Source organism: Sphingomonas sp. CV7422 (assembly GCF_027945725.1).
GTDB lineage: Bacteria > Pseudomonadota > Alphaproteobacteria > Sphingomonadales > Sphingomonadaceae > Sphingomonas > Sphingomonas kyungheensis.
The window spans coordinates 3,530,424-3,585,961 of sequence record NZ_CP115900.1; the positions used below are offsets into that span (position 1 = coordinate 3,530,424).

Here is a 55,538-nt window from a genome sequence, read left to right on the forward strand (position 1 = left end):
GTCGCGTGGCGCGACAAGTTCAAATACGGCTGCGCCTTCGCCAAGCCGCTCCATCCCGCCGTCTTCGACCATATCGTCGCGCTGTCGCAGCGGTAAGGCACGCCGTCCGGCTCAGTCGGCGCGGTCGGGATCGTCCGCCTCGGCAACCGGATCGGCCGGTTCCGCGTCGCCCAGCAATGCGCGGCGGATCTCTTCCAGAATCGCCGCCGTCTCCTGCTCATCGGGGATCCCGTCGGGATCGTCGATCGCACGCATGTCCATGGCTCAACCTCAATCGAACAAAGATGACACGCTGGTTTCGTCGGCGATCCGCTTGATCGCCTCGCCGAGCAGCGGCGCGATCGGCAGATGGCGAATCCGGTCGGCCTTGCCGATCGATTCGTGATTGCCGATCGAGTCGGTGATCACCAGCTCGCGCAACGCCGATCCCTCGACCCGTGCGACCGCGCCGCCCGACAGCACGCCGTGCGTGACATAGGCGACGACATCCTCCGCCCCCGCCTCGCGCAGCGCCGCCGCGGCGTTGCACAGCGTCCCCGCCGAATCGACGATGTCGTCGATCAGGATGCAGAAGCGGCCCTCGACATCGCCGATGATGTTCATCACCTCCGATTCGCCGGCGCGCTCGCGACGCTTGTCGACGATCGCCAGCGGCGCATTGTCGAGTCGCTTGGCGAGTTGCCGGGCGCGCACCACGCCGCCGACGTCGGGCGAGACGACCATCAGATTCTTGCCCTTGAAGCGCGCGTTGATATCGGCGCTCATCACCGGCGCGGCATAGAGATTGTCGGTCGGGATATCGAAAAAGCCCTGGATCTGACCGGCATGCAGGTCGACCGAGAGCACGCGGTCGGCGCCGGCGACGGTGATCAGATTGGCGACCAGCTTGGCCGAGATCGGCGTGCGCGGACCCGGTTTCCGGTCCTGCCGCGCATAGCCCATATAGGGGATGACCGCGGTGATCCGCCGCGCCGACGCGCGCTTGAGCGCGTCGATCATGATGAGCAATTCCATCAGGTTGTCGTTGGCCGGAAAGCCGGTCGACTGGAGCACGAAGACGTCCTCGCCGCGCACGTTCTCCTGGATCTCGACGAAGATCTCCTCGTCGGCGAAGCGGCGGACCAGCGCATCGGTCAACGGGATCTCGAGATAGGCCGCGACCGCGCGGGCAAGCGGCAGGTTCGAATTGCCGGTCATCAATTTCATTGCTCTGCTCCCGCGGCCGTTGCGTGACGCGCCTTAGAGCCGCCGTCACAAAACCGAAAGCCGGGAAGACGCACGGCGGGGGACGCTTGTCGCACCGCGGGCGACTGACTAGGCCTGCCGCGATGACCGTCACCACCCGTTTCGCCCCCTCGCCCACCGGCCTGCTGCACGTCGGCAACATCCGGGCGGCGCTGCACAATTGGCTGTTCGCGCGGCAGCAGTCGGGGCGGTTCGTGCTGCGCATCGACGATACCGACGCGGAGCGTTCGGAGGAACGGTACGTCGCGGCGATACGCGCCGATCTCGCCTGGCTCGGGCTGACGCCCGATGCCGAGGTGCGTCAGTCCGAGCGATTCGCGCTCTACCAGCAACGGTTCGACGCGCTCGTCGCCGCGGGGCGGATCTACCCCGCCTATGAGACGGCGCAGGAGCTCGACCTCAAGCGCAAGATCCTGCTCGGCCGCGGCCTGCCGCCGGTCTACGACCGCGCCGCGCTGACGATGGGCGACGCCGCGCGCGCCGCGCTGGAGGCGGAGGGTGTGCGGCCGCACTGGCGCTTCAAGCTCGATCATGACGCGCCGATCGCCTGGGACGATCTGATCCGCGGGCCGCAGAGCTTCGATCCGCGCACGATGAGCGATCCCGTCGTCCGCCGCGCCGACGGCTCGTGGCTCTATATGCTGCCCTCGGCGATCGACGATGCCGACCTCGGCATCAGCCATGTCGTCCGCGGCGAGGATCACGTCTCCAACACCGCGCTGCAATTGCAGATGTTCGCGGCGATGGACGCGGCGCCGCCGCGCTTCGCGCATGCCGCGCTGCTCACCGGCGCGGAAGGCAAATTGTCGAAACGCCTCGGCTCGCTCGGCGTCGATCATTTCCGCGCCGAGGGGATCGAGCCGGAGGCGGTGGTCGCCCTGCTCGCGCGGATCGGCACCAGCGATCCGGTCGAGCCCGTCGCCGACCCGGCGCCGCTGATCGCCGCCTTCGACTTCGCCCGCTTCGGCCGCGCGCCGGCGCGATTCGACGAGGGCGAGCTGGCGCAGCTCAACGCGCGGATCGTCCATCACCTGCCCTATGCGGCGGTCGCCGATCGATTGCCGACGGGCATGGGCGAGGCGGAATGGCAGGCGGTGCGGCCCAATCTGACCCGCGTCGCCGAAGCCGCGGACTGGTGGCAGGTGATCGAGGGGCCGATCGACGCGCCCGCGCAGGACGAGGCGACGCAAGCCTATCTCGCCGAGGCGGCCGCGGTCGCCGCGACGATCGACTGGTCGGGCGACGCCTGGCACGCGCTCACCAACGCGCTGAAGACGAGCAGCGGGCGCAAGGGCAAGGCCTTGTTCCTGCCGCTGCGCCAGGCGCTGACCGGGCGCGATCATGGCCCCGACATGGCGGCGCTGCTGCCGCTGATCGGCCGCGAGGCGGCGCTGGCGCGGCTGACCGCCGGACGCTGATCCCGTCGATGATCGAGCGTCCCGGCGATTCCGTCCCAGCCGCTTGACGTAGTGACGATACAACGTACCATCATCATACCTGCAGGAGAATGTTCGAGTCGCACCAGAGGAGACGGACCATGTACGCTGATCGCTACGCCCGCCCGACCCGCTTCAATCCCGGCGGCCTTACCGCCGCCGTCGCGATCAACGTGGCGCTCGTCGCCGCGCTGATGTTCGCCGGACCCAAGATCCTGCCCAATGGGCCTGAACATGTCCTGATCACCGACAATATCCCGATCGATCCGCCGCCGCCCGAACCACCGCTGCCACAGCCGCCCGCGCCGGCCGCCCGGGCGCCGGTGGAACGGATCGTTGCGCCGATCCCGCCGATCACCGTGCCGACCGAAGCCACCTTCACCACCAGCACCACCGAATCGCCGCCGGTCGCCAGCCCGCTCATCGGCACCGACCCCGGCCCCGCCACACCCGCCGCCGATCCCGCGCCGCCGCTGCCGCCGCTGGTCGGTCCGCAGATCGATCCGCGCTATGCCGCGCAGTTCCAGCCGGTCTATCCCGCCGCCGAACGCCGCGCCAATCACGACGGCCGGGTGACGGTACGCGTGCTGGTCGGCACCGACGGCCGGGTCAAGCAGATCGAGCGGGTCAACGCGACCAGCGACGCCTTCTGGCAGGCGACGATGGAGCGGGCGACGCGGGCGTGGCGCTTCACCCCGGCGACGCGCGGCGGTGTGCCGGTCGAGGTGTGGCGATCGCTGACGCTGACCTTCCGCATGGAGGATGCCGACTGAGGCACGACGGCGGGAAGGGCTGGCTTCGCGGCGACGCGTTTCCTATCTTCCCGCCATGCAGTTCTTTCGCCGCTTCTCGCCGCTCCACGCCTTTCGCGACCTGCGCTTCTTCCTGTCGCAGCGCGAACCGCGCGACCTGGGGTTCCTGGTGGCGGCGATGGCGATCACCGGCTTCTTCGTCTACGCCTTCATGCGCAACGATATCCCGCCCGAGCCCTATCAGCCCAACATCATCTACTTCAAGAATTACGCCGCCAACCGCACCGACGCGCAGATCAAGGCGCAGCAGGCGCTCGACAAGGTCGATCAGGACAAGAGAATCGCCGCGCAAAAGGCGCGCGAGGAAAAATTGCGCAGCCAGTTCAAGTCGGTCGACGACGCGATGACCAAGTGGGGGCTGTAACCGCCACATCGGACGACCGGCGCTGGATGGCGGCGGCGCTCGCGCTGGCCGAGCGGACGCGCGGGCGCACCGCGCCCAACCCCAATGTCGGCTGCGTCCTCGTCGCGGCCGGGCGCGTCGTCGGGCGCGGCTGGACGCAGCCCGGCGGCCGACCGCATGCCGAGGCGATGGCGCTCGCCGCGGCGGGGCCGGCGGCGCGCGGCGGTTGCGCCTATGTCACGCTCGAACCCTGCGCGCATGTCTCGCCGCGCGGTCCCGCCTGTGCCGACCTGCTGATCGCCGCCGGGGTGGCGCGCGTCGTGATTGCCCTGCGCGACCCCGATCCGCGGACCGACGGCAGCGGCATCGCCCGGCTGCGCGCCGCCGGCATCACCGTCGTCACCGATGTCGCCGGCGACGCGGCACGGCGGAGCATGGCCGGCTTTCTCACCCGCCGCGAACGGTCGCGCCCGTCGGTGACGCTCAAGCTCGCCACCTCCCTCGACGGACAAATCGCCCTGCCCGACGGCAGCAGCCGCTGGATCACCGGCGCGGCGGCGCGCGCGCACGTCCACCTCGAACGCAGCCGCCACGATGCGATCCTCGTCGGCCGCGGAACGTGGGAGGCGGACGCGCCGCGCCTCGACGTGCGGCTGCCGGGGCTGTCCGATCGCAGCCCGATGCGGGTGGTCCTGTCGACCCGCCCTCCCCCTTCCGCGTCTGCGGCGCTCCCTTCCTCTCTCATTGGGAGAGGGAATGACCCACAGGGGGCGCGCGACCCGCTGTGGATCGACTCGCCCGCGGGTATCGCCACCCTCCCCGCCGACCATGTCTTCGTCGAGGGCGGTGCGGCGACCGCCGCCGCCTTCCTGCGCGCCGACCTCGTCGACCGGCTGCTGCTCTATCGCGCGCCGATCCTGATCGGCGCCGGCAAGGCGGCGATCGGCGACTTCGGCCTCGGGGATCTCGCCGCGGCGCACGGGCGCTGGCGGCTGCTCGATGCGCGCGACCTTGGCACCGACCGTCTCGAGGTCTACGAGCGCACCCCATGTTCACCGGCATAGTCTCCGACATCGGCACCATCGAAGCGGTCGAGGCGCGCGGCGATACGCGCATCCGCATCGCCACCGCCTATGACACCGCCGGGATAGATCTCGGCGCGTCGATCGCCTGTTCAGGCGTGTGCCTGACCGTGATCGACACAGGCCCCGGCTGGTTCGCGGTCCAGGTGTCGGGCGAGACGATCGCCCGCACCGCCCGCGACCAGTGGACGCAGGGCCGCCGCCTCAACCTCGAACGCGCGATGAAGCTCGGCGACGAACTCGGCGGGCATATCGTCACCGGCCATGTCGACGGCATCGCCGATACGATCGCGATCACGCCCGAGGGCGATTCGCACCGCGTCGTCTTCGCTCTGCCCGCGGCGCTCGCCCCCTTCGTCGCCACCAAGGGTTCGATCACGATCGACGGCGTCTCGCTCACCGTCAACGGCGTCGAGGATGACGGCGCGACGACGCGCTTCTGGGTCAATATCATTCCGCATACGCAGGCGGTCACCACGCTCGGCGGCCTTGCCGAGGGGCAGGCGGTCAATATCGAGATCGACGTGCTCGCCCGCTATCTGCAACGCATGGAGCATTATCGTGGCCGCTAAAGCCGAACTCGGACGCCTTCGCCACGCGTTCCTGTCGTCGCCCGAGGAGATCATCGACGAGGCGCGCAACGGCCGCATGTTCATCCTCGTCGACGACGAGGATCGCGAGAACGAGGGCGACCTCGTCGTGCCGGCACAGATGGCGACGCCCGAGAAGATCAACTTCATGGCCAAGCACGGCCGCGGCCTGATCTGCCTCGCGCTGACCAAGCAGCGCGTCGACGAACTCGGCCTGACGCTGATGAGCCGCAATAACGGCACGCGCTACGAGACCGCCTTCACCACCTCGATCGAGGCGCGCGACGGCGTGACGACCGGCATCTCCGCCGCCGACCGCGCCCGCACCATCGCCGTGGCGATCGATTCGTCGAAGAGCCGCGACGAGATCGTCACCCCCGGCCACGTCTTCCCACTGGTCGCGCGCGACGGCGGCGTGCTGGTGCGCACCGGCCATACCGAGGCGGCGGTCGACGTGTCGCGGCTCGCCGGCCTCAACCCCTCGGGCGTGATCTGCGAGATCATGAACGAGGACGGGACGATGGCGCGGTTGGACGACCTCGTCACCTTCGCGCAATTCCACAACCTCAAGATCGGCACGATCCGCGACCTTATCGCCTATCGCCGCCGCTACGACCATCTCGTCGAGAAGCGTGCCGAGGCGCGGTTCACCAGCGAATGGGGCGGCGAATGGACCGCGCTCACCTTTTGGAACAAGGCGACGGGCACCGAACAGATCGCGCTGGTCAAGGGCAGGGTCGATCCCGCCAAGCCGACCCTCGTACGGATGCATGCGCTCTCGCCCTTTGCCGACATCTTCGGCGAGGGCGGCGGCCGCGCCGGGCTGCTGCGCCGGTCGATGGAGATCATTGCGGAGGAAGGCGCCGGCGTGATCGTCGTCATCAACCGCCCGCGCGCCGACCAGTTCACCGTCGCGCTCCAGGCGCGCGCCGGCACGCTGCCGGCTGCGGACATGGAGGAATTGCGCGACTATGGCGTCGGCGCGATGATCCTGACCGAGCTCGGCGTCGAAGAGATGGTGCTGCTCACCAACACCCACCACACGCTCATCGGGCTCGACGGCTACGGCCTGTCGATCGTCGGCGAACGTGCCATCGAATCGGACGACTGACATGGCGCATATCCTCATCGTCGAAGCGCGCTTCTACGATCATCTCAACGACATGCTGCTCGCCGGCGCGCGTGCGGCGATCGAGGCGGCAGGGCATAGTCACGAGACGGTGACGGTCCCCGGCGCGCTCGAAGTGCCGGGCGCGATCGCGCTCGCCTCCGACACCGACCGGTTCGACGCCTTCGTCGCGCTCGGCGTCGTGATCCGCGGCGAGACCTATCATTTCGAGATCGTCTCCAACGAAAGCGCGCGCGGCATCATGGCGCTGACGCTCGACGGACTGGCGATCGGCAACGGCATCCTCACCACCGAGAGCGAGGCGCAGGCGATCGTCCGCGCCGACCCCGCCCAGCTCGACAAGGGCGCAGGCGCGGCGCAGGCGGCGCTGACGATGCTGGCGCTGCGCGACCGGCTGGGGTGATCGCTTAGGGTCGGGCAAAGGCGCGGGGGGGTGCGCCTGCCGTGCGGGTTTCTTTCGCTGGCGGGCGAGATGCGGATGCCCGCCCTTCGACAAGCTCAGGGCTAACGGAAGGGAGAGCGGGAGGCGAACCCCTTCTGCTTGCAGCTCACTGGCGAGCGATCTCCCCCGCCCCATCCGTTCTCGCTGAGCCTGTCGAAGCACATCTCGCCCCACGTCGCCGGCCGGCTCAAGCCTTGCCATAGCCCGAACCCCTCCGCGTCCTCCGCGCCTCCGCGCGAGCGCCACAAAAAAGACCCGGTACGTCGCCGCACCGGGTCAGGGTCGTCCGCAGGAGGAACGTCGTGGGGAGCGGAGGTCTGCGGCCCCCGCTTCCGATAGGATCAATTATAGGCGCGTTCGCCATGCTCGCCGAGGTCGAGGCCTTCCTGCTCGACTTCGGGAGCGACGCGCAGCCCGGTCACCGCCTTGGCGATCAGGATCGCGATCACCGTGCCGATCGACGCCCAGATCACGGTGGTCACCACCGCCTCGATCTGGACGAGCAGCTTGGCGCCCATCGCATAATCCGCCGCGCCGGGTCCGCCGAGCGACGGCGCATAGACGATGCCGGTGCCGATCGCGCCGATCATGCCGCCGACGCCATGGACGCCGAAGGCATCGAGCGCATCGTCATAGCCGAGCCGCGGCTTGAGCACCGACACCGCGAAGAAGCAGACCACCGAGGCGACCGCGCCGAGCACGATCGCGCCGAACGGCCCCGAATTGCCCGCCGCCGGCGTCACCGCGACGAGGCCGGCGATGATGCCCGAGCAGAAGCCCAGCGCCGAACCCTTGTGGCCACGGGCGCGCTCGACCAGCATCCAGAACAGGCCGCCCGATGCGGTGGCGACGAAGGTGTTGAGCATCGCCAGCGCCGCCGAGCCATTGGCTTCCAGCGCCGAGCCGGCGTTGAAGCCGAACCAGCCGACCCACAGCAGGCCGGTGCCGACGCCGGTCAGGGTCAGCGAATGCGGCGGCATCGGCGTGGTCGGATAGCCCATCCGCTTGCCGAGCATGATCGACGCGACCAGCGCCGAGACGCCGGCGTTGATGTGCACCACCGTTCCGCCGGCGAAATCGAGCGCGCCCAGCTTGAAGAACACGCCCGACGACGCCCAGACCATGTGTGCGATCGGAAAATAGACGATCGTCAGCCACACCGCGCCGAACACCATCACCGCGGAAAACTTCATCCGCTCGACCACCGATCCCAGCACCAGCGCGACGGTGATCGCGGCGAAGGTCATCTGGAAGCAGATGAAGACATATTCGGGGATCTCGACCCCGGCGGTGAACGTCGCCGCCTGCGACGCCGAGGTGACGCCGCTCAGGAACGCCTTGTCGAAGCTGCCGATGAAGTTGGTGAGAAAGCCGCCGCCCGCCAGATCCGGACCGAAGGCGAGGGTGTAGCCGTACATCACCCACAACAGCATCGCGAGGCAGGCGACCGCGCCGATCTGCGTCATCGTCGACAGCATGTTCTTGGCGCGGGTGAGGCCGCCGTAGAACAGCGCGAGGCCGGGCAGGATCATCATCATGACGAGGACCGTCGAGGTCATCATCCAGGCGGTATCGCCCTTGTTGACGGTCGCCGCGGTCTTGGCGGCGGCGGGGGCCTGCAGCGCGGCATCCTGCGCCCAGGCGGGCAGTGCGGCGAACGCAAGGGCGGTCAGCCCCGCGGCGCCGGCGATCTTCACAGCGTGTTTCATCTCCATCCCCCTCACAGCGCCGAATCGTCGGTTTCGCCGGTGCGGATGCGCACCGCCTGACCGACGTCGAGCACGAAGATCTTGCCGTCGCCGATCGCGCCGGTGTTCGCCGAAGCCTGCACCGCCTCGACCACCCGGTCGGCGAGGTCGGCCGCGCAGACCACCTCGATCTTGATCTTGGGCACCATGTTGGTGCTGTATTCGGCACCGCGGTAGATTTCGGTCTGGCCCTTCTGCCGGCCGAACCCCTTGACCTCGGTCACCGTCATCCCCGCGACCCCCAACGAGGTGAGCGCTTCCCTCACCTCGTCGAGCTTGAACGGTTTGATGATCGCAATGATCAGCTTCATCCCTGCCCCCTCGATTGTCCGAAGCAGGCATCGCAACGATCATGCCATTTCCATGATCGTTGCTTTCCAAACGATTTATGTTTGCCGGAGCAGCCTATCGCGACAGATTATTGTGCAGCTGCGAACATCTGCCTCAAATTTGGGCAGCATCGACGATCGTCTGCGCGGCCGCCAGATCGTCCCCATCCACCATCACCCGCACGGGAATGAGGAGATAGCTGCCATCGGCGATGCTCGCCCCGCCGTCAAAGGCGATCGCGTCGATCCCTTCGGCATCGAGTCGCCCGACGATGATGTTGGCAAGGTTACGATCGTAACGACCCAGTTCGACGAGGCTCATCGACTTCTCCTTCTCGTTGACGGACTTGGCAGTGGCGTGTTGACCCGGGGGCGGGGGCGACCTTATCGTTCCATTATGGCCCAGACGCTCGAATTGCCTGCGAAGAGCACGCGCGACATGAGCGCCAGAGAAATCCGCGCAGAGGCTGCGCGCTTCGGTATTTCGCCGAATGACGATATCGAGGTCTTGCGTGCGGCCTTGAAGACTGAGCTCAAACGACGGTGGCAAGAGGGAAATCGGGATACAATCGCAGCCTGGACCCGGTGGATTGAAATAAACGGCCTACCGCTTGAAAAATATCGCTGCTGGTAAGGGATGCAATACGACGTCTACACCCCCCTGACGGGCGACGGTCGTCAGCCTGCAATCCGATTTACTGTTCGGTTATCCGATAACGTTAGTCGCCCCCACTCCTTCGGGAAGATCGAATGCCAGTCGACCGCTCACGGATGCACCCGGCATTTCAATTTCGCAATGAAGTGCTCATGCTTGCGCCACAGTTGACGACCGCGGTGCCGTCCCGTTTGCTGCAGAAGGCCATAACATCGCTCAGCAACCGTGATATCGAGATCAAAGACGCGAGCGACATGGTCATCAGCGGCGTCTAGGTCGCCGTCCCGCCCACCGTCAGCCCGTCGATCAGCAGCGTCGGCTGCCCGACTCCCGCCGGCACGCTCTGCCCGCCCTTGCCGCAGACGCCGATGCCTTCGTCGAGCGCGAAGTCGTTGCCGATGCCGGCGACCTTGGTCAGCACGGTCGGGCCGTCGCCGATCAGCGTCGCGCCCTTGATCGGCGCGCCGATCCGGCCGTTCTCGATTCGATAGGCCTCGGTGCACGAGAAGACGAACTTGCCCGAGACGATGTCGACCTGCCCGCCTCCGAAGCTCTTGGCAAAGATGCCGCTCTTCACCCGCGACAGCAATTCGGCGGGATCGTCGGTGCCGCCCTTCATGAAGGTGTTGGTCATCCGCGGCATCGGCGCGTGCGCGAAGCTTTCGCGGCGGCCGTTGCCGGTCGGCGCGACGCCCATCAGCCGCGCGTTGAGCCGGTCCTGCATATAGCCTTTGAGGATGCCGTCCTCGATCAGCACGGTCTCCGACGTCGGCGTGCCCTCGTCGTCAATCGACAGCGACCCGCGCCGGTCGGCGATCGAGCCGTCGTCGACCACCGTCACGCCGGGGGCGGCGACGCGCTCGCCGATCCGGCCGGAGAAGGCACTCGTACCCTTGCGGTTGAAGTCGCCCTCCAGACCGTGGCCGATCGCCTCGTGCAGCACGATGCCCGGCCAGCCCGGCCCGAGCAGCACGGTCATCTCGCCCGCCGGCGCCGCGACCGAATCGAGGTTGACGAGGGCGTGCGCCAGCGCCTCGTCGATGCCGCGGTTCCACACCGCCGGGTCGAACAGCCGATCGTAGAGGTAGCGGCCGCCGGTGCCATAGGTGCCCGTCTCGCGACGCCCGTTCTGCTCGACGACGATCTGGATGTTGAGCCGCACCAGCGGCCGCACGTCGGTGGCGACGAAGCCGTCGGGGCGGACGATCTCGACCACGCTCCACGTCCCCGACAGGCCGACCGAGACCTGCGCGACCCGCGGATCGCGCGCGCGCGCGGCGGCGTCGATCGTCTGGCACAGGTTCACCTTGTCGGCGAAGGGCACCAGGTCGAGCGGGTCGGCATCGGTGTAGAGATGACGGTTGTTGCCCTGCGGCGGCGGCGCCTTGGCGCTGGTCGTCGGGTCGATCAGCGCCATCGTCTCGCCGGCGCGGCGGATCGCCGCCTCGGACAGCTCGTTGGCATGGGCGAAGGCGGTCATCTCACCCGACACCGCGCGCAGGCCGAAGCCGGCGTTGGTGTCGTAGCTCGCCGTCTTCAGCCGGCCGTCGTCGAAGCCGAACGCCTCGGCCTTGCGATATTGCAGGAACAGCTCGCCGTCATCGGCGCGACCGAGCGCGTCCGCGGTGAGGCGAAGCGCGGCGTCGGGCGAGAGCTGGTCGCGATAGAGGAACGAGCGGGGATCGGCGGCTACTGTCATGCCCCCGATATAGGGCGCCTAAACGCTGGCGCCATCCGGATGATCGGGCAATTTCGACTGGTCGGCGCCATCCGCCGGGCCGCCGATCAGCACGAAGCGCCGGTCGCAATAGCCGCAGTCGACATAGCCTTCCTCGTCGATCTGCAGGAAGACGCGCGGATGCCCCAGCGCGGCACCGCCGGGAATGTCGGTAGCGCCGTCGCAGGCGACACGGCGTTGCGAGACGCGGATGGTTTCGGGCGGCGGGATCATGGTCGCGCCGGATAGCAAGACGGAGGGCGCCCTTCAATCCTTCCCGCGCGCGTAGGATTGTGTTGCGTGTTTCTGCGGGCGGCCTATGCCCCTCGCGCATGACCGAGGCCGCGATCCGCATCCAGAACCTCTGCAAGACCTATCAGGGCGGCAAGCGCGCGCTCGACGGGGTCAGCTTCGACGTCCCGCGGGGCACGATCTTCGGCCTGCTCGGGCCCAATGGCGCGGGCAAGTCGACGCTGATCAACATCCTCGCCGGCCTCGTCAACAAGACGGACGGCAGCGCCGAGATCTGGGGATTCGACATCGACGCGCATCCGCGCAACGCCAAGGCGTCGATCGGCATCGTCAATCAGGAGATCCTGTTCGACCCCTTCTTCACGCCGATCGAGACGCTGGAGATCCAGGCCGGGCTGTACGGCGTTCCCAAGGCGGCGCGGCGCAGCCTCGACCTGTTGCGCGCGGTGCATCTGGAAGACAAGGCCAATGCCTATGCGCGCACGCTGTCGGGCGGCATGAAGCGGCGGCTGATGGTCGCCAAGGCGATGGTCCATTCGCCGCCGGTGCTGGTGCTCGATGAGCCGACCGCGGGCGTCGACATCGAATTGCGCCAGCAGCTCTGGGCCTATGTCCGCCAGCTCAACGACGCCGGCGTGACGGTGGTGCTGACGACGCATTATCTCGAAGAGGCCGAGGAATTGTGCGACCGGATCGCGATCATCAACCACGGCCGGCTGATCGCCAACGAACCGACGCGCGAGCTGGTCGGCAAGGCACAGGAAAAGGTGGTGGCGGTGACGGTCGACCGCGATGTCGCGGCGCTCCCCGACAACGGCTGCTTCGGCAAGATCGTCCTCAAGGGCACGCGCACGCTCGAGATCACCTATGCCAAGGACCGGGTCAACGCCGGCGAGGTGCTCGCCGCGGTACAGCGCGACGGCTATGGCATCGTCGACGTCTCGACCAAGGAGCCCGATCTCGAGGACGTGTTCCTCAGCCTGACCCGCGCGACCAACGCGTGAGCGACGCCGCGCGACAGTCCGACGTCCTCATCGTCGGTTCGGGCGCGGCGGGGCTGACCGCGGCGCTCAATCTCGCCGAGCGGTTCCGCGTCACCGTCCTCGCCAAGGGCGCGCTCAACGAGGGGTCGACCGCCTGGGCGCAGGGCGGGATCGCCGCGGTGCTCGAACCCGGCGACACGTTCGAGCATCATGTCGAGGATACGATGGTCGCCGGCGCCGGCCTCAACGACCGCGACATCGTCGAATGCGTCGTTGAGGGCGCGCCCGCCGCGATCGAGCGGCTGACCCGGCTCGGCGTGCCGTTCGCGACCGAAGGGAATGCGCTCCACCTCACCCGCGAGGGCGGGCACAGCCATCGCCGCATCGTTCATGTCGCCGACGCAACCGGCTGGGCGGTGCAGGAGGCGTTGCAGCGCGCCGCCGAGGCGCATCCCAACATCACGCTCGTCCCCGATCAGGTCGCGATCGACCTCGCCACCAGCCGGCACGAGCAGCGCTATTCGGGCGCGGGCAACGTCTGGGGCGTCTATGCGGTCGATCGCGGCACCGGCCGGGTCAACCTCTACACCGCGAGGGCGACGATCCTCGCCACCGGCGGCGCGGGGCGCACCTATCTCTTCTCGACCGCGCCGCGCGGCGCGACCGGCGACGGCATCGCGATGGCGTGGCGGGCGGGCGCGCGCGTCTCCAACATGGAGATGATGCAGTTCCACCCGACCTGCCTCTACCACCTCGAGGTCAAGAACTTCCTGATCACCGAGGCGGTGCGCGGCGAGGGCGGGCGGCTGATCAACCCGACCACCGGCAAGCGCTTCATGTCCTATTACGATGCCGAGCGGATGGAGCTGGCGCCGCGCGACGTCGTGGCGCGGGCGATCGACGCCGAGATCAAGCGCTACGGCCTCGACTATGTCCACCTCGACATCAGCCATCAGCCCGCAGACTTCATCCGCGGCCATTTTCCCAACATCTACGACAAGCTGCTCGGCCTCGGCATCGACATGACGACGCAGCCGATCCCGGTGGTGCCGGCGCAGCATTATACCTGCGGCGGCATCATCATCGACCGTGACGGGCGCACCGACCTGCCGGGGCTCTATGCGGCGGGCGAGTGCACCGAGAGCGGGCTGCACGGCGCCAACCGCCTCGCCTCGAACAGCCTGCTCGAATGTTTCGTCTTCGGCGAGGCCTGCGCCGACCATATCGCCTCCCATTGGGACGCGCTGCCACCGGTGCCGGTGATCCGGCCGTGGGACGAGAGCCGCGTCACCGACTCCGACGAGGAGGTGGTGATCAAGCAGAACTGGACCGAGATCCGCCGCTTCATGTGGAATTACGTCGGCATCGTCCGCACCACCAAGCGGCTCGAGCGCGCGCAGCACCGTATCCAGATGCTGACCGAGGAAGTGGCCGATTATTACGGCCATTTCCGCGTCACCCCCGACCTGATCGAGTTGCGCAATTTGTTGCAGACCGCCGAGCTGATCGTCCGTTCGGCGCTGCACCGGCACGAGAGCCGCGGGCTGCATTATACGCTGGATTATCCCGAGACGCTGGCCGAGGCGGTGGATACGGTGCTGGTGCCGTGAAAACGGTTTGGCCGCCGCGTTGATCTCTGATGTCATCCCGCGCAGGCGGGGACCCATCTACGCTGACGCTTCGACTCTTGCCTGAACCTGCGCGTTTGGATCCCCGCCTGCGCGGGGATCACAGTAGGTGGCGAGGATGACGAATGATTGCGGGATGCCGAGCGCTATGGCGAGCCTCCCCTACCCCGTCACCTCCTTGAACAACTGCCGCGCGGTTTCGGCGATCACCCGGCCCGCGCCGCGGTCGCCCTTCGCCATCGCGCCCATGAACGCCTTGGCCTCGGCAAGCGTCAGATGCGGCGGCAGCGGCGCGACTTCGGGATCGGTCTTCACCTCGAGGACCACCGGCCGGTCGGAAGCGAGCGCCGCCGCCCAGGCGGGCGCGAGATCCTCCGGCCGGTCGACGTAAATGCCTTTCAGCCCGATCAGCTCGGCGAACCGCGCATAGGGCACGTCGGGCAGGTCCTGCGTCGTCGGGAAGCGCGGATTGCCCTCCATCACGCGCTGCTCCCACGTCACCTCGTTGAGATCCTGGTTGTTGAACACGCAGACGACGAAGCGCGGATCGGCCCAGCGCTGCCAGTATTTCTGCACGGTGATCATCTCGGCGAGATTGTTCATCTGCATCGCGCCGTCGCCGACCAGCGCCACCACCGGCCGCTCCGGATGCGCGAACTTCGCCGCGATCGCATAGGGCACCGCCGCCCCCATCGAGGCGAGCCCGCCGGACAGCGACGCGCGCTGCCCCTGTTTGAGCTTGAAGTCGCGCGCATACCAGTTGCAGCACGATCCACTGTCCGAGGTGACGATCGCGTCGGCGGGAAGCTGCGGCGACATTTCCCAGACGACACGCTGCGGGTTGACCGGTTTGGCCTCGGCCATCGCGCGCGCCTCCAGCGTCTGCCACCAGTCGGCGACGCCGGCCTCGATCTGCTCGCGCCAGCCGCGGTCCGCCTTGCGCTGGAGCAGCGGGATCAGCGCCTCCAGCGTCTCGCGCGCGCCGCCGTGCAGATTGACCTCGGTCGGGTAGCGCAGCCCGAGCATGCCGGCGTCGATGTCGATCTGCACCGCGCGCACCTTGCCGTCGGGCGGCAGGAACTCGGCCCAGGGGAAGCCGGTGCCGATCATCAGCAGCGTATCGGCGCCCTGCATCATGTCCCATGACGGCTTGGTGCCGAGCAGCCCGATCGCGCCGGTGACGAAGGGCAGTTCGTCGGACAGCACGTCCTTGCCGAGCAGCGCCTTGGCGACGCCCGCCCCGAGCAGATCGGCGACGCGCACCACCGCCTCGGCGCCGTCGCGCGCGCCCGCGCCGATCAGGATCGCGACCTTCTCGCCCGCGTTGAGCAGCTCGGCGGCACGGGCGAGATCGCGCGGCTGCGGCACGACCAGCGGCCGGCTGTAGCCGACGCCCGAGCGGGTGAAGCCGTGCGCGACCTTGGGCGCCTGATAGGGCTCGTCCTGCACGTCCTTGGGCAGCACGATCACGCCGACGCCGTTGTTCGCCACCGCGATGCGGATCGACCGGTCGGTGACGTGGCGCACCTGCGCCGGCGCGGTCGCCTCCTGAACGTAATCGGCGACGTCGGCGAAGATGCGGTCGAGGTTGAGCTCCTGCTGATAGCTGCCGCCGCGCACCGTCGTCTCCGCCTGGCCGGCGATCGCCAGCACCGGCGCATGGTCGAGCTTGGCGTCGTAGAGACCGGTGAGCAGATGCGTCGCGCCCGGCCCGCCGGTCGCCAGGCAGACGCCGAGCTCGCCGGTGAACTTGGCATGCGCGCTCGCCATGAATGCCGCCATCTCCTCATGGCGGACCTGGATGAACTCGATGCCTTCCCCGGCCTGATCCGCCCGCTGCAGCGCGCCGAGCACGCCGTTGATGCCGTCGCCCGAATAGCCGTAGATGCGCGTCACCCCCCACGCCTTCAGCCTTTCCACGAAAAAGTCGCTGGTCATCGTCGCCATGAACATCGTCCTGTTGGGGGTGTCGTCGGCGTCAACGGGTGGACGGGCGCAATGGTGCCTCGCATTTCGCCGTACCGGTGCCGCGGTTCGTCGCAGCCGGCATCGATCGTTGTTTCGTCGCTCCGGTGCTGGGATAAGGATAGCGATCCAGCCAGTTGAGGCCCAAATCTCCAGTATGACAGCGTATGGCCGTCCGGCCCGATCGATCCTGATGATCGCCAGTTGCGCGGCGCTCGCCGGCTGCGGCTCGACCTCGCGCCCGATCGGCAGCGGCCCCGCGCCGAGCGAGACGCCGGCGCTCGCGGTGTCGATCCCGATCCCCTCCGCCGCGCCCGCGCCGCGCCGCGTCGCCCCTGCGCAGCTGACCAGCGCGATCGACGCGCTTGCGCGCGATTTCGACGGCAAGTTCGGCATCGCGATCCGCGCGGTCGACGGCGGCTGGACGGTGACCTCGCCGGGCGCGCGCACCCGCCTGCCGCAGCAGTCGGTGAGCAAATTGTGGGTCGCGATGACGCTGATGGACCTGCGCGACCAGGGCAAGGCGCGGCTCGACGATCCCGTCGTCGTCCGGCCCGAGGATCTGACGCTGTTCCACCAGCCGATCGCGATGCTGGTCAAGGGCGACGGCTATCACACCACGGTCGGCGAGCTGCTCACCCGCGCGCTGACGCATAGCGACAACACCGCCAACGACCGGCTGCTCACCTATGTCGGCGGCCCCGCTGCGGTGCGCGCGATGATCGAGCGCAAGCGGCTCGGCGACATCCGCTTCGGTCCCGGCGAGCGGCTGCTCCAGTCGCGGACCGCGGGCCTGACCTGGAACCAGGCGATGGCGGTCGGCGGCGGCTTTGAGGCGGCGCGCTCGCGCCTGTCACCCGAGGCGCGCGCCGCCGCGCTCGACGCCTATGTCAACGATCCGCCCGACGGCGCCGCACCGCTCGCCATCGCCGACGCGCTGTCGCGGCTCGCGCGCGGCGAGCTGTTCAGCGAGACCTCGACGCGCATCCTGCTCGATACGATGGCGGCCTCGGTCACCGGCCGTGCCCGGCTGCGCGCGGCGCTGCCCGCCGGCTGGCAGATCGCGCACAAGACCGGCACCGGGCAGGATCTCGGCGGCCGCAACGCCGGCTTCAACGACGTCGGCCTGCTCACCGCGCCCGACGGCCGTCGCTATGCGATCGCGGTGATGATCGGCGATTCCCGCCGCCCGATCCAGGAACGCCAGCGGCTGATCCAGTCGGTCGCCGCGGCGGTGGCGATGTATGGGGGTGGCCCGACGGGGTGAAGCGGGCATAGGGCACGGCGTCCCGCCCGACCCTCCTTCTCGTCACGCTTCCGTCGGTCGCCACCTCCGCCACCGCCACCCTCGCCCCCGCCACCTCGTCATCCCGGCCTGCGCAAGGATGACGAATGGGAGGGGAGCGTCCCGCTCCCCGACTGTCTCGTATCGAGCGCCGTCATCCACAGGTATTCTGTGAGGCGACGGCCGCGGTTCGCCAAACCGCCGCTCGCCATAGTCACCTGAAAGCCACACTCCGCCAAAGCCTGCCGCCGCCCCACGCAGAGGTTGGTGCCGCCCGGCCGATCGGCTAAGTGCTGCAAGGATGCCCCATCTCTATCTCGTCGACGGCTCGGGCTATATCTTCCGCGCCTATCATCGCCTGCCGCCGCTCACCAACAAGCATGGCGAACCGGTCGGCGCCGTCTATGGCTATACCGCGATGCTGTGGAAGCTCGCCGACGAGCTGCATGCGGCGGAAGGGCCGACGCATATGGCGGTGATCCTCGACAAATCGTCGAAGACCTTCCGCAACGACCTGTACGATCAGTACAAGGCGCACCGGCCGCCGCCGCCCGAAGATCTCGTGCCGCAATTCCCGATGATCCGCGACGCGACCCGCGCCTTCTCGCTGCCGTGCATCGAGACCGAGGGTCTGGAGGCGGACGACATCATCGCCTGCTATGCCAAGGCGGCGCTGGCGCAGGGCTGGTCGGTGACCATCGTCAGTTCCGACAAGGACCTGATGCAGCTGATCGAGCCGGGGCTCGACCTGTACGACACGATGAACAACCGGCGGCTGGGCGCGGAGCATGTCGCCGAGAAGTTCTTCGGCATCGCGCCGACGCAATTGGGCGACGTGCTCGCGCTGATGGGCGACAGCGTCGACAACGTCCCCGGCGTGCCCGGCGTCGGCCCGAAGACCGCAGCCAAGCTGATCCTCGAACATGGCGATCTCGAATCCGTCCTCGCCGCCGCGGAGGGGATGAAGAAGGGCAAGCTGCGCGACAATCTGATCGAACATGCCGGCATGGCGCGGCTCAGCCGCGAACTCGTGTCGCTGCGCTGCGACGTCGCCCTGCCCGAACCGCTCGAGGATCTCGAGCTCAAGGGCATCCCTGACGCGCCGCTGCGCGCCTTCCTGGAACATCACGGCTTCCGCACCTTGCTCGCCAAACTGGGCCAGGTCGCCGACGCACCCGTCGCCGCGCCCGTCGCGGTCCCCTATGAGGCCGACCCGCCGTGCGAACACGACGCCTATGAGACGGTGGTCGACGTCGAGACGCTCGACCGCTGGATCGCCGAGGCGCAGCATCAGGGCTGGGTGGCGATCGACACCGAGACGACCGGCACCGATGCGACCCGCGTCGATCTGGTCGGCGTCAGCCTCGCGCTCGGCGCCAACAAGGCCTGCTACATCCCGCTCGGCCATGGCGGCAGCGACCTGTTCGGCGAGACGCCGCCGCAGATCGATCAGGGCGAGGCGCTCGCCCGGCTCAAGATCCTCTGCGAGGACGCCTCGGTGCTCAAGATCGGGCACAATCTCAAGTTCGACATGATCGTGCTCGGCCTGCACGGCATCGCCGTCGCGCCGCATGACGATACGATCGTGATGAGCTTCGACCTCGACGCCGGGCTGCACGGCCACGGCATGGACGAACTCGCCGCGACTCATCTGTCGCACAGCTGCATCGCCTTCAAGGACGTGGTCGGCACCGGCAAGACGCAGCGCGGCTTCCACGAGGTCGATCTCAAGGCCGCCACCCGCTACGCCGCCGAGGATGCCGACGTCACCTATCGGCTGTGGAAGCGCTTCAAGGCGCGGCTGCCCGCCGAAGAGGCGACGCGCGTCTATGAGATGGTCGACCGGCCGCTGGTGCCGGTGGTGGCGCGGATGGAAATGCGCGGGATCAAGGTCGATCGCGAGCGCCTGTCCGCCCTGTCCGCCGGGTTCAGCGAGCAGATCGCCGGGCTCGAAACGGTGATCCACGGCCTCGCCGGCGCGCCGTTCACGATCGGCAGCCCCAAGCAATTGGGCGACGTCCTGTTCGAGAAGATGGGCATCAAGGGCGGCCGCAAGGGCAAGTCCGGCGTCTATTCGACCGACGTCACCGAACTCGAACGGATCGCCGCCGACAAGGATTCGCCCGGTGCCGAGATCGCCGCGCGGGTGCTCGACTGGCGACAGCTCACCAAGCTCAAGAACACCTATACCGATGCGTTGCAGGCGCAGATCAATCCGCGCACCGGCCGCGTCCACACCAGTTACTCGCTGACCGGCGCGCAGACCGGCCGCCTGTCGTCGACCGAGCCCAACCTGCAGAACATCCCGATCCGCACCGAGGTCGGGCGGCAGATCCGCGACGCCTTCGTCGCCGAGTCGGGCAACGTCATCCTCGCCGCCGACTATTCGCAGATCGAGCTCCGGCTGGCGGCGCATATGGCCGACGTGCCGGCGCTGCGCGACGCCTTCGCCAACGGCGACGACATCCACAGCCTGACCGCGATGGAGCTGTTCGGCGAGGTCAACCGCGATACACGCGGGCGGGCCAAGACGATCAACTTCGCGATCCTCTACGGCATCAGCCGCTGGGGCCTCGCCGGGCGGCTCGACGTCTCCGCCGAAGAGGCGCAGGCGATGATCGACCGCTATTTCGAGCGCTTCCCGGGCATCAACACCTATATCGCCGAGACGACGCAGAGCGTGCGCGAGCGCGGCTTCACCACCACCTTGTTCGGTCGCAAGACGCATTTCCCGCGCATCCGCAGCAAGGTGCAGCACGAACGCCAGGGCGCCGAGCGCGCGGCGATCAACGCGCCGATCCAGGGGACCAGCGCCGACATCATCAAGCGCGCGATGGTCCGCATGGAACCCGCGCTGCTCGCCGCGGGGCTGCCCGACGTGCAGATGCTGTTGCAGGTGCACGACGAACTCGTCTTCGAACTGCCCGAGGGCGACGTCGCGGCGGCGAAGCCGGTGATCGAACGGGTGATGGCGGAAGCCGCCGCACCGGCGGTGACGCTGTCGGTGCCGCTCGGGATCGAGATCGGCACGGGTGCGAGCTGGGGGGCGGCGCATTGATCGCCGGCGTTTCCCTCCTGCCCTCCCCCTTCCGGCGCTGTGCGCCTCCGTCCCTGTCCCGATGCGAGCGGGAGACGACACCGCAGGCGGCGCAGGGTGAGGGTGGATGCGGCGCGCCCGTGATCGCCCGCCCGTGACGCAATCCAAGGACATCGACGCCCTCGCCAAGGGGGGGCGCACCAATATCGCCGGCTTCGTGCTGCGGCTGGCCGCGCGCATCCCGTTCCTGTTCATCGCCGGGCGACTGTACGGGCCGGACCTCGTCGGCCGCTTCGCGCTCGCCGTGGTGGTGGTCGAGCTCGCCGCGCTGGTTGCGACGCTCGGGCTCAAGCGCGGGCTGGCGCAGGCGCTGTCCTCTTCGGATCAGCCGCACGTCTGCGTCGTCTGGGATGCGCTGGCGCTCGCCTTCATCCTGTCGATCGCGGCGAGCGCGGTGCTGATCGCCTTTCCGGAGGTGATGTACGCCAATACGCAGGTGACCGGGCTCGACCGGTTCCTGCCGTGCATCATCGTCGCGGTGGCCTGGTCCGACGTCAGTTTGTCGGCGCTCGCCTATCGCCATGACGTCAAGGCGGCGGTGACCGCGCGCGCGGTGGTCGAGCCGTGGACGATCTCGATCGCCGCCTGGGTCTTCTCCTTCTTCACGATCAAGGACGGGCTGGTGCTCTCCTATGTCGCGTCGATGACCGCGGCGCTGATCGCCAGCTTCGTGCCCTTCCTGCGCAGCTACGGCCTGCCGCGCGGCTGGTCGCCGCATCCGGGGCAATTGTTCGCGCTCGCCCGCGCCAATGCGCCGCTCGCCGGCGCCGATGCGCTCGAATGGGGCAGCCGCAACGTCGATCGCTTCATCCTCGGCGTGATGTTCGAACCGAAGATCGTCGGCATCTATTACATGGCGCAGCAGGTCGCGAGCCTGCCGCAGAAGCTCAAGACCAGCTTCGACCCGATCCTCGGCCCGGTCATCACGCGCAGCCTCGCGATCGACGACCGCGCCGCAATCGCGCAGCAGGTGCGGCAGGTGGCGTTCTGGATCATGGCGGCGCAGGCGGGCCTCGCGCTGATGGGTTCGATCCCGGCGGGCGCGGTGATGGGCGTGGTCGGGCCGCAGTTCGTCGCGGGCAGTGCGGCGCTCGGCTTCCTGCTCGCCGCCGAGGTGCTCGCCTCGACCGGGGCGGTGTGCGAATCGGCGCTGGTCTACACGGCGCGGCACCGCAACCTGATGATCTCGATCGTCATGCTCGCGGTGCAGATCACGCTCAGCTTCGCGCTGATCGTCGGCATGCGGCGGCTCGGCTGGCCGACGATGTGGCAGGCGGCGGGGCCGGCGGTGGCGCTGATGATCAGCGTCGCGCTGACCTCGGTGGTCAAGGCGGGGCTGCTCGGACGGATCCTCGCCGCACCGGTCTCGCCGTGGCGCTGGCCGCTGCTCGCCGCGATCCTCGCCGCCGCGGCGGTCGGCGGCCTGTTCACCGCGCTGCCGCCGCGCTTCGAATGGCTCGAGCTGATCGGCGGCGAGCCGGCGATCGCGGCGACCTATCTGTTCGTGCTGTGGCGCTGGGCGTTCGGCCCCGCCGACCGCGCGCTGTTCGGCAAGATGCCGAAAGCGGAGGAGGCCACGCTGCCCAATGTCGGATCGCCGGTCCGCTGAGCGGCTGCCGGGCGTTTCCCGCGAAGCGGCGAAGCCGCAAAGCCGCGAAGAGGGCGTGGATGCGGGGCCCTGCTCTCTCTAAATTTGAGGGTAGAGACGGCATCCCCCGAACACCTTCTCCGCGCCTCCGCGCCTCCGCGTGAACTCTGGTCTTTGCGCCTTCGCGTCTTCGCGTGACCCTTCGTCCTTCTGCGAATGAAGCCGACGACGTTGGTTCACGCGGAGGCGCTGAGGCGCGGAGAGTTGCTTGCGGAAGCGGCGTGGCTCATGCGGGCGCACGGCCAAGACCAGTCCTCGGCCGGTAAGATGTCTGCAGAGCCATATTCGTGCTCCCGCACAGGCGGGAACCCAGTGTTCTTCGTGCCGCAGACCGTCGCTCTGCTTGGCCACTGGATCCCCGCCTGCGCGGGGATATGGCTTTGGCTTGGACTATCGCGCCACCGCCGGCGGCGCGCCCGCGATCAGTGGCGGAAGTGGCGCATGCCGGTGAAGACCATCGCCAGCCCCGCGGCGTCGGCGGCGGCGATCACCTCCTCGTCGCGGATCGAGCCGCCCGGCTGGATCACCGCCGTCGCCCCCGCCTCGACCGCGGCGAGCAGTCCGTCGGCGAAGGGGAAGAAGGCATCCGACGCCACCGCCGAACCGATCGTGCGCGGGCTCGCCCAGCCGGCCTTGTCGGCGGCGTCCTTCGCCTTCCACGCGGCGATGCGCGCCGATTCGAGCCGGTTCATCTGGCCCGCGCCGACGCCGGCGGTCGCGCCATCCTTCGCATAGACGATCGCGTTCGACTTGACGTGCTTGGCCACCGTCCAGGCGAAGCGGCAGTCGGCGAGCTCCTGCGCGCTCGGCTGGCGCTTGGTCACGACCTGGAGATCGCCCGGCACGCCCGCGTCGCGATCCTGCACCAGCCAGCCGCCGGCGATCGCCTTGGCGAACAGGCCGGCGCGGTGGGGATCGGGCAGCTCGCCGGTGAGCAGCAGGCGCAAGTTCTTCTTGGCGGCGAAGGCGGCGAGCGCCTCCTCGTCGGCATCGGGCGCGACCACCACTTCGGTGAAGATGCCGGCGATCGCCCGCGCGATCGCGCCGTCGAGCGGGCGGTTGACCGCGATGATGCCGCCGAATGCCGACACCGTGTCGCAGGCGAAGGCCTCGGCATAGGCCTGTTCGAGGCTGCCGGCGGTGGCGACGCCGCAGGGATTGGCGTGCTTGACGATGACGCAGGTCGGCGCGGCGTCGCGGAATTCGGCGACCAGCTCGAGCGCGGCGTCGGCGTCGTTGAGATTGTTGTAGCTCAGCTCCTTGCCCTGCACCTGCCGCGCCTGGCCGATGCCGCGCACGCCGTCACTGGCGGTATAGAAGGCGGCCGACTGATGCGGGTTCTCGCCGTAGCGCAACGAGGCGGCGCGCTTCAGCGTCAGCGGCAAGAGCGGCGGGAAGGTCTCGCCCTGATCGACCGTGCCGAACCAGCGCGCGATCGCGCCGTCATAGGCGGCGGTGGCGGCGAACGCCTTGGCGGCGAAGCCACGACGCTGGTCGAGCGTCGTCTCGCCGCTGGCGAGGCTCGCATAATCGGCGGGATCGGTGACGATCGCGACATAAGCGTGGTTCTTGGCGGCGGAGCGGACCATCGACGGGCCGCCGATGTCGATATTCTCGATCACCGTGTCGCGATCGGCACCGCGCGCGACGGTCGCCTCGAACGGGTAGAGATTGACGACGACGAGGTCGATCGCGCCGATGCCGTGTTCCTGCATCGCCTTGGCATGGTCGGCATCGTCGCGCACCGCGAGCAGCCCGCCGTGCACCATCGGGTGGAGCGTCTTGACGCGACCGTCCATCATCTCGGGGAAGCCGGTGAGGTCCGACACGTCGCGCACCGTCAGTCCTGCATCGCGCAGCGCCTTGGCGGTGCCGCCGGTCGACACCAGCTCGACGCCCTTGTCCGCGAGCGTGCGCGCGAGATCGACGATGCCGGTCTTGTCGGAGACGGAGAGCAGGGCGCGGCGGATGGCGATCGTCGACATGGGGACTCCTTGGCTGTCGCGCGTCCCCCTAGCCGGGGATGCCGGCCGGGAACAGGGCGATCAGACACTTGGCGACGCGGATCGGCGTCCCGGTGCGAGGCAGGCGGTGACGCAAGGCGCGCCGGTGCCGGTGGGGAGGGAGCGCGTCTGCGCCGCGCCGCGGGTCCGCCCGGACGCTGAATCACAAAGCCGCACGGGAGCCCTGACAGGCCCACACGGTTTCCAACAGCACCAGTATTCCCGCGCAGGCGGGAATCCAGTGGCCAAGCAGAGCACCGGCTTGCGAGAAACAGCACTCCCCGCTCTCGCAAGATCTCTGCAACCGTTCTGGCCTCTCCCAAAACGAGCCGTCACCCCGGACGTGTTCCGGGGTCCACGGCGCCGCGAGATCAACGACTTACGCTCCTGCGGAACGGTGGATGCCGGACCAAGTCCGGCATGACGAAGGAGGCTTCGCAGGGGGCCGACGCAGCCCCCCCTCAAATTGCCCGCTTCAGCGCCCAGCTCACATTGGCGCCGCCCGCCGGCGCCTCGCCGCTCACCACCAGCTGTTGGGTGGCGATCGGCCGGCCCTCGCCGTCGATCCACAGCGAATCCTCGATGGTCAGCGAGCCGCCGCGGCAGCGGAACTGCCACAGGGCGCCGCCGGGCAGGCGCAGCAGGGCGGCGAGCCCGTCGGCGGTGGGCGAGGCCTCGACCTCCGCGCCGAGGTGGAAGCGCACCGCGAAGGGGACCACGCCGAGCTTGCGGCGGCGCCCCTGCGGCAGCAGCGCATCCTCGCCGCGCAGCTCCTTGCCGTCGCCGGTCAGCATCAGCTGGCGGCGGTGGATGAAGCCCCAGCGGCGGACATAGCCGTCGTGGCTCGCCTCGATCCGGCTGGCGACATCCGATTCCTGGCGCGACAGCTCGACCTCGGCGACGCCGCGGCCGAGCGTGCCGTCGGCGAGGATCGCGGTCGAATTCGAATCGCCGACGGTCAGCGTCGAATGCGCCGCGGTGGTGCGCAGCGCCTCGGCATAAGCGGCGGGCAGCTGCGGCACCGCGGCGCGCGCGCCGCCGCAATTGACGATCAGCCGCGTCGCGCCGTCGGAGAATTCGAACGCCAGCGTCGAGGCGCAGCCGCCCTCGACCAGCCGCGCGACCGGCGGCGGCGCGGCATCGACGATCAGCACCGCGCCACCGGCGGCGAGCCGCTGATAGCCCCAGTCGCGCGCCTGGCGCAGCGGCCGCGTCCGCACGCCGCTTGCGGCGATCACCGCGGCGAGCGCATCGGGGGTCGCCGGTCCGCCGCCCTGCCAGCTCGCCACCATGCCGTCGCCGTGCATCACGCCGAGCAGCGCCGGCACCGCGCGGGTCAGCGCCGCGGTGACGCCCGCCGGCATCTCCTCGCGCCGCGCCGCATAGGTTTCGCGCAGCATCGCCAGCAGCATGATCGTGTCGAGCAGCATCGCCGGGCTGCGCGACACCGACCCGCCATCCTCGCTGAGGCCGCTCGCCAGCGCGCGCGCCAGCCCCGCCTCGCCGAAGCTGCGGCGCGGATCGCCGCCGGGAATGAGCAGCCCCGCCGCGACGACGCCGCACCAGGCGGCGATGCGCGGCGCGCCGGCGGGCGCCTTGTCGGCACCGCGGTCGAGATGCCGCGCGCCGCGCGCCAGCGTGTTGAGCACGCTCGACCGGTAGACGAGATCGGTCGACGACAGGATCAGCGGCGCATGCGCGGTCCAGAACAGCATGCGCCGGCCCCACAGGTCGGGCCGCCACGCCAGCGCATCGACGCGCTCGGCATAATCGCCCAGCCAGCGCGCCATCAGCGCCTCGGCGATCGGCGCACCCTGCGCCCGCGTCGCGACCGTCGACAGGTCGCGCAGCCAGGCGAAGCTGTGGACGTAATCGGCGAACGGCCGGCCCCATTCGCCGCGCTTGAAGGCGAGCGTGTCGATCGGATGCGTCTCGCCGCGGAAGCTCAGCTCGCCGCCGAGCAGCGCGCGGCCGCGGCCGACGTCACCGATCACCGGATCGTCGGGCACCGCGATCAGCTTGAGCGGATAGCGGCCCTTCAGCCGCATGCCGTGGATCGGCGTGCGCCAGGTCAGCCGGTGCAGCCGTTCGGCGAGGCGCTCGGCGAGGCTGAGCCCGCGGTCGCCGCCGACGCGCATCAGCCGCTTGCCCCCCTCCACCCCGTCCTGGGGCGGTTCGATCGGCGCGATCTCGTTCATCCCGCCGCCGGCACGCCGCGCAGCGCGGCGATATTGGCGGCATAATGGTCCGGCCCGCCGCGGAAGACGGCGGTGCCGGCGACGAGCGCGTCGGCGCCCGCGGCGATGCAGCGCGCGGCGTGCGCGGGATCGACGCCGCCGTCGACCTCCAGGTCGATCGCACGGCCGGTCTGGTCGATCATCTTGCGGATCGCGGCGATCTTCTTGAGCTGGCTATCGATGAACGTCTGCCCGCCGAAGCCCGGATTGACGCTCATCACCAGCACCAGATCGACCATGTCGATGAGATAGTCGAGCATCTTGGCCGGCGTGCCGGGATTGAGCACGACCCCGGCGCGCTTGCCCAGCCCCTTGATATGCTGGATCGTGCGGTGGATGTGCGGCCCCGCCTCGGGATGAACGGTCATCCCGTCCGCCCCCGCCTCGGCGAAGGCGTTGAGATAGGCGTCGACCGGCGAGATCATCAGATGGACGTCGAACGGCTTGGTGGTGTGCGAACGCAGCGCCTTCACCACCGCCGGGCCGATCGTGATATTGGGGACGAAATGGCCGTCCATCACGTCGATGTGGATCCAGTCCGCGCCCGCCGCGTCGATCGCCCGCACCTCCTCGCCCAGTCTGGCGAAGTCGGCGGAAAGGATCGAGGGGGCGATGCGGACCGGTTGCATGGCCTTTCTCTCTAACCGCCTGCCACTCTATTACAATGCGCTTAAGGATCGGCGCCGGAGCGCAATTTCACTGCTCAGCCCTGCCGCCGCAGCCGCACCATGAAGAAGCCGTCGCAGCCGCCCGCCGCGGCGAGCATCCCCGGCAGCGTGCGGACATAGCCTTCGGCATGGACCGGTATCCCCTCGGGCAGCAGCGCCGCGGCGGGTGCGTCGATCGCATAATCGGGCCGGTCGGCGAGGAAGCGGGCGAGCTGCGCCTCGCCCTCGGCGGGTTCGAGGCTGCACGTCGCGAAGACGAGCGATCCGCCGGGGCGGACCCAGTCGGCGGCACGCGCCCACAGCCGCGCCTGCAGGGCCGCCATCTCCTCGACGATTGGCGGATGGACGCGGTGCAGCACGTCGGGATGGCGGCGGAAGATGCCGGTGGCGCTGCACGGCGCGTCGATCAGCAGCGCGTCGGCGGGTGCCTCGGGCTGCCAGCGCAACACGTCGCCGGCGATCACCTCGGCCTTGAGCCGGGTGCGGAACAGGTTCTCGCGCAGCCGCTTGATCCGCGCGTTCGACACGTCGACCGCGGCAACGGTGAAGCCGGCGGCGGCGAGCTGGAGCGTCTTGCCGCCCGGCGCGGCGCACAGATCGATCGCGCGCGCCGGCGCCTCGCCCTGCTGGCGCACCGCATCGGCGAGCAGCCGCGCCGGCAGCGAGGCGGCGATGTCCTGCACCCACCAGCGCCCCTCGGCAAAGCCGGGCAGCTCGGTCACCGATCCCGCATCGGCGACGCGGACGTGGCCGGGCAGCAGGCTGGTGCCGCCGAGCGCGACGCGCCACTGTTCGGTCTCCGCCGGATCGGCGAGCGTGATGTCGAGCGGCGGCGGTGCGGCGATCGCCTGCGCCGCGCCGTCGGTCATCGCCGGCCCCCAGGCCGCCTCCCAGCGCGCCTCGACCAGCGGCGGCAGCGCCGGCAGCTCGGGAAGCAGCACGCCCGACCGGACGATCGCGCCGAACACGCCATGGACGAGCTTGCGCGGGCCGCCGTCGACCAGCGGCAGCACGGTGGCGATCGCGGCATGATGCGGCGTGCCGAGCACCAGCGCCTGGACGAGCGCGATACGCAGCGCCATCCGCGCCTTGGCATCGTCGGGCAGCGGCCGTTCGGTGACCGAATCGATCAGCGCGTCGAGGTCCGGCAGCCGCCGCAACACCTCCGCGGCGATCGCATGGGCGAGACCGCGGTCGGGGCCGTAGACATGGCGCGTCGCCGCGACCAGCGCCTGTTCGAGCGGCTCGCCCCGCCGCAGCACCGCATCGAGCAGGCGCAGCGCAGCGCGGCGCGATGGGGTGCCGAGGGCATCGGAATCGCTATTCGGAGATCGGGGCAAACTTGTCTTACCTGCGGCTGATGACGATATGAATCCCTCCCCTTAGACCGGAGAGCCGCGATGGGCCAACGTCCTGCGCATGTGAAGCCGCCCGCCTACCTCAGCCGCAACCCGCCGGTCCCGACACCGGAGGCCAAGCCGTCGACCCAGCCCGATCCGCTCGGGCTCAACCCGACGCGCTACGGCGACTGGGAGCTGAAGGGCATCGCGGTCGATTTCTGACCGTCGGGCGGACGCGCGGGGGGCGCCGTTTCGGACCGTCCCCGGATCGGAACAATCGTTCGCGCATATGCGTCCATGATCGATGTTAATCCTTGGCAGCGCCCGGAGCGTGTCTTGACGATCGGACGCGGCGCGCGGCGCGGCCTTGCCGCGGGTGGTATCGGCCTGATCGTGCTGCTGCTCGCCGTCGCCGCCTTTCCGTTCGGGCTGCTCAAGCCGATCGTCGCCGACCGGCTCGGCAAACGGTTCGGGCGGGCGGTAAGCATCGACTCGATGACGCGGATCGACACGATCGGCTTCACCCCGACGATCGCGGTGCGCGGCGTCCGCATCGCGCAGGCGGATTGGGCAGGATCGGGAGAATTCCTGCGCCTGCGCGAAGCGCGCGTCCGCTTCCCGCTCTGGCCGCTGCTCACCGGCGCCTTCCGCCCTCGCGATATCGTCGTCGAGGGGCTGCAGCTCGCGCTGGTCCGCGCCGCCGATGGCCGCACCAACTGGTCGCGCCCGGGTGAGCCCGAGCGCGGCGGTGCGTCGACCGATCTGCGCGGCCTCACCGTGCGCGACAGCCGCATCTCCTATCGCGACGCCAAGCGGCAGCGGACCGCCGATGTCGCCTTCACCTCGGATGCCAACGGACTGCACGCCGCCGGCAGCGGCACGGTGCGCGGCACCGCGGTGCGGATCGCGGTCGACGGCGCCTCGGTCGCGCAGCCGGTGGCGGGGCCGTGGCCGTTCACCGCGACGATCACCGGCACCGCGCTGTCGCTGCACGCGCGCGGCAGCACCGACCGGCCGCTCGATACCGATGCGATGACGCTCGACGTCACCGCGCGCGCCGCCGACCTGCGGCTGATCGATGCGGTGATCGAGGCGGGGCTGTTCGGCACGCAGCCGGTCGCGCTCACCGCGCATGTCCGCCACCAGGCTCCGCGCTGGATCGTCACCGACCTCAAAGGCACGATCGGACGCTCCGACCTGTCCGGCCATGTCACCGTCGACAAGCAGGACGGGCGCACCAGGCTGGACGGCGCGATCGCATCGCGCCGGTTCGACTTCGACGATCTGTCGTCGGACGAGGGCAAGGCGGCGGGCGCCGCGCTCGAACGTCGGATCGGCCCGCGGCTGGTGCCGGACACGCGCATCAACCTCGCCAACGTCGCACGCACCGACGGGCGGATCGCGGTGCGCGTCGCGCGCGTGTTCAGCCATGGCGGCAGCACTTCGGTGACGGGGATCGACGGCGTGCTGACGCTCGACCGGTCGCGGCTGCGCGTCGCGCCGCTGACCATCCGCCTCGCCGGCGGAACGGCGCGCGGCACGGTGACGGTCGACCAGCGGGGTGGCGCGAAGACGCCGCGGCTCGGTGTCGACCTGCGCCTCGTCGGCACGCGGATCGAGGCGCTGGCCGGCGATGCGGGCGCGTTCACCGGGCGCGTCGCCGCTTTGGCGCGGCTGAGCGGGCGCGGCGATACGATCCGCAGCGCGATCGGCCGGTCCGACGGGCGGATCGGCCTCACCATCCGCGACGGCTCGCTGCCGGCGCGCTATGCCGCCGCGCTCGGTTTCGACGCGGGGCGGGCGCTGCTCGCGGGCGGGGCGGACAGCGCGCGGCTGCGCTGTCTGGTGCTCGCGCTGCCGGTGCACGGCGGGCGGGGCGAGGCCGCGCCGCTGGTCGTCGACACCAGCGCCAGCCAGCTCCACGGCAGCGGCACGATCCGCTTTCCCGACGAACGGATCGACCTGCGGCTGACCGGCGCACCCAAGGGGCACAGCCTGCTGCGGCTGCCCGGATCGGCCTATGTCACCGGCAGCCTCAGCGATCCGGTGCTGACCGTGCCGCCCGAGGTCAAATCGGTCGGCAACATCTTCAAGGCGATCGGCCGCGCGATCACCGGCCGGCAGGGGCCGAGCGCGACCGACGCCGATTGCGCCGGGCTGGTGGCGCGCGCGCTGCGGTGACGGTGACGGCCGCGCCAGCGCGCGGCTGCCCCGCCGTTCCGACGGCCGGCCGCGGCAAATCCGCCAAACACCGGATGACGAGGCGCTTTCTGCTCGCCGCGCGGCGGCTGCGCCGGTAGGATCGCCGTCATGAATGATACCGCCACCGCCGGCGGCGCCTCCGGTGCCAGCCTGATCCCCGACACCACCGGCGCTTTCACCATCGCGCATCTCGCGGTGATCGCGCTGTTTGCGATCGCGGTGATCGTCGCCATCGTCTGGGGCGCGCGCCTCAAGCGCCAGCGCAAGGCCGCCGAGCGCGAGATCGCCAGCCACAATGCCGAGGTCGCCGCACCGCCCGAGCCGACGCCTGCTCCTGCCCCTGCCCCGCGCGTCGTGCCTGTCGCACCGGCGGCGCCCGTTCAGCCCGTGACGCCGCCCGCACCCGCCGAAGCGATCGCCGCGCCCGATCCGATCGCGAACGAGCCGATCGCCGCCGCCGCGCCGCTCGATGCCGCGCCCGCGATGGAGGCCGCCTCCGCGCCGGCCGATTCGCCCGCCGACGCCCCGGTCGGCACGCTCAAGGGCCTCGGGCCCAAGCTCGCCGCGCGCCTTGGCGAACTCGGTATCACCACGGTCGGCCAGATCGCCGCGCTCACCGACGACGAGGCGGCGCGGCTCGATGCGCAGCTCGGGCCGTTCTCCGGCCGGATCGCGCGCGATCGCTGGATCGAACAGGCGCGCTTCCTCGCCGCGGGCGATCGCGCCGGGTTCGAGGCGGTATTCGGCCGGCTGTAATGCCGGTCAACGCGCCAGAAAAGGCGCGGCGAGCTCGGGCCGCACCCGCAGCAGCCGCCCGGTGGCGCGATCGAGCAACGCCCAGGTCGTCACCGCTTCCACCTTGACCCGGCCGTCGGCGCCGGTGAAGCGGACGTGGCGGTCGAAGCGCGCGCCCTTGGGCGGCTCGGGCACCCAGGTCTCGCCGGTCACCGTCTCGCCCGCCGCGACGTTGCCGCGATAGTCGATCGCGTGGCGCGTCACGACCCAGACCAAGGCCGCCTGATCCGCTTCGCTTGCCACCGCCGCCCAATGCGCGACGGCGATGTCCTGGATCCAGCGCACCCACACCGCATTGTTGACATGGCCGAGCTCGTCGATGTCGTCCGCCGTGGCGGTGATCGACAAAGTGAAGCGGCTCATGCCTGCCGCCGCCGTCGCCACCAGCGGACCGCGGCGACCACGGTCCCCAGCACCAGCGCGGCGAGCGCCACCCACAGCCACTGCCGCCCGTGCGGGCGATAGCGACCGAGCAATTCGGCGATGCCGGTGCCGAACACATAGCCGAGGCCGGTGAACAGCACGCCCCACACCGCCGCGGCGACCGCGTTGATCCACAGGAAGGTGCGCGCCGGCACCTGCGTCGTGCCGATCGCGATCGGGCTGACCGTGCGCAGCCCGTAAAGGAAGCGGAACACGAAGATGAAGCCGATCGGATGGCGTTCGAGCGTGTCGAGCGCCTTGGCGAAGGCGGGCTTGGCCTGCGCGCGCTGCACCCAGCGATGGTTGCGGAAGCGGCGCCCGGCGGCGAAGAACGCCTGGTCCGCGACGAACGAACCGGTCGCGGCGGCGATCATCGCACCGGGCAGCGACAGCATCCCCTCATGCGCGAACAGACCGCCGGCGAGCACCATCGTCTCGCCCTCGATCCCCGCGCCGAGGAAAACCGCGGCGAGCCCGTATTCGGCGATGAGCGCCTCGATACTCAGCGGTCGATCCCGAGCTGCCAGAGCACGAAGGCATGTTCCTCCGCCGCCTCGCGCAGCGATTCGAACCGGCCCGACTTGCCGCCGTGGCCCGCGCCCATATTGGTCTTGAGCAGCAGCACGTTATCGTCGGTCTTGGTGGCGCGCAGCCTGGCCGCCCATTTCGCCGGCTCCCAATAGGTGACGCGCGGATCGTTGAGCCCGCCCGAGATGAACAGCGGCGGATAGGCCTGCGCGACGACATTGTCGTAGGGGCTGTAGCTGCGGATCAGTTCGAACGCGGCCTTGTCCTCGATCGGATTGCCCCATTCGGGCCATTCGCCCGGCGTCAGCGGCAGATCGGCGTCCATCATCGTATTGAGCACGTCGACGAACGGCACGTCGGCGATCACCGCGCCCCACAGAGCGGGATCGGAATTGACGATCGCCCCCATCAGCTCGCCGCCCGCCGACCGGCCGGCGGTGGCGATGCGTCCGGCGCTGGTCCACCCGCCCGCGATCAGGCCGCGCGCGACATCGACGAAGTCGTTGAACGTGTTGGTGCGCTTGTCGAGCTTGCCGTCGTGATACCATTGCTGGCCAAGATCGTCGCCGCCGCGGATATGTGCGATCGCATAAGCGAACCCCCGATCGAGCAGCGACAGCCGCCCGGTCGAGAAGCCCGGCGGGATCGCATAGCCGTAGGCGCCATAAGCGTAGAGGAACACGGGCTGCGACCCGTCGCGCCGGAAGCCGGCGGGGTAGACGATCGACACCGGAATCTCGGTGCCGTCACGCGCGGCGATCTTGAGCCGCTCGGTACGATAGCCGGCGGCGTCATAGCCGGCGGGGATCTCCTGCACCTTGCGCACGGTCAGCGCGCCGGTCGCGACGTCATAGTCGTAGACGGTGCCGGGCGTCACCATCGACTCATAGCCGAGGCGCAGCGTGTCGACCGCATATTCGGGATTGTCGCCGAGGCCCGCGGCATAGCTCGCTTCCGGAAAGGCGATCGGCTGCGGTTCGCGCGGCGCGTCGTAGCGGTGCACCGCGATCTGATCGAGCCCGTCGAGCCGGCCTTCGACGACGAAGAAGTCGCGATAGCATTCGACGCCGGTCATGTAGAAATGCGGGTCGGCGGGGATCAGCTCCTGCCACTCACCCGGCGCGTCGATACGCGCGGTGCACAGCCGCCACATCGGATCGGTGTCGTTGGTGTGGATGAACAGCGTGCCGTCATGCGCGTCGACGTCATATTCGCGCCCCGGCCGGCGCGGCGCGACGAGGATCGGCGTTGCCAGCGGATCGTGCGCGGGGAGCAGCCGCACCTCGCTGGTGACGTGATCGCCGGTGCTGATCACCAGCCACTGCCGGTCGCTCGTCTCGCCGACCGCGACGCGATAGCCCTCGTCCGCCTCGTGGAACAGCTCGATATCCGTCTCGACCGGCGTGCCGAGCCGGTGGAAGCGGGCATTGTCGGTCCGCCATTGGTCGTTGGCGAGGCCGTAGAGGAAGCCGGCATCGTCGCTCGTCCAGACGATGTCGGAGAGCATGCCGGGAATGACCTCGGGCAGATGCTCGCCGGTATCGAGATTCTTGACGCGCACCTCGAACCGCTCGGCGCCGCTGTCGTCGATCGCATAGGCGAGGTGACGGCCGTCATTGCTCACCGCAAAGGCGCCGAGACGGAAATATTCCTTGCCCTCGGCAAGCGCCGGCTCGTCGAGCAGCAACTCATCGTCGCCGCCGGTGACGGGCTTGCGCCACCATTTGCGATACTGGCCGCCGGTCTCGTACGCGGTCCAGTAGAGCCAGTCGCCGTCCTTCTGCGGCACCGAGGATTCGTCTTCCTTGATGCGCGCCTTCATCTCTTCGTACAGCCGGTCGACCAGCGGCTGGTGCGGCGCCATCACCTGTTCGAAATAGGCGTTTTCCGCTTCCAGATAGGCGAGCACGTCGGGGTCGCCGACGTCGGGATAGTCCGGGTCCTTGAGCCAGGCATAGGGATCTTCGATGGTGATGCCGTGCGCGGTGAAGCTGTGCGGGCGCCGGGCGGCGACGGGCGGGGTAGGTACGTTCGGTTCGGTCATACGGCTCTCATAACGTACCGCCCTGCCAAGTCGACGCACGGCGCGATCGACTTTCCGCAGCGTTCCGGCAACATCGCGCCGTGACCGACGACCAGCTGTATATCCGCCGCCTGAGCCTGATCGCCTCCGTCTGGAGCATCGGCCTCGCCATGTCCCTTACAATCGCCGTGGATCGCAGCACCTGGATGATGGAGGTGGCGCCTGCGCCGATCGTTTTGGCCGGCTTGATCGCGACGCGCCGGCGCTGGCGGGCGAGTGGACTGGCGCTGGCGCTGATCGGGATCCATGGCCTCGTCCTGATGGTCGGCGGCGCCTATACCTATGCCAAGGTGCCGGTGGGATACGTGCTGCAGGACTGGCTGCATCTGACGCGCAACCCGTTCGATCGTATTGGGCATTTTCTGCAAGGCTTCGTCCCGGCGATCGTCCTGCGCGAACTGGTCATCGGACGCGGCCTGATCCGGCGCGGCAAATTCTGCACTCTGGCAGTGCTCGCCTTCTGCCTGGCGATCAGCGCGGCGTATGAACTGATCGAGTTCGGCGCGGCGCAGGCGCTGGGACAGGGTGCAGACGCCTTTCTGGGGACGCAGGGCGATCCTTGGGACACGCAATGGGACATGCTGACGTGCCTGATCGGCGCCGCCTGTGCACTGGCGACGCTTTCGCGGATCGACGACCGACTGATCGCCGGTCGGTTGTAACTCTCCGCCCTGCCGGGCATGACGCCGCCATAACAAGGGGACAGACGATGGCCGGCGGACTGGTGGCGTTGCTCGACGATATCGCGGCGATGGCGAAGCTTGCGGCGGCGAGCCTCGACGACGTCGCCGGCGCGGCGGGCAAGGCGGGCGCCAAGGCGGCGGGCGTGGTGATCGACGATACGGCGGTGACGCCGACCTATGTCGTCGGCCTCAGCCCGGCACGTGAGCTGCCGATCATCGGCAAGATCGCGCTCGGGTCGCTGCGCAACAAATTGCTGTTCCTGCTTCCGGCCGCGCTGGTGCTGAGCGCGCTCGCGCCCTGGGCGATCACGCCGATCCTGATGCTCGGCGGCGCCTATCTGTGCTTCGAGGCGGCGGAGAAGATCGTCGGCGCGCTCACCGGCCACGGCCATGACGCCGCGGCGGCGGTCGCGACCGATGCCAAGACGCTGGAGGACCGGCAGGTATCGGGCGCGGTGCGCACCGACCTGATCCTGTCCGGCGAGATCATGGCGATCGCGCTCGGCGAATTGGGCGACCAGACATTGCTCAACCAGGCGATCGCGCTGGCGGTGGTCGGGATCGCGATCACGATCGGCGTCTATGGCATCGTCGCGCTGATCGTGAAGATGGACGACATCGGCCTGCATCTTGCCCGACGGCCCGGCGCGGGCGTGCAGGCGTTCGGGCGCGGGCTGGTCGCGGCGATGCCGGTGGTGCTCGACGCGCTGTCGCTGATCGGCACCGCGGCGATGGTCTGGGTCGGCGGCGGCATCATCGTTCATGGGCTGGAGGCGTTCGGCCTGACCGGCCTGCCCCATGCGCTCCACGCCGCGGCCGAAGGTGCCGCGGCGGCGGTCGGCGAGCTGCCGGGCGTGGTGTCGTGGCTGGTGACCGCGGTAGGATCGGGGATCGTCGGGCTGATCGTCGGCGGCGCGATCGTCGGCGCGCTGCACCTGCTGCCGCGCAAGACGCATTGAGGCGCGCCGACATAAAGGTGGCGATCAAGGACGGGCGGGCTTCGAGAGGTTCAGCCCGAACGGTGGGAAAGCGGGGGGTGCGCTCATCTCCCACACCGTTAGCCCTGAGCCCGTCGACCGGCGGGCCTCGATGCCCCTACCCCGCCTCGCTCGCCGCCGTCGTCCAGCCGAGCCGCGGGATGGTGATCGAGCGCTTGCCCGACAGGTCCACCCGCGCGACGAACAATTCGCGGCTCTCGATATAGCCGATCAGCCGCCGCACGCGACCGAGCGAGCTGGTGCCATAGGTCTCTGCCAGCGCCGTGTCCGACGGGCAGGGCTCGCCGTTCTTCGCGGCGCGCGCGACGAGCAGGAAGGCGCCGATCATGTCGTCGGGCAGCGAATAGGCGAGCTCCATCGCCTCCGCCCATTGCGGGTCGGTGACGTCGAAGATGCCGGCCCGTGCCGCCGACAGCCGACGGGTGAAGCCGGGCAGGTCGAGCGGCGGCTTGGCGAGGCCGGCCATCCGGCAGCGCACCTGGAAATCCTGGAACAGCACCGACGGCGGGCGCAGCGCCGAATCGCGATCGGCGACGATCGCCTCCAGCACCGCGGCATAGATCGCCTCGACCTCCTCGTCGGTCTTGTCGGGCAGCGGCGCGAGCGTCGTCGGCTGCGTCGCCGGCCGCTCGATCGTGTCGAGCAGCTCGTCCGCGGGAACGCGGCGCGGGCGCGATTCGAACGCCATCGGCAGCTGCGGCGCCTCCTCGGGCGGCGGCGCGAAGATGAGTTGCTGCAGATTCTCCGCCGGGGCGCTCGGCAGCGGCGTCAATTTGGGGCTGCCGCTGCGCGCCGAGGTGGCGACCTGGCCGATCTTCACGGTCAGCGGCCGTCGCGACACCGCCGGCCCCAAGGCGAGGAAGGTGCCGCGCGCCAGATCGCGGATCACGTCCGCCTGCCGCCGCTCCATGCCGAGCAGATCGGCGGCGCGCGCCATGTCGATGTCGAGGAAGGTGCGCCCCATCAGGAAGTTGCTCGCCTCCGCCGCGACGTTCTTGGCGAGCTTCGCCAGCCGCTGCGTCGCGATCACCCCGGCGAGCCCGCGCTTGCGCCCGCGGCACATCAGATTGGTCATCGCCGACAGCGAGGCGCGGCGCACCTCCTCGGCGACCTCGCCGCCGGTGACGGGAGCGAACAATTGCGCCTCGTCGACGACGACCAGCGCCGGATACCAATGTTCGCGCGGCGCGTCGAACAGCGCCGACAGGAAGGCGGCGGCGCAGCGCATCTGCCCCTCCGCCTCGAGCCCTTCGAGGCTGAGCACCACCGACGCGCGATGTTCGCGCAGGCGGGTGGCGATGCGTGCGATCTCGGGCACCGAATAATCCGCCGCCTCGATCACGACGTGGCCATATGGTCCGGCGAGCGTGACGAAATCGCCCTCCGGATCGATCACCACCTGTTGCACCTGCCCCGCCGATCCTTCGAGCAGGCGGCGCAGCAGATGCGACTTGCCCGACCCGGAATTGCCCTGGACGAGCAGACGGGTGGCGAGCAGTTCTTCGAGGTCCATGGTCACGGGCGCGCCGCGTTCGTCGCTGCCCATGTCTACGCTGACGGTCATTGCCGGCAGCGTGTGGCGTATCCGGGGGCCTCGGGGCAAGCGCTTTGCGGCGGACGCCGGCCGGACGTGCCGCAGTGATTGCCGGACGGTCGAACGACAGGTATGACCAAAGTGGACTATACCACGAAGGACGACCATTTGATGCACCAAACCCCGCTCGCCGACCTCGCCCAGCGCCTGCTACGCAAATCGCCGCATGCGCTCGATCCCGAGGAACGGCGTGTGCTCAGCAGTATCGACGCCGGCACGATCGTCAGCCGCGACGCCGCCGACGAGGCCGACGCCCACGCCAGCATCGGCGACCAGCTCGCCGACCGGGTGGCGGCGGTGGGCGGATCATGGGGCTTCATCATCGCCTTCACCGTCGTGCTGCTCGGCTGGATGCTGCTCAACACCGACGTGCTGGCGCATGTCGGCATGGCGTTCGATCCCTATCCCTACATCTTCCTCAACCTGATGCTGTCGACGCTCGCCGCGATCCAGGCGCCGGTGATCATGATGAGCCAGAACCGGCAGGCGTCGAAGGACCGGCTCGCCGCCAGCCTCGACTACGAGACCAATTTGCGCGCCGAGCTCGACATCCTGCGGCTGCACCAGAAGCTCGACGGACTGGTGCTCGACCGGCTCGCCGCAATCGAGGCGAAGATCGACGGACTGGCGAAAACCATGCCTTCGGCTTAAGGGCCGGGGATTATCGGTTAGAGGCAGTCCATGGCAGGCCATTCCAAGTTCAAGAACATCATGCATCGCAAGGGCGCGCAGGATAAGAAGCGCTCGGGCATGTTCTCCAAGCTCAGCCGCGAAATCACCGTCGCGGCGAAGATGGGTCTGCCCGACCCCGACATGAACCCGCGGCTGCGCGCCGCGGTCAACGCCGCCAAGGCGCAGTCGATGCCCAAGGACAATATCCAGCGCTCGATCGACAAGGCGAGCCGCAGCGATACCGAAAGCTACGAGGAGATCCGCTACGAGGGCTTCGGCCCCGGCGGCGTGTCGCTTATCATCGAGGCGCTGACCGACAATCGCAACCGCACCGCGACCAACGTGCGCACCGCGGTCAGCAAGAACGGCGGCAACCTCGGCGCGAGCGGATCGGTCAGCCATGCCTTCGACCGGATGGGCCTGATCAGCTATCCCGCCAGCGCCGGCGACGCCGAGACGGTGTTCGAGGCGGCGCTGGAAGCGGGCGCGGAGGATGTCTCCTCGTCCGAGGACGGGCATGAGATCTGGACCGCGGTCGGCGACCTGCACGAAGTCGCCAAGGCGCTCGAGCCGGTGCTCGGCGAACCCGAAGGCGCCAAGCTCGCCTGGCGGCCGCAGACGATGGTGTCGGTCGACGAAGCCGATGCGGCGACGCTGTTCAAGCTGATCGACACGCTCGACGACGACGACGACGTGCAGACCGTCTGGGGCAATTACGAGGTCTCTGACGAGGTGATGGAGAAGCTCGGCTGATCCTGTCGGGTTCACGCGGAGGCGCGGAGGCGCGGAGGGTCGCGCCCGCGGCTGCGGCATCCCGCGCCAGCGGGCCGCACTCTCCGTCTGCCGGATCACGGATTGCGCGTACCGGGCGAAGCCGTCTCGCGTCTTCGCGTCGTCGCGCGAATCCCCCCTGCCCGCCGCAGACTGCCGGGGAGAAGATCCACGCAGAGCCGCGAAGACGCGAAGAGGTGTCGCGCGCAGAGGCGCAGAGAGCGCAAAGGATCGCCCGGTCCGGGCAAGCGTCTCGCCCGCATCGCGATCGCAATGCTGCCGCGCGCCAGAGGAACGCTCCGCGTCCTCTGCGCCTCTGCGCGCCCAACCCTTTCTTCTCCGCGCCTCCGCGCCTCCGCGTGACCATGATATGATCATCCTCGGCCTCGATCCCGGGCTCGGCACCACCGGCTGGGGCGTCATCCACGCGGACGGCAACCGGTTGCGGCATATCGCCAACGGCCAGATCAAGACCGATCCGTCGATGGTGCTGCCGCGCCGGCTGTCCAACCTGCACGCCGCGCTGATTGACGTGATCCTCACCGAACGACCCGACAGCGCCGCGGTTGAGGAGGTGCTCGGCAACACCAATGCGCAGTCGACGCTGAAGCTCGGCCAGGCGCGCGGCGTGGTGCTGCTCGCCGCGGCGGGCAGCGGACTGCATATCGGCGAATATCATCCCTCGACCGTCAAGAAGGCGGTGGTCGGCACCGGCGGCGCGGAGAAGCGGCAGATCCAGGCGATGATGGCGGTGCTGCTGCCCGGCGCCAAGCTCGCCGGCCCCGATGCGGCGGATGCGCTGGCGGTGGCGATCACGCATGCGCATCATCTCGCCTCGGCGCAGGGCATGGCACGACGGGCAAGGGTGACGGCATGATCGCGCATCTCAAGGGACGACTCGAATCGACCGGGATCGATCACGCGGTGATCGACGTCGGCGGCGTCGGTTATTTCGTCGGCGCCTCGGCGCGCACGCTCGCGGCGATCGGCCCGGTCGGCGAGGCGGCGATGCTGCATACCGAGATGCTGGTCGCCGAGGATTCGATCCGCCTCGTCGGCTTCGCCCGCGCCGAGGAGCGCGACTGGTTCCGGCTGCTCACCGGCGTGCAGGGGGTGGGATCGCGCGTCGCGCTCGCCATCCTCTCGGCGCTCGACACGGCGGAGATCGCGCGCGCGGTGTCGGCGCAGGACAAGGCGATGGTGGCGCGGGCGAACGGCGTCGGGCCGAAGCTCGCTGAGCGGATCGTCCGCGAACTCAAGGACAAGGTCGGCGCGCTCGCCTTTGGCGGGGGCGCGCTCGGTCCGGCGGCGGCGGCGCAGGTGATCCCGGTCGGCGCGGGCGCGGATGCGGTGTCGGCGCTGCTCAACCTCGGCTTCCGCCCCGCCGAGGCGGCGAGCGCGGTGGGGGCCGCGGAAGAGGATCTCGGCCCCGGCGCGACGCTCGACGCGCTGGTGCGGCTGGCGCTGCGCAAGGCGGCGAAGTAGCGTTGGCGATCTGGCCGGCACGCGCTATCTTGGCGGCATGACTCAACTCACCATCTCGATGCCGGACGCATTGCAGGAATGGGTGAACACGCGTGTCGCTCAAGGCCGCTACGTCGATGCGGCCGATTATTTGCGCGACCTCGTCCGACTCGACCAGCAATCGGACGACCGACTATGGCTGAAGGCGATGATTGACGAAGGGCTGGCATCCGGTGTGCTCGATCAGGATCCGCGTGACGTTATCGCTGAGATTATTGCCGAAGATCCAGACTTTGCGTGACTAGATTACGCACCGCGCCCGCAACGCGACAGGACATTCGTGATATCCGGGGCTATGGCAAGGCCCGCTTTGGCGTTGCGGTGGGGCGGCAGTATCTCGAAGGTCTGATCACATCCTTCGATCGATTGGCAGAACGGCCGCAGGTCGGTGTCGCCGAAGCCGGTTTGGGCAACGGTATACGTAGTTTCCCCTATCGCTCGCATCGAATCTACTATCGTCTGGAAGGTGAAGATCTGCTCGTGGTTCGCATTCTCCATCATTCCCAGCATGTGCCGAGCGCATTCGGCCTTCACCATTGACCGACGACCGCCTCCTGTCCGCCAGCCGCCGTCCCGAGGATGTCGATGCCGCCCTGCGCCCGCGCAGCCTCGACGAGTTCGTCGGGCAGGCGGCGGCGCGCGAGAATCTGCGTGTGTTCATCGAGGCGGCGCGGGGACGCGGCGATGCGCTCGACCATGTGCTGTTCTTCGGGCCGCCGGGGCTCGGCAAGACGACGCTCGCGCAGATCATTGCGCGCGAGATGGGCGTCGGCTTTCGCGCCACCTCCGGCCCGGTGATCGCCAAATCGGGCGATCTCGCCGCGCTGCTCACCAATCTCGAGGACGGCGACGTGCTGTTCATCGACGAGATCCACCGGCTGCAACCCGCGGTCGAGGAGGTGCTCTATCCGGCGATGGAGGATCGCGCGCTCGATCTGATGATCGGCGAAGGGCCGTCGGCGCGCAGCGTGCGGATCGATCTGCCCAAGTTCACGCTGGTCGGCGCGACGACGCGGCAGGGGCTGCTCACCACGCCGCTGCGCGACCGGTTCGGCATCCCGGTGCGGCTGCAATTCTATACCGTCGAGGAGCTGACGCGCGTCGTCACCCGCGCGGCGGGGCTGCTCGATCTCGGCATCGCCCCCGACGGCGCGAGCGAGATCGCGCGGCGCGCGCGCGGTACGCCGCGGATCGCCGGACGTCTGCTGCGCAGGGTGCGCGACTTCGCCAATGTCGCCGGCACCGCGATCGTCGATCGCGCCGCCGCGGATCGCGCGCTCAACCGGCTGGAGGTCGATTCGCTCGGACTCGACGCGATGGACCGGCGCTATCTCCACATGATCGCCGACATCTACCGCGGCGGTCCGGTCGGGGTGGAGACGCTCGCCGCCGGCCTGTCCGAACCGCGCGACACGATCGAGGAAGTGATCGAACCCTATCTCATCCAGCTCGGCCTCGTCGCGCGCACCGCGCGCGGGCGGGTGCTCAATGCCGGCGGCTGGAAGCATCTCGGCCTCAACCCGCCGGTCGGATCGCAGGACGGCCTGTTCGACGCGCCCTGAACCGGCTAGGTCGCAGGTCAGCTATTTTTCCCGGAGCCTCGCGTGATCGCCCTCACCCTCATCCAGATCATCCAGGTGCTGCTCGACGTCGTCTGGTGGATCATCATGGTCCAGTTCGTGCTGTCGCTGCTGATCGTCTTCAACGTCATCAACACCTCGAACGGCTTCGTCAGCTCGCTCCACTACGGGCTCGATCGGCTGACCGAGCCGATGTACCGGCCGCTGCGACGGATCCTGCCCAATATCAGCGGCATCGATCTCGCGCCGCTCGCCGTGCTGGTGATCATCCGCATCCTCAGCAGCATCATCCTGCCCAATATCGCGGTCAGCCTGATGGCCAACGGCGCGGTCTGATCCGCTGGTAAAGCCGTGGCGGCCTGGACGATCCGCGACGATGGTCTGGTGATCGCGATCCGCGTCACGCCGCGCGGCGGGCGCGATGCGATCGCCGCGGGGACCGAGGCGCATCTCGCCGCCCGGCTCGCCGCCGCGCCGGTCGACGGCAAGGCCAATGCCGCGCTGATTGCGCTGGTCGCCCGGACGTTCGGCGTGGCGAAGCGCGACGTCACGCTGGTCGGCGGCGATACCGCGCGGCTCAAACGCCTGCATGTCGCGGGCGATGCCGCCGCGCTGGCGAAGATCGCCGCTTCGCTCTATGAGGCCGCGGCATGACCGCCACGATCATCGACGGCAAGGCGCACGCCCTCGCCCTGCGCACCCGTATCGCCAGCCATGTCGCCAGTTTCCGCGCGGCCGCCGGTCGCGCCCCCGGCCTCGCCGTCGTGCTGGTCGGCGAGGACCCCGCCTCCGCCGTCTACGTCCGCAACAAGGGCAAGGCGACGCGCGACGCCGGCATGGAGAGTTTCGAACATCGCCTGCCCGCCGATACCGATGCGGCGACGCTGCTCGCCTTGGTCGCGCAGCTCAACGCCGATCCGGCGGTCGACGGCATCCTCGTCCAGCTGCCGCTGCCCGCACATATCGATGCCGGCGCGGTGCTGCTCGCGATCGATCCCGACAAGGATGTCGACGGCTTCCACCCGGTCAACGCCGGCCGGCTGGCGATCGGTGCCGACGGCTTCGTGCCGTGCACGCCGCTCGGCTGCCTGATGCTGCTCCAGGACCTCCACCCGTCGCTGTCGGGGATGGAGGCGGTGGTGGTCGGCCGCTCGAACATCGTCGGCAAGCCGATGGCGCAATTGCTGCTCCAGCAGAGCTGCACCGTCACCATCGTCCACAGCCGCACGCGCGACGTCGCCGCGCATCTGCGCCGCGCCGATATCGTCGTCGCCGCGGTCGGCATCCCCCACTTCATCCAGGGCGACTGGATCAAGCCGGGCGCGAGCGTGATCGACGTCGGCATCAACCGCACCGACACGGGGCTGGTCGGCGACGTCGACTTCGCCGCGGCGCGCGCGGTGGCGGGGGCGATCACGCCGGTGCCGGGCGGCGTCGGGCCGATGACGATCGCCTGCCTGATCCGCAACACCTATGCCTCGGCCTGCCGCCGCGAGGGTATCGAGGCGGCGCTGTGATCGAGCTGTTCGTCTCGACGCTGATCACCTTCTTCGTCATCATCGATCCGCTCGGCTGCGCGCCGATCTACGCCGGCCTCTCCGCCGGTGCGTCGCCCGTGCAGCGGCGGGCGATGGCGTTTCGCGCGGTCGGCGTCGCGACCGTCATTCTGCTGGTCTTCGCGCTGGCGGGCGAGGCGCTGCTGCGCGGGCTCGGCATCAGCCTGGCGAGCTTCCGCATCGCCGGCGGCATCATGCTGTTCCTGATCGCGCTCGAAATGGTGTTCGAGAAGCGCACGCAGCGCCGCGAGGATCGCGCCGCCAAGGTCGCGCACGATCCCGAGGCGGACGACGTGTCGATCTTCCCGATGGCGATGCCGATGATCGCCGGGCCGGGCTCGATCGCCTCGGTGATGCTGCTCGTCGCGCGCACCAACGGGATCGAGGCGACGTTGGTGGTGCTCGCCGCGATGGGCGTGATCCTCGCGCTGACGCTGGTCGCGCTGCTCGCCGCGGGGCCGCTGATGCGGCTGCTCGGCGCGCGGATCGAGGCGGTGATCACGCGGCTGCTCGGCGTGCTGCTCGCGGCGCTGGCAGTGCAGTTCGTGATGGACGGGTTGCAGGTGAGCCTGCACTGATTCTGCCGGGAGCGGTGCCGCTTCCTTCGGTACCGTTCGGGCTGGGTCTGTCCGAGCCGTCCTTCCCCATACCGGACGCCGGCGTAGACCTGCCCTTCGACAAGCTCAGGGCGAACGGTGGGGCTATGCGCCTGCCTGAGCAACCCTCACCGCTGCTCCGCGATGCCCGCATCCACCCGGAACAGGCGCAACGGCGAATCCTTCGGCAGCGGCAGCGGCGTCAGCCACGCCGGCACCTCGCCATGCGCGAGCTGGTCGTAGAAGCCGCCCGGATCGCGCGCGCGATAATTGGTCGATTCCGAATGATTGGGGCAAAGCAGCAGCATCATCGCACCATGGCGGCGGATGATCGCATGCGCCTGATCGGCGCTGCCGCCGAAGGCGTGCTGGACGTCGAGGATCGCCGCGCCGTTGCGATGATAAGGCCCCGCGATCGCGTCGTGATGCGTCACGGTGATCAGCCGCGGGCCGAGATCGACGAAGGTGAAGATCGTCTGCGCCGGATAGCGATCGAGCGCCTTCAGCACCGTGTAGCGCACGCAGCTGCCGGTCGAGCGGTTGACCCGCTTGGTATAGGCATTGGGCCGGTCGACCGGCAGATATTTGATGATCAGCCCGGCGAACAGGCCGGAGACGATCAGGAACGCCGCCACCGTGCCGCCGACGCGCACCGCGAGCAGGCGATGGTTGAGCAGCCACGGCAGCACGATCCAGCCGAGCAACGTCGCTCCCGGTACCGCGAGCAATTGCGCCGCCGGCCCGGCACGCACCTGCCACAGCAGCATCAGGCAGGCGAAGGTGACGAACAGCGCCACCGCGCTCCAGCCGATCAGTGCCGGCGAGCGCCGCGCCCGCCACGCGCCGAGGATCACCCCGAAGACGCCGACGATCGGCAGCGCCGCGATCGGAAAGCCGAGGCGGAACGGGTGTTTGTAGATCGGCTTGGCCTCGCGGACATTGTCCAGCCAGTTCTTCTGCAGCTCGGGCGAGACGCCCTCCGGCCGGCCGAGGCATTGCGGGAAGAAATGCACGAACCCCGCCGCGATCGCCGCCCCGGCCAGCACCGCCAGTCCGGCGCGGATCGCGCGGGCCTGCGGGTTGACCCAGGCGAGCAGGAACAGCAGCGCCCCCGCCGCGACCATCACCGCCAGCCACACCGGCGTCAGCGCATCGCAGCGCATCGCATAATTGGCATAGGAGGCGAAGGCCGCGAAGCCGATCGCGCTGCCGCCGCCGAGGCTGAGCGCATAGGCCTGCAACCGCGGCGCCTCGCTGCGGTCCCACACCCAGCGGAGCGCCAGGATCGCCCCCGCCATCGCGCAATAGGGCAGCATCTCCAGCCCGATCGCGAGGCTGACCGCGCTCGCCAGCCCGACCATCAGCCCGCCGCGCACGCCCTTGCCGTCGCACAGGCCGGCGACGGTGAGGCTGAGCATCGCGAGCTGCCAGCCGTGGTGATCGATCCGTTCGGGCAGGAACATCAGCATCGTCGCCGAGGTGCCTAGCAGGAAGACCAGCGCCAGCGGCCAGGCGCGCGGATCGATCAGCCGCCGCACCGTCGCGGCGACGCCGAGCATCGCGATCGACAGCGGCAGCAGCGGCGCGATCCCGCACGCCAGCCGCTCCGCCCAGGCGTTGCTGGTGAACAGGCGGAAGAACAGGATCAGCCCGGCGATCGGCAGATCGACGATCCGGCTCCAGTGGATGTCGAATCCCTGCGGCGGGTTGAGCCGGTAATTGCGCAGATCGTACCAGCCTTGCCCGCCCAGCCAGGCGCGCACCTGCATCAGCCGCATATTGTCGTCGGTATCGCCGAGCGACAGCCAGCGGACGAGGTTCCAGTCGCTCCACACGTACCAGATCGTCACGCCGAGCCAGACGGCGAGCGTCAGTGCGACCCAATGACGGACGATCGCGTCGTCGAGCCGACCGCGGGGAGCTTTGTTCACTGACGCGACTTTCGTTTTGGCCGTTTCGTTCCGGGCGCATTGCCTTTAGGGCGGAGCGGATGGCGATGGAAGCACCGGCACGGTTGGCAGCGATGCGCGACAGCGGCATGCTGGGGCAGATGATCCGCTTCGGCATCGCCGGCGGCATCTCGACGCTGATCTATTCGGCGGTCTACCTGCCGCTCACCGCCTTCGTCTTCCCGCGCGCGCATGCGGTCTATGCCGTCCCCTTCGCCTTTGCGGTGGCGGTGACCGCGGGCTTCTTCCTGCACAGCCGGTGGAGCTTCAGGGGCCATGGCACGCGCCGCCGCGGCGGCTGGCAGCAGGCGCAGTTCGTCGCGGTGCAGGCGAGCGGCATGGCGCTCAACGCGCTCATCACCTGGATCGGCACCGCGCATTTCGGCCTGCCCGCCTGGGCGCCGTTGCTCCCCGCGGTGGCGCTGGCGACCATCCTCACCTTCATTCTCAATCGCTGGCTGGTGTTCGCCTGATATGGCCAAGGACTAAAGATGGATCGCATCGTCTACGACCGTATGGCCGCCCATGATTCCACCCATTGGTGGTATCGCGCGCGCCGCGACATCCTCAGCGACTATCTGACGCGCTACGCGGCCCTCCCCGCGGGCGCGCGCATCCTCGAGATCGGCTGCGGCACCGGCCACAACCTGCCGATGCTGGCGCAATTCGGTGCGGTCGAGGCGATCGAGATCGATCCCGCCGCGCGGGCGATCGCCAGCGAGCGGCTCGGCCGCCCGGTCGGCGACGCGCCGCTGCCCGAGCTGCCCGGCGTCGCACGCGGCGCCTATGATCTGGTCGCGGTGCTCGACGTGGTCGAGCATATCGCCGACGACGTCGCCGCGCTGCGCGCGATGGCGAGCCTGCTCAAGCCCGGCGGCAAGATCCTGATCGCGGTGCCCGCGCACCAATGGCTGTGGAGCGCGCACGACGTCGTCAACCACCACCACCGCCGCTATTCGAAGGCGACGCTGGCCAAGGCGATCACCGCCGCCGGGCTCGCCCCGCGCAAGCTCACCTATTTCAACTCGCTGCTCTTCCCGCTCGCCGCGGCGGCACGGATCGCCGGGCGCCTGACCGGCCGCGACGACAGCGACGATTCGCCCCCCGCCAAGCCGCTCAATGCGCTGTTCGAAACGATCTTCCGGCTGGAGCGGCACGCGGTCGGCCGCGTACCGATGACGCCGGGCGTATCGATCGTGACGCTGGCGGTGCCGCAGCGCTGAGGGACGCTTATTCCGCCGCCTTGCGCTCCGCCGGCACTTCGAACTCGGGCGAGGGTTCGGCGGCGTTGAAGCCGAGGGTCGAATGGCCCTTCACCGGGCCGGCGATGTCGGCGACGAGGTAAAGCGGGCGGCGTTTCGATTCGATGTAGAGCCGGCCGAGATATTCGCCGATCATGCCGAGCACGAACATCTGCGCCGCCGACAGCACCGTCACGACCAGCATCGTCGAGGTCCAGCCCTGCACCGGCGATCCTTCGAAGAATCCCCACAGGATGTAGAAGAGCAGCAGCAGCGACGCGCCGGCGAGGATCACCGAGGCATGGCTGGCGAAGCGCAGCGGCGCGGTCGAGAAGCCGGTGACCGCGTCGAAGGCGAGCCGCACCATCTTGCCGAGCGGATAATTGGTCTCGCCGGCATGGCGCTCGGCGCGGTCGTAGGGAAACGGCACCTGGCGGAAGCCGACCCAGGCAACCATGCCGCGGATGAAGCGCGCCTGTTCCGGCAGCGACAGCAGCGCATCGAGCGCCCGCCGGCTCATCAGCCGGAAATCGCCGGTATCGAGCGGGATCGGCGTGTCGGTGACGCGATCGAGCACGCGATAGAAAGCGGCGGCGGTCGCCTTCTTGAAGATCGTCTCGCCCTCGCGCTTGCGGCGCACCGCATAGACGACGTCGGCCTGCTGCGCCGCCATCGTCGCGCGCATGTCGGCGAGCAGTTCGGGCGGATCCTGCAGATCGGCGTCGATGATCAGGATCTGCTCGCCCGAACACAGATCGAGCCCGGCGGTCAGCGCCAGCTGATGGCCGTGGTTGCGCGACAGGTTGATCGCCACCAGCCGCGGATCGGCGGCGCTAATCCGCTGCATCACCGCCCAGCTGTCATCGCGACTGCCGTCGTTGATCAGCACGATCTCGTGATCGTCGCCCACCGCGGCCCGCGCCGCCGCCGCGACGCGGGCGTGCAACAGCTCGAGGCAGGCCGCCTCGTTGTAGCACGGGATGACGACGGAGAGCGCGGGGCGATACATGATGCGCCGGCTTTAGCGGCTCGCGCGTCCGTCATCCACACGTAACATCGTGCGCCGCGCCGTCAGCTATAGTCGTTCAGCTCGTCGCCGATGATCCGCACCACATGCAGCACGTTGGTCGACCCCGGCGTGCGGAACGGCACGCCCGCCATGACGATGACGCGGTCGCCGGCCTTGGCGATGCCGGTGCGCAGCGCCATCCGCTTGGCCTTGCCGACCATGTCCTCGAACGATTCGACGTCGCGGGTGTGCACCGCATGCGTGCCCCACAGCAGGCCGAGCCGGCGCGCCGTATCCTTGTTGGGGGTGAGCACGAGGATCGGCACCGACGGCCGCTCGCGCGCGATGCGGCGCGCGGTCGAGCCCGAGGTGGTGAAGCAGATGATCGCCGTCGCCGAGGTGGTCTTGGCGATCTGCTTGGCCGCTTCCGACAGGGCGTCGGCGGTGGTCGGGTCGGGGCGCGTCACGGTGAAGTGGACGCGGTCGCCGTGCATCGGATCGCTCTCGACCGAGATGCCGATCGAATTCATCATCGCCACTGATTCGACCGGCCAGGCGCCCGCCGCGCTTTCCGCCGACAGCATGATCGCATCGGCGCCGTCGTAGATGGCGGTGGCGACGTCGGACACTTCGGCGCGGGTCGGCGACGGGCTCTGGATCATCGATTCGAGCATCTGCGTCGCCACCACCACCGGCCGGCCGAGCCGGCGCGAGGTCTCGACGATCCGCTTCTGCAACGGCGGCACGCTCTGCGGCGGCAGCTCGACGCCGAGATCGCCGCGCGCGACCATCACGCCGTCGCACATCTCGACGATTTCCTCGAGCCGGTCGATCGCCGCGGGCTTCTCGATCTTGGCGAGCAGCGCCGCCTTGCCCTGGATCAGCTTGCGCGCCTCGGCGAGATCCTCGGGCCGCTGCACGAAGGACAAGGCGATCCAGTCGACGCCCTGTTCGACCGCGAAGGCGAGGTCGCTGCGGTCCTTCTCGGTCAGCGCCGCCATCGGCAGCACGACGTCGGGGACGTTGAGCCCCTTGTTGTTCGACAGCGGGCCGCCGACCTCGACCAGAGTCTCGATCCGGTCGGGGCCGTGATCGGTGACGCGCAGCACCAGCTTGCCGTCGTCGAGCAGCAGGCGCGCGCCCGGCTCGATCGCGGCGAAGATCTCCTTGTGCGGCAGCTCGACGCGCGTCGCATCGCCCGGCGTCGGATCGCGGTCGAGCACGAAGGTGCTGCCATGGTCGAGCACCACCTTGCCGCCCTCGAACTTGCCGACGCGCAGCTTGGGGCCCTGCAGATCGGCGAGGATCGTCGTCGGCCGCCGGAACTTGGTTTCGAGCGCGCGAATCGCCTCGATCACCGCGACCTTGGATTGCTGGTCGCCGTGGCTCATGTTGACGCGGAAGGCGTCCGCGCCGGCCTGGAACAGCGTCGCGATCATCTCGGGTGAGTTGCTCGCCGGACCGAGGGTGGCGAGCACGCGCACTTTCCGCGAACGGGGCGCAATGGCAATGGTCATCGAAAGGCTCCTGGGGAATGGCCGCGCCCCCCTCTAGTCCCTATCTATGGCCGATCAACGTTTGAAAGACCCGCATGACCGACAAACTTGACGCGCTGCCCGATGCGGTCGCCGCCGCGGCCTTCCGCCGGCTGGTCCGCCACCTGCGCCATCGTACCGACGCGCAGAACGTCGATCTGATGGGCCTGTCCGGATTCTGTCGCAACTGCCTGTCCGACTGGATCGAGGAAGCGGGCGATCTGCCCAAGGCCGAGGCGCGCGAGACGGTCTACGGCATGCCGCAGGCGGAGTGGAAGGCGCGCTACCAGACCGAGGCGACGCCCGAACAGCTCGCGCGCATGGCGGACAGCGTGGCGCGCAACGCCCCCGCCACTGAAGCCGCTGCACGGGGTTGAGCCCGGCGGACGAACCGCCTAGACGCCCGCCCCTACCGGCACGCGGCCGGTATCCTTTTTGGCGAATCATACAAGGACCGCAGGGCGCCTGCGGCGGGGTGGGACAATGGCGGAAGAACGGCAAGACGGCATGGGCGGCGGCCAGGTCGCGGCGGACGAGCTGCGCCTGCTGATCGAGCGCGCGGAACGGCTCGAGGAAGAGAAGAAGGGCATCTCGGACGACATCAAGGACGTGATGGCCGAGGCCAAGGGCCGTGGCTACGACCCCAAGGCGATCCGCAAGATCCTCTCCATCCGCAAGAAGAAGAAGGAAGAGTATCAGGAAGAGGAAGCCATCCTCGAAGTCTATATGCAGGCGCTCGGCATGATCTGATCGACTGGGGCGGCCTGTGGTCCATGCCGCCCCGCCGGTGACATCGCCGCGATCGGATCCGTCGACGTCGCCGTGGTGCGACGTCGCGGCATCTAGGCCGTGTCCACAGTCTCGGGGGAGTCACCGCGCTTGCCAAATCCCCAGTATTCCCGCGCAGGCGGGAATCCAGTGGCCAAGCAGACCGACGGCCTACGACAAGAAGAAACACTAGGCTCCCGCCTCCGCGGGAGCACTGAAAACATCACATCGTCATGCCGGACCGGTTCCGGGATCCACGGCTCCGCCGGAGCTTGCAGCCGTTGCTTTTGCGGCACTGTGCCCCCGGAACACGTCAGGGGTAAGACTGCCCTCGACCGAGGCCGCTACCCGCCGGCGCGGCCGCAACGTGCCTTGACCGCACCCGATCTCACCCCCGATCCAGCCGCCGCCCCAGTCCGACGAACACGTAGATCAGCGGCGGCACCAGGATCGCCGAGAGCAACACCTTGGCGATCATCTGGCCGAGCAGCAGCTCGCCGATCGGGAAGACGCCGGCGAAAGCGATCGTCACGAACAGCAGGGTATCGACGATCTGGCTGAGCACGCTGGCGATGCCCGCGCGCAGCCAGAGCAGCCCGCCGCCCTCGCGCCCCTTGAGCGCGGCGAAGATGGTGACGTTGAGCGTCTGCGAAATGCCATAGGCGACGATGCCGCCCAGCCAGATGCGCGGCGTGCCCCCCATCATCAGCGCAAAGGCGTCGCGCCGCGCCGGCTCCATGTCGGCGGCGGCGGGCACCGACAGCACGATCACCGACAGCAGGATCGAGACGATCAGCGGCACGAAGCCGATCTGCACCAGCCGCGTCGCGACGGTGCGGCCATGCAGCTCGGCGACCGCGCTCGACACGACGACGAGCAGCAGGAAGGCGAAGATCCCCGCCTCCACCGCGAGCGGCCCCAGCCCGACGAGCGGGCCGAGCGCCGACAGCGGCCCGAGCGCGACCTGTTTGTTGCCGAGCACGCCGGCGATGCAGACCATGCCGCCGTAGAAGATCGAAAAGGCGAAGAGCGAGCGGCTTACGCGAACCTGATTGTCCATCGCCGCGACGCTAGCGGCTTTCGTCGGCGCTGCAAACCAATCGCCATTCCCACGGGCGCACGCGCCGGGTAGCATCGCGCGCAAAGCAGAGGATGCCATGGCCGAACCCCATAACGATCCCGCCGGCGCGCCCGATCTGGCGACGTTGCAGCATTGGACCTGGCTGCTCGGCCGCGCGCAGCAGATGATGATGGAACAGGGCATCGGCCTGCTCGGTGCGGGCGACGCGTCGCCGCCGCTCGTCCGCCAGACGCAGGATTATTGGCGCGATCACCTCGCCTTGTGGCAGCGCTTCGTCGATCCCGCCGCCGATCTGCCGCCGCCGCCGCAGTCGGAGGGCGATTCGCGCGACCGGCGCTTCAAGGCCGCGGCGTGGCGCGAGGACCCGTGGTTCGACTGGATCCGGCGCAGCTACAATCTGATTGCCGACCATCTGCTGCGCGGCGTCGACGCGCTCGACGGTGTGCCCGAGGCGCAGCGCGAACAGCTCCGCTTCGCCGCGCGCGGGCTGATCGAGGCGATGAGCCCGTCCAACTTCCCGCTCACCCATCCCGAGGTGGTCGCGAAGACGATCGCCACCAGGGGGCAGAATCTGCTCGACGGCCTGCAGCATATGCTCGCCGACATCGCCAAGGGGCAGGTGACGCATACCGCCGAGGGCGCGTTCGAGGTCGGCCGCAATATCGCGACGACGCCGGGCAAGGTGATCAAGCGCACCCCGCTCTACGAGCTGATCCATTATGCCCCGACCACCGAGCGCGTGCTGGCGACACCGCTGGTGATCTTCCCGCCATGGATCAACCGCTTCTACATCCTCGATCTGTCGCCGGAGAAAAGCTTCATCCGCTGGGCGGTCGACCAGGGCCTGTCGGTGTTCATGGTGTCGTGGAAATCCGCCGACGCCTCGATGAGCGACGTGGTCTGGGACGATTACGTCGGCGCGCAGATTGAGGCGATCGACACGGTGCGCGCCGTGCTCGATGTGCCAGCGGTGCATACGATCGGCTATTGCGTCGCGGGGACGACGCTCGCCGCGACGCTGGCGGTGCTCGCCGCGCGCGGGCGGGACGATGCGGTGGCGAGCGCGACCTTCTTTACCGCACAGGTCGACTTCACCGCCGCCGGCGAGTTGCGCCATTTCGTCACCGATGAGCAGCTCGCGCTGATCGGCAGCCTGTCGCCACAGGGCTTCCTCGACGGCCGCTACCTCGCCGCGACGTTCAACCTGTTGCGCGGGCGCGACCTGATCTGGAATTACGTCACCAACAATTATCTGCTCGGCGCGGATTACGCGCCGTTCGACCTGCTCCACTGGAACGGCGACACCACCAACCTACCGGCGAAATGGCATTTGTCGTATCTCACCGATCTCTATCGCGACAACCGCCTCGTCCAGCCGGGCGCGATGACGGTGGCCGGCGAATCGATCGATCTCGGCCGGGTGACGACGCCCGCCTATGTCCAGGCGGGGCGCGAGGATCATATCGCCCCGGCGGAGAGCGTCTGGCGGATCACCCATCATTTCCGCGGGCCGCTGCGCTTCGTGCTCGCCGGATCGGGGCATATCGCCGGCGTCGTCAATCCGCCTGCCGCGGGCAAATACCAATATTGGACGAACGATGTGGCGGTGACGACGCTCGAGGATTTCGTCGCCGGCGCGTCCGAGACCAAGGGCAGCTGGTGGCCCGACTGGCGCGGCTGGATCGAGTCGCGCGGCAGCGACACCGTTGCCGCCATCGGTGCGCGGCGCCCCGGCGAAGGCGCGCTGCCGGCGCTCGCCGACGCTCCGGGAGACTATGTCCGCGCGAGATAGCCCCATTCTTGCTGCATTGCACAAACCGCGTTGATTTTGGCCTCGAAAGTGGCTATTGTGCAGTGCAGCATGAAAGCTGGAGAAGGCCTGATGGACGATCGTTTGTCCAAGCCCGCCAAACGCGGGTCGAACCGCCCGCGCGTCGACTCGCCGCCGCGTCCCCAGCGCTCCCGTGCCAAGCCGACCGGCATCCAGCCGGCTCCGGTGCCTGCCGCCGATGCGGTGACGGCGCCGCTCCCCGTCGCGCCCGCCCCCGTCGTGGATGCGGCCGCACCGATTGCCACACCCGCAGCGAAGGAAGTCATCATGGAAACGATCGAGAACGTCACCGCCACGACCCAGACCGCGTTCACCGACGCGACCGACCGCGCCAAGGGTGCGGTCGACAAGAGCCAGAAGCTGCTCCAGGACGCCACCGAGTTCGGCAAGGGCAATATCGAAGCGCTGGTCGAATCGTCGAAGATCGCGGCACGCGGCCTCGAGTCGCTCGGCCAGGACGCCGCCGCCTATGCCAAGAAGTCGTTCGAGGACGCGACCACGGTCGCCAAGACGCTGAGCAGCGTCAAGTCGCCGACTGAATTCTTCAAGCTCCATGCCGATTACGTACGCGCCTCGTTCGACGCGCTCGTCCAGCAGAGCTCGCACAATACCGAGGCGGTGCTGAAGCTCGCCGGTGAGGTGGTGCAGCCGCTGTCGAACCGCGTCGCGCTCGCCGCCGAGAAGCTCAAGGTCGCGGCGTAACCCGCAGCCTTACCTCGTTCGGGAAGGGCGGCCGCAGCGATGCGGTCGCCCTTTTCCTTGCGTCAGGCCTTGCCCCCCGCCCCCGGCATGCCATATTTCCCCGATCACATGACAGTTGAAGCGATCACCATGGCGGAACGCCGCGACGATGGGTCGGACGATGGCACCGGCCTCGCCACCAAGACGCGCACGCGGACCAAGCAGCCGACGCCCTATCGCGTGCTGATGCTGAACGACGACTACACGCCGATGGAGTTCGTCGTGCTTTGTCTGCAACGCTTCTTCCGCATGAACATGGAGGAGGCGACTCGGGTGATGCTCCATGTCCACCAGAAGGGCGTCGGCGTCTGCGGCGTCTTCTCCTACGAGGTGGCGGAGACCAAGGTCGGCCAGGTGATCGACTTCGCCCGCCAGAACCAGCACCCGCTCCAGTGCACGCTGGAGAAGGCGTAACGCCGTAGCGGCCCGGGCGCCGAGGCGCTCGGCGATCTGTCGGACAGTGTCGGCGGCGCGCGGTGACGTCGCGCCTGCCGCGTCAGCGGTTCTTCCTGCAAATGGCAGAATGAACGACCGACATTACCACGGTCGGCCCATCCTCGCGTCTTAGCGTCTTCGCGTCTTCGCGTGACCAATCAACGCCCGGCCGACTCCGGCTCGGACCGGCTCATAGTCTCATCCTGGCGAAATGGGACGGAAGACGGCGCGCCGACCGCAACACCTCCGCGCCTCCGCGCCTCCGCGTGAACCAGATTGCTTGCCGGTCGAAGCGCCGCGCGTGAACGC

At 69.1% G+C, this 55,538-nt stretch carries 57 protein-coding genes and 1 pseudogene (1 of these 58 only partly in view); 38 read left to right on the top strand and 20 right to left on the bottom strand.

Features of this window, described 5'->3' with window-relative positions; all coding sequences use genetic code 11:
• On the top strand, positions 1-96 hold the 3' portion of the coding sequence (locus PBN85_RS16680; protein WP_037535229.1) for a PilZ domain-containing protein. Its footprint begins 240 nt before the window's first position; only the last 96 of its 336 coding nucleotides appear in the window; the start codon falls outside the window, past its left edge; its stop codon occupies positions 94-96.
• Positions 97-111: 15 nt separating this feature from the next.
• On the opposite strand, the gene PBN85_RS16685 is transcribed toward PBN85_RS16680, so the two are convergent.
• A complete protein-coding gene (locus tag PBN85_RS16685) occupies positions 112-261 on the bottom strand; it encodes a hypothetical protein (RefSeq protein WP_271299686.1) in 150 nt (49 codons plus the stop codon).
• 9 nt (positions 262-270) lie between these two features.
• On the bottom strand, positions 271-1,206 hold the full coding sequence (locus tag PBN85_RS16690; RefSeq protein WP_037535230.1) for a ribose-phosphate pyrophosphokinase: 936 nt from the start codon (positions 1,204-1,206) through the stop codon (positions 271-273).
• A 122-nt stretch (positions 1,207-1,328) separates the two neighbouring features.
• Here PBN85_RS16690 and gltX point away from each other — a divergent pair, with 122 nt between their 5' ends.
• The 7 genes from gltX (at position 1,329) to ribH (ending at position 7,040) form a co-directional block, all read left to right on the top strand.
• A complete protein-coding gene (gene gltX, locus PBN85_RS16695; RefSeq protein ID WP_271299687.1) occupies positions 1,329-2,663 on the top strand; it encodes a glutamate--tRNA ligase in 1,335 nt (444 codons plus the stop codon).
• Positions 2,664-2,782: 119 nt separating this feature from the next.
• Positions 2,783-3,454, top strand: coding sequence for an energy transducer TonB (locus tag PBN85_RS16700; RefSeq protein WP_271299688.1), 672 nt, complete (start codon positions 2,783-2,785; stop codon positions 3,452-3,454).
• 55 nt (positions 3,455-3,509) lie between these two features.
• Positions 3,510-3,857: a hypothetical protein gene (locus PBN85_RS16705; protein WP_037535233.1), complete on the top strand. Its 348-nt coding sequence runs from the start codon at positions 3,510-3,512 to the stop codon at positions 3,855-3,857.
• 26 nt (positions 3,858-3,883) lie between these two features.
• A complete protein-coding gene (ribD, locus tag PBN85_RS16710; RefSeq protein WP_373276478.1) occupies positions 3,884-4,900 on the top strand; it encodes a bifunctional diaminohydroxyphosphoribosylaminopyrimidine deaminase/5-amino-6-(5-phosphoribosylamino)uracil reductase RibD in 1,017 nt (338 codons plus the stop codon).
• Positions 4,885-5,490, top strand: coding sequence for a riboflavin synthase (locus PBN85_RS16715; protein ID WP_037535235.1), 606 nt, complete (start codon positions 4,885-4,887; stop codon positions 5,488-5,490). The genes ribD and PBN85_RS16715 overlap by 16 nt, the downstream gene beginning before the upstream one ends.
• Positions 5,480-6,619 carry a 3,4-dihydroxy-2-butanone-4-phosphate synthase gene (ribB, locus tag PBN85_RS16720; RefSeq protein ID WP_037535236.1) on the top strand — a complete coding sequence of 380 codons (1,140 nt, stop codon included), beginning with the start codon at positions 5,480-5,482 and terminating at the stop codon, positions 6,617-6,619. The genes PBN85_RS16715 and ribB overlap by 11 nt, the downstream gene beginning before the upstream one ends.
• A 1-nt stretch (position 6,620) precedes the next feature.
• Positions 6,621-7,040, top strand: coding sequence for a 6,7-dimethyl-8-ribityllumazine synthase (gene ribH, locus PBN85_RS16725; protein ID WP_271299690.1), 420 nt, complete (start codon positions 6,621-6,623; stop codon positions 7,038-7,040).
• A 380-nt stretch (positions 7,041-7,420) separates the two neighbouring features.
• Here the strand turns inward: ribH and PBN85_RS16730 are convergent, their stop codons facing one another.
• The 3 genes from PBN85_RS16730 to PBN85_RS16740 all read right to left on the bottom strand — a co-directional run bounded on the left by PBN85_RS16730 (position 7,421) and on the right by PBN85_RS16740 (position 9,478).
• A complete protein-coding gene (locus PBN85_RS16730; protein WP_037535334.1) occupies positions 7,421-8,788 on the bottom strand; it encodes an ammonium transporter in 1,368 nt (455 codons plus the stop codon).
• 11 nt (positions 8,789-8,799) lie between these two features.
• A complete protein-coding gene (locus PBN85_RS16735; protein WP_037535238.1) occupies positions 8,800-9,138 on the bottom strand; it encodes a P-II family nitrogen regulator in 339 nt (112 codons plus the stop codon).
• A gap of 133 nt (positions 9,139-9,271) precedes the next feature.
• A complete protein-coding gene (locus PBN85_RS16740; RefSeq protein ID WP_271299691.1) occupies positions 9,272-9,478 on the bottom strand; it encodes a putative signal transducing protein in 207 nt (68 codons plus the stop codon).
• 75 nt (positions 9,479-9,553) lie between these two features.
• On the opposite strand from PBN85_RS16740, the gene PBN85_RS16745 reads away from it, so the two are divergent.
• Positions 9,554-9,790 (top strand): type II toxin-antitoxin system CcdA family antitoxin, encoded by a 237-nt coding sequence (locus PBN85_RS16745; protein WP_271299692.1) that lies wholly within the window; start codon positions 9,554-9,556, stop codon positions 9,788-9,790.
• Positions 9,791-9,897: 107 nt separating this feature from the next.
• Positions 9,898-10,086 (top strand): annotated as a pseudogene (locus PBN85_RS16750) (CcdB family protein); the annotation flags it as partial.
• Here PBN85_RS16750 and tldD read toward each other — a convergent pair.
• Entirely contained in the window at positions 10,083-11,510 is a 1,428-nt protein-coding gene (gene tldD / locus PBN85_RS16755) for a metalloprotease TldD (RefSeq protein WP_037535240.1), read from the bottom strand. The pseudogene PBN85_RS16750 and the gene tldD overlap by 4 nt on opposite strands.
• Before the next feature lie 18 nt (positions 11,511-11,528).
• Complete coding sequence (locus tag PBN85_RS16760) at positions 11,529-11,762, bottom strand: zinc-finger domain-containing protein (RefSeq protein WP_037535241.1); 234 nt, start codon at positions 11,760-11,762, stop codon at positions 11,529-11,531.
• A 98-nt stretch (positions 11,763-11,860) separates the two neighbouring features.
• On the opposite strand from PBN85_RS16760, the gene PBN85_RS16765 reads away from it, so the two are divergent.
• The gene (locus PBN85_RS16765; protein WP_037535242.1) at positions 11,861-12,784 is read left to right on the top strand and encodes an ABC transporter ATP-binding protein; all 924 of its coding nucleotides are present in this window, start codon (positions 11,861-11,863) and stop codon (positions 12,782-12,784) included.
• Positions 12,781-14,373 (top strand): L-aspartate oxidase, encoded by a 1,593-nt coding sequence (gene nadB / locus PBN85_RS16770; protein WP_271299693.1) that lies wholly within the window; start codon positions 12,781-12,783, stop codon positions 14,371-14,373. Before PBN85_RS16765 ends, nadB begins: the two co-directional genes overlap by 4 nt.
• 180 nt (positions 14,374-14,553) lie before the next feature.
• Here the strand turns inward: nadB and PBN85_RS16775 are convergent, their stop codons facing one another.
• The gene (locus tag PBN85_RS16775; RefSeq protein WP_271299694.1) at positions 14,554-16,338 is read right to left on the bottom strand and encodes a thiamine pyrophosphate-requiring protein; all 1,785 of its coding nucleotides are present in this window, start codon (positions 16,336-16,338) and stop codon (positions 14,554-14,556) included.
• A 211-nt stretch (positions 16,339-16,549) separates the two neighbouring features.
• On the opposite strand from PBN85_RS16775, the gene PBN85_RS16780 reads away from it, so the two are divergent.
• The 3 genes from PBN85_RS16780 to PBN85_RS16790 all read left to right on the top strand — a co-directional run bounded on the left by PBN85_RS16780 (position 16,550) and on the right by PBN85_RS16790 (position 22,347).
• The gene (locus tag PBN85_RS16780) at positions 16,550-17,623 is read left to right on the top strand and encodes a serine hydrolase (RefSeq protein ID WP_037535245.1); all 1,074 of its coding nucleotides are present in this window, start codon (positions 16,550-16,552) and stop codon (positions 17,621-17,623) included.
• Positions 17,624-17,942: 319 nt separating this feature from the next.
• A complete protein-coding gene (polA, locus tag PBN85_RS16785) occupies positions 17,943-20,699 on the top strand; it encodes a DNA polymerase I (RefSeq protein ID WP_271299695.1) in 2,757 nt (918 codons plus the stop codon).
• Between the two features lie 133 nt (positions 20,700-20,832).
• A complete protein-coding gene (locus PBN85_RS16790) occupies positions 20,833-22,347 on the top strand; it encodes an oligosaccharide flippase family protein (RefSeq protein WP_037535247.1) in 1,515 nt (504 codons plus the stop codon).
• Positions 22,348-22,808: 461 nt separating this feature from the next.
• Here PBN85_RS16790 and purH read toward each other — a convergent pair whose 3' ends face one another.
• The 4 genes from purH to PBN85_RS16810 all read right to left on the bottom strand — a co-directional run bounded on the left by purH (position 22,809) and on the right by PBN85_RS16810 (position 28,634).
• The gene (gene purH, locus PBN85_RS16795) at positions 22,809-24,371 is read right to left on the bottom strand and encodes a bifunctional phosphoribosylaminoimidazolecarboxamide formyltransferase/IMP cyclohydrolase (RefSeq protein ID WP_271299696.1); all 1,563 of its coding nucleotides are present in this window, start codon (positions 24,369-24,371) and stop codon (positions 22,809-22,811) included.
• A gap of 479 nt (positions 24,372-24,850) precedes the next feature.
• On the bottom strand, positions 24,851-26,587 hold the full coding sequence (locus tag PBN85_RS16800; protein WP_271299697.1) for a heparinase II/III family protein: 1,737 nt from the start codon (positions 26,585-26,587) through the stop codon (positions 24,851-24,853).
• Positions 26,584-27,255, bottom strand: a complete 672-nt coding sequence (gene rpe / locus PBN85_RS16805; RefSeq protein WP_271299698.1) for a ribulose-phosphate 3-epimerase — start codon at positions 27,253-27,255, stop codon at positions 26,584-26,586. Before rpe ends, PBN85_RS16800 begins: the two co-directional genes overlap by 4 nt.
• A 74-nt stretch (positions 27,256-27,329) precedes the next feature.
• Entirely contained in the window at positions 27,330-28,634 is a 1,305-nt protein-coding gene (locus PBN85_RS16810; RefSeq protein WP_271299699.1) for an RsmB/NOP family class I SAM-dependent RNA methyltransferase, read from the bottom strand.
• A gap of 60 nt (positions 28,635-28,694) precedes the next feature.
• Here PBN85_RS16810 and PBN85_RS16815 point away from each other — a divergent pair, with 60 nt between their 5' ends.
• From PBN85_RS16815 to PBN85_RS16825, 3 genes are all read left to right on the top strand, one after another.
• Complete coding sequence (locus PBN85_RS16815; protein WP_081793114.1) at positions 28,695-28,856, top strand: DUF1674 domain-containing protein; 162 nt, start codon at positions 28,695-28,697, stop codon at positions 28,854-28,856.
• Positions 28,857-28,970: 114 nt separating this feature from the next.
• Positions 28,971-30,815 carry an AsmA family protein gene (locus tag PBN85_RS16820; RefSeq protein ID WP_271299700.1) on the top strand — a complete coding sequence of 615 codons (1,845 nt, stop codon included), beginning with the start codon at positions 28,971-28,973 and terminating at the stop codon, positions 30,813-30,815.
• Positions 30,816-30,944: 129 nt separating this feature from the next.
• The gene (locus PBN85_RS16825) at positions 30,945-31,592 is read left to right on the top strand and encodes a hypothetical protein (protein ID WP_271299701.1); all 648 of its coding nucleotides are present in this window, start codon (positions 30,945-30,947) and stop codon (positions 31,590-31,592) included.
• Positions 31,593-31,598: 6 nt separating this feature from the next.
• On the opposite strand, the gene PBN85_RS16830 is transcribed toward PBN85_RS16825, so the two are convergent.
• Genes PBN85_RS16830 through PBN85_RS16840 form a run of 3 tightly spaced genes read right to left on the bottom strand, consistent with a single transcriptional unit; the run spans position 31,599 to position 34,626 of the window.
• Complete coding sequence (locus PBN85_RS16830) at positions 31,599-31,994, bottom strand: acyl-CoA thioesterase (protein WP_271299702.1); 396 nt, start codon at positions 31,992-31,994, stop codon at positions 31,599-31,601.
• Positions 31,991-32,560 (bottom strand): DedA family protein, encoded by a 570-nt coding sequence (locus PBN85_RS16835; protein ID WP_037535254.1) that lies wholly within the window; start codon positions 32,558-32,560, stop codon positions 31,991-31,993. Before PBN85_RS16835 ends, PBN85_RS16830 begins: the two co-directional genes overlap by 4 nt.
• A complete protein-coding gene (locus tag PBN85_RS16840; RefSeq protein WP_271299703.1) occupies positions 32,557-34,626 on the bottom strand; it encodes a S9 family peptidase in 2,070 nt (689 codons plus the stop codon). Before PBN85_RS16840 ends, PBN85_RS16835 begins: the two co-directional genes overlap by 4 nt.
• An 80-nt stretch (positions 34,627-34,706) precedes the next feature.
• Between PBN85_RS16840 and PBN85_RS16845 the strand changes: the two genes are divergently transcribed.
• Both PBN85_RS16845 and PBN85_RS16850 read left to right on the top strand, forming a co-directional pair.
• Entirely contained in the window at positions 34,707-35,327 is a 621-nt protein-coding gene (locus PBN85_RS16845) for a DUF2238 domain-containing protein (RefSeq protein ID WP_271299704.1), read from the top strand.
• 47 nt (positions 35,328-35,374) lie between these two features.
• On the top strand, positions 35,375-36,307 hold the full coding sequence (locus PBN85_RS16850) for a DUF808 domain-containing protein (RefSeq protein ID WP_271299705.1): 933 nt from the start codon (positions 35,375-35,377) through the stop codon (positions 36,305-36,307).
• Positions 36,308-36,443: 136 nt separating this feature from the next.
• Here PBN85_RS16850 and PBN85_RS16855 read toward each other — a convergent pair whose 3' ends face one another.
• Positions 36,444-37,910: an ATP-binding protein gene (locus PBN85_RS16855; protein WP_271299706.1), complete on the bottom strand. Its 1,467-nt coding sequence runs from the start codon at positions 37,908-37,910 to the stop codon at positions 36,444-36,446.
• Positions 37,911-38,051: 141 nt separating this feature from the next.
• Here PBN85_RS16855 and PBN85_RS16860 point away from each other — a divergent pair, with 141 nt between their 5' ends.
• The 11 genes from PBN85_RS16860 (at position 38,052) to PBN85_RS16910 (ending at position 44,621) form a co-directional block, all read left to right on the top strand.
• A complete protein-coding gene (locus PBN85_RS16860) occupies positions 38,052-38,591 on the top strand; it encodes a DUF1003 domain-containing protein (protein ID WP_037535337.1) in 540 nt (179 codons plus the stop codon).
• 30 nt (positions 38,592-38,621) lie between these two features.
• Positions 38,622-39,365 carry a YebC/PmpR family DNA-binding transcriptional regulator gene (locus PBN85_RS16865; RefSeq protein WP_037535258.1) on the top strand — a complete coding sequence of 248 codons (744 nt, stop codon included), beginning with the start codon at positions 38,622-38,624 and terminating at the stop codon, positions 39,363-39,365.
• A gap of 388 nt (positions 39,366-39,753) precedes the next feature.
• Positions 39,754-40,260, top strand: coding sequence for a crossover junction endodeoxyribonuclease RuvC (ruvC, locus tag PBN85_RS16870; protein ID WP_037535259.1), 507 nt, complete (start codon positions 39,754-39,756; stop codon positions 40,258-40,260).
• Positions 40,257-40,868: a Holliday junction branch migration protein RuvA gene (gene ruvA, locus PBN85_RS16875; RefSeq protein ID WP_037535260.1), complete on the top strand. Its 612-nt coding sequence runs from the start codon at positions 40,257-40,259 to the stop codon at positions 40,866-40,868. The genes ruvC and ruvA overlap by 4 nt, the downstream gene beginning before the upstream one ends.
• A gap of 37 nt (positions 40,869-40,905) precedes the next feature.
• Complete coding sequence (locus PBN85_RS16880; protein ID WP_037535261.1) at positions 40,906-41,148, top strand: type II toxin-antitoxin system ParD family antitoxin; 243 nt, start codon at positions 40,906-40,908, stop codon at positions 41,146-41,148.
• Positions 41,145-41,447, top strand: coding sequence for a type II toxin-antitoxin system RelE/ParE family toxin (locus PBN85_RS19030; RefSeq protein WP_081793116.1), 303 nt, complete (start codon positions 41,145-41,147; stop codon positions 41,445-41,447). Before PBN85_RS16880 ends, PBN85_RS19030 begins: the two co-directional genes overlap by 4 nt.
• Positions 41,444-42,469: a Holliday junction branch migration DNA helicase RuvB gene (gene ruvB / locus PBN85_RS16890; protein ID WP_037535263.1), complete on the top strand. Its 1,026-nt coding sequence runs from the start codon at positions 41,444-41,446 to the stop codon at positions 42,467-42,469. Before PBN85_RS19030 ends, ruvB begins: the two co-directional genes overlap by 4 nt.
• Positions 42,470-42,511: 42 nt before the next feature.
• The gene (locus PBN85_RS16895) at positions 42,512-42,823 is read left to right on the top strand and encodes a YggT family protein (RefSeq protein ID WP_037535264.1); all 312 of its coding nucleotides are present in this window, start codon (positions 42,512-42,514) and stop codon (positions 42,821-42,823) included.
• A 15-nt stretch (positions 42,824-42,838) separates the two neighbouring features.
• Complete coding sequence (locus tag PBN85_RS16900; protein ID WP_037535265.1) at positions 42,839-43,141, top strand: DUF167 domain-containing protein; 303 nt, start codon at positions 42,839-42,841, stop codon at positions 43,139-43,141.
• Entirely contained in the window at positions 43,138-44,004 is an 867-nt protein-coding gene (gene folD / locus PBN85_RS16905) for a bifunctional methylenetetrahydrofolate dehydrogenase/methenyltetrahydrofolate cyclohydrolase FolD (protein ID WP_271299707.1), read from the top strand. Before PBN85_RS16900 ends, folD begins: the two co-directional genes overlap by 4 nt.
• Entirely contained in the window at positions 44,001-44,621 is a 621-nt protein-coding gene (locus PBN85_RS16910; RefSeq protein ID WP_037535267.1) for a MarC family protein, read from the top strand. Before folD ends, PBN85_RS16910 begins: the two co-directional genes overlap by 4 nt.
• A gap of 146 nt (positions 44,622-44,767) precedes the next feature.
• On the opposite strand, the gene PBN85_RS16915 is transcribed toward PBN85_RS16910, so the two are convergent.
• A complete protein-coding gene (locus tag PBN85_RS16915; protein ID WP_271299708.1) occupies positions 44,768-46,570 on the bottom strand; it encodes an AcrB/AcrD/AcrF family protein in 1,803 nt (600 codons plus the stop codon).
• Positions 46,571-46,629: 59 nt separating this feature from the next.
• Between PBN85_RS16915 and PBN85_RS16920 the strand changes: the two genes are divergently transcribed.
• Positions 46,630-47,061 (top strand): GtrA family protein, encoded by a 432-nt coding sequence (locus PBN85_RS16920; RefSeq protein ID WP_271299709.1) that lies wholly within the window; start codon positions 46,630-46,632, stop codon positions 47,059-47,061.
• An 18-nt stretch (positions 47,062-47,079) separates the two neighbouring features.
• Complete coding sequence (locus PBN85_RS16925) at positions 47,080-47,811, top strand: class I SAM-dependent methyltransferase (protein WP_037535269.1); 732 nt, start codon at positions 47,080-47,082, stop codon at positions 47,809-47,811.
• Positions 47,812-47,818: 7 nt separating this feature from the next.
• On the opposite strand, the gene PBN85_RS16930 is transcribed toward PBN85_RS16925, so the two are convergent.
• Positions 47,819-48,838, bottom strand: coding sequence for a glycosyltransferase family 2 protein (locus PBN85_RS16930; RefSeq protein ID WP_271299710.1), 1,020 nt, complete (start codon positions 48,836-48,838; stop codon positions 47,819-47,821).
• Between the two features lie 62 nt (positions 48,839-48,900).
• Positions 48,901-50,355: a pyruvate kinase gene (gene pyk / locus PBN85_RS16935; RefSeq protein WP_037535271.1), complete on the bottom strand. Its 1,455-nt coding sequence runs from the start codon at positions 50,353-50,355 to the stop codon at positions 48,901-48,903.
• Between the two features lie 74 nt (positions 50,356-50,429).
• Here pyk and PBN85_RS16940 point away from each other — a divergent pair, with 74 nt between their 5' ends.
• Together PBN85_RS16940 and PBN85_RS16945 are read left to right on the top strand one after the other, a co-directional pair.
• Entirely contained in the window at positions 50,430-50,750 is a 321-nt protein-coding gene (locus PBN85_RS16940; protein ID WP_037535272.1) for a DUF1244 domain-containing protein, read from the top strand.
• 106 nt (positions 50,751-50,856) lie between these two features.
• Positions 50,857-51,123, top strand: coding sequence for a DUF2312 domain-containing protein (locus PBN85_RS16945; protein ID WP_051583514.1), 267 nt, complete (start codon positions 50,857-50,859; stop codon positions 51,121-51,123).
• Between the two features lie 406 nt (positions 51,124-51,529).
• Here PBN85_RS16945 and PBN85_RS16950 read toward each other — a convergent pair whose 3' ends face one another.
• A complete protein-coding gene (locus tag PBN85_RS16950; RefSeq protein ID WP_271299711.1) occupies positions 51,530-52,201 on the bottom strand; it encodes a queuosine precursor transporter in 672 nt (223 codons plus the stop codon).
• A 97-nt stretch (positions 52,202-52,298) separates the two neighbouring features.
• Here PBN85_RS16950 and PBN85_RS16955 point away from each other — a divergent pair, with 97 nt between their 5' ends.
• From PBN85_RS16955 to clpS, 3 genes are all read left to right on the top strand, one after another.
• A complete protein-coding gene (locus tag PBN85_RS16955) occupies positions 52,299-54,014 on the top strand; it encodes a PHA/PHB synthase family protein (RefSeq protein WP_271299712.1) in 1,716 nt (571 codons plus the stop codon).
• A gap of 69 nt (positions 54,015-54,083) precedes the next feature.
• Positions 54,084-54,755 carry a phasin family protein gene (locus PBN85_RS16960; protein ID WP_081793118.1) on the top strand — a complete coding sequence of 224 codons (672 nt, stop codon included), beginning with the start codon at positions 54,084-54,086 and terminating at the stop codon, positions 54,753-54,755.
• Positions 54,756-54,884: 129 nt separating this feature from the next.
• Entirely contained in the window at positions 54,885-55,208 is a 324-nt protein-coding gene (gene clpS / locus PBN85_RS16965) for an ATP-dependent Clp protease adapter ClpS (RefSeq protein ID WP_271300918.1), read from the top strand.
• Positions 55,209-55,538: the final 330 nt, after the last annotated feature.

What these genes read in the sequence shown, in the direction of transcription:
- PBN85_RS16685 (WP_271299686.1), bottom strand. Translation starts at nt 261, where the DNA reads ATGGACATGCGTGCGATCGACGATCCCGACGGGATCCCCGATGAGCAG.
- PBN85_RS16690 (WP_037535230.1), bottom strand. Translation starts at nt 1,206, where the DNA reads ATGAAATTGATGACCGGCAATTCGAACCTGCCGCTTGCCCGCGCGGTC.
- gltX (WP_271299687.1), top strand. Translation starts at nt 1,329, where the DNA reads ATGACCGTCACCACCCGTTTCGCCCCCTCGCCCACCGGCCTGCTGCAC.
- PBN85_RS16700 (WP_271299688.1), top strand. Translation starts at nt 2,783, where the DNA reads ATGTACGCTGATCGCTACGCCCGCCCGACCCGCTTCAATCCCGGCGGC.
- PBN85_RS16705 (WP_037535233.1), top strand. Translation starts at nt 3,510, where the DNA reads ATGCAGTTCTTTCGCCGCTTCTCGCCGCTCCACGCCTTTCGCGACCTG.
- ribD (WP_373276478.1), top strand. Translation starts at nt 3,884, where the DNA reads ATGGCGGCGGCGCTCGCGCTGGCCGAGCGGACGCGCGGGCGCACCGCG.
- PBN85_RS16715 (WP_037535235.1), top strand. Translation starts at nt 4,885, where the DNA reads ATGTTCACCGGCATAGTCTCCGACATCGGCACCATCGAAGCGGTCGAG.
- ribH (WP_271299690.1), top strand. Translation starts at nt 6,621, where the DNA reads ATGGCGCATATCCTCATCGTCGAAGCGCGCTTCTACGATCATCTCAAC.
- PBN85_RS16730 (WP_037535334.1), bottom strand. Translation starts at nt 8,788, where the DNA reads ATGAAACACGCTGTGAAGATCGCCGGCGCCGCGGGGCTGACCGCCCTT.
- PBN85_RS16735 (WP_037535238.1), bottom strand. Translation starts at nt 9,138, where the DNA reads ATGAAGCTGATCATTGCGATCATCAAACCGTTCAAGCTCGACGAGGTG.
- PBN85_RS16740 (WP_271299691.1), bottom strand. Translation starts at nt 9,478, where the DNA reads ATGAGCCTCGTCGAACTGGGTCGTTACGATCGTAACCTTGCCAACATC.
- PBN85_RS16745 (WP_271299692.1), top strand. Translation starts at nt 9,554, where the DNA reads ATGGCCCAGACGCTCGAATTGCCTGCGAAGAGCACGCGCGACATGAGC.
- tldD (WP_037535240.1), bottom strand. Translation starts at nt 11,510, where the DNA reads ATGACAGTAGCCGCCGATCCCCGCTCGTTCCTCTATCGCGACCAGCTC.
- PBN85_RS16760 (WP_037535241.1), bottom strand. Translation starts at nt 11,762, where the DNA reads ATGATCCCGCCGCCCGAAACCATCCGCGTCTCGCAACGCCGTGTCGCC.
- PBN85_RS16765 (WP_037535242.1), top strand. Translation starts at nt 11,861, where the DNA reads ATGACCGAGGCCGCGATCCGCATCCAGAACCTCTGCAAGACCTATCAG.
- PBN85_RS16775 (WP_271299694.1), bottom strand. Translation starts at nt 16,338, where the DNA reads ATGGCGACGATGACCAGCGACTTTTTCGTGGAAAGGCTGAAGGCGTGG.
- PBN85_RS16780 (WP_037535245.1), top strand. Translation starts at nt 16,550, where the DNA reads ATGATCGCCAGTTGCGCGGCGCTCGCCGGCTGCGGCTCGACCTCGCGC.
- polA (WP_271299695.1), top strand. Translation starts at nt 17,943, where the DNA reads ATGCCCCATCTCTATCTCGTCGACGGCTCGGGCTATATCTTCCGCGCC.
- purH (WP_271299696.1), bottom strand. Translation starts at nt 24,371, where the DNA reads ATGTCGACGATCGCCATCCGCCGCGCCCTGCTCTCCGTCTCCGACAAG.
- PBN85_RS16800 (WP_271299697.1), bottom strand. Translation starts at nt 26,587, where the DNA reads ATGAACGAGATCGCGCCGATCGAACCGCCCCAGGACGGGGTGGAGGGG.
- rpe (WP_271299698.1), bottom strand. Translation starts at nt 27,255, where the DNA reads ATGCAACCGGTCCGCATCGCCCCCTCGATCCTTTCCGCCGACTTCGCC.
- PBN85_RS16815 (WP_081793114.1), top strand. Translation starts at nt 28,695, where the DNA reads ATGGGCCAACGTCCTGCGCATGTGAAGCCGCCCGCCTACCTCAGCCGC.
- PBN85_RS16825 (WP_271299701.1), top strand. Translation starts at nt 30,945, where the DNA reads ATGAATGATACCGCCACCGCCGGCGGCGCCTCCGGTGCCAGCCTGATC.
- PBN85_RS16830 (WP_271299702.1), bottom strand. Translation starts at nt 31,994, where the DNA reads ATGAGCCGCTTCACTTTGTCGATCACCGCCACGGCGGACGACATCGAC.
- PBN85_RS16840 (WP_271299703.1), bottom strand. Translation starts at nt 34,626, where the DNA reads ATGACCGAACCGAACGTACCTACCCCGCCCGTCGCCGCCCGGCGCCCG.
- PBN85_RS16850 (WP_271299705.1), top strand. Translation starts at nt 35,375, where the DNA reads ATGGCCGGCGGACTGGTGGCGTTGCTCGACGATATCGCGGCGATGGCG.
- PBN85_RS16855 (WP_271299706.1), bottom strand. Translation starts at nt 37,910, where the DNA reads ATGACCGTCAGCGTAGACATGGGCAGCGACGAACGCGGCGCGCCCGTG.
- PBN85_RS16860 (WP_037535337.1), top strand. Translation starts at nt 38,052, where the DNA reads ATGCACCAAACCCCGCTCGCCGACCTCGCCCAGCGCCTGCTACGCAAA.
- PBN85_RS16865 (WP_037535258.1), top strand. Translation starts at nt 38,622, where the DNA reads ATGGCAGGCCATTCCAAGTTCAAGAACATCATGCATCGCAAGGGCGCG.
- ruvC (WP_037535259.1), top strand. Translation starts at nt 39,754, where the DNA reads ATGATCATCCTCGGCCTCGATCCCGGGCTCGGCACCACCGGCTGGGGC.
- ruvA (WP_037535260.1), top strand. Translation starts at nt 40,257, where the DNA reads ATGATCGCGCATCTCAAGGGACGACTCGAATCGACCGGGATCGATCAC.
- PBN85_RS16880 (WP_037535261.1), top strand. Translation starts at nt 40,906, where the DNA reads ATGACTCAACTCACCATCTCGATGCCGGACGCATTGCAGGAATGGGTG.
- folD (WP_271299707.1), top strand. Translation starts at nt 43,138, where the DNA reads ATGACCGCCACGATCATCGACGGCAAGGCGCACGCCCTCGCCCTGCGC.
- PBN85_RS16920 (WP_271299709.1), top strand. Translation starts at nt 46,630, where the DNA reads ATGGCGATGGAAGCACCGGCACGGTTGGCAGCGATGCGCGACAGCGGC.
- PBN85_RS16925 (WP_037535269.1), top strand. Translation starts at nt 47,080, where the DNA reads ATGGATCGCATCGTCTACGACCGTATGGCCGCCCATGATTCCACCCAT.
- PBN85_RS16930 (WP_271299710.1), bottom strand. Translation starts at nt 48,838, where the DNA reads ATGTATCGCCCCGCGCTCTCCGTCGTCATCCCGTGCTACAACGAGGCG.
- pyk (WP_037535271.1), bottom strand. Translation starts at nt 50,355, where the DNA reads ATGACCATTGCCATTGCGCCCCGTTCGCGGAAAGTGCGCGTGCTCGCC.
- PBN85_RS16940 (WP_037535272.1), top strand. Translation starts at nt 50,430, where the DNA reads ATGACCGACAAACTTGACGCGCTGCCCGATGCGGTCGCCGCCGCGGCC.
- PBN85_RS16945 (WP_051583514.1), top strand. Translation starts at nt 50,857, where the DNA reads ATGGCGGAAGAACGGCAAGACGGCATGGGCGGCGGCCAGGTCGCGGCG.
- PBN85_RS16950 (WP_271299711.1), bottom strand. Translation starts at nt 52,201, where the DNA reads ATGGACAATCAGGTTCGCGTAAGCCGCTCGCTCTTCGCCTTTTCGATC.
- PBN85_RS16955 (WP_271299712.1), top strand. Translation starts at nt 52,299, where the DNA reads ATGGCCGAACCCCATAACGATCCCGCCGGCGCGCCCGATCTGGCGACG.
- PBN85_RS16960 (WP_081793118.1), top strand. Translation starts at nt 54,084, where the DNA reads ATGAAAGCTGGAGAAGGCCTGATGGACGATCGTTTGTCCAAGCCCGCC.
- clpS (WP_271300918.1), top strand. Translation starts at nt 54,885, where the DNA reads ATGGCGGAACGCCGCGACGATGGGTCGGACGATGGCACCGGCCTCGCC.